The sequence below is a fragment of the Planotetraspora mira genome (assembly GCF_016863275.1).
Taxonomy (GTDB): Bacteria; Actinomycetota; Actinomycetes; order Streptosporangiales; family Streptosporangiaceae; genus Planotetraspora; species Planotetraspora mira.
Genome location: NZ_BOOO01000013.1, coordinates 337,129 through 392,718 on the forward strand (window position 1 = coordinate 337,129; position 55,590 = coordinate 392,718).

General features: G+C 70.9%; 56 protein-coding genes (2 of these 56 cut by a window edge). 38 read left to right on the forward strand and 18 right to left on the reverse strand.

Annotation, left to right across the window (positions count from 1 at the left end):
- On the forward strand, positions 1-544 hold the 3' end of the coding sequence (locus Pmi06nite_RS12730) for an ROK family transcriptional regulator (protein ID WP_239113855.1). The gene continues 599 nt to the left of window position 1, outside the view; 544 of the gene's 1,143 nt are visible here — the last part of the coding sequence; the start codon falls outside the window, past its left edge; the stop codon is at positions 542-544.
- An 80-nt stretch (positions 545-624) separates the two neighbouring features.
- Here the strand turns inward: Pmi06nite_RS12730 and Pmi06nite_RS12735 are convergent, their stop codons facing one another.
- On the reverse strand, positions 625-861 hold the full coding sequence (locus Pmi06nite_RS12735) for a hypothetical protein (protein WP_203953134.1): 237 nt from the start codon (positions 859-861) through the stop codon (positions 625-627).
- Positions 862-949: 88 nt separating this feature from the next.
- Between Pmi06nite_RS12735 and Pmi06nite_RS12740 the strand changes: the two genes are divergently transcribed.
- From Pmi06nite_RS12740 to Pmi06nite_RS12765, 6 genes are all read left to right on the forward strand, one after another.
- A complete protein-coding gene (locus Pmi06nite_RS12740; RefSeq protein ID WP_203953135.1) occupies positions 950-1,648 on the forward strand; it encodes a FadR/GntR family transcriptional regulator in 699 nt (232 codons plus the stop codon).
- A 147-nt stretch (positions 1,649-1,795) separates the two neighbouring features.
- Positions 1,796-2,581, forward strand: a complete 786-nt coding sequence (locus tag Pmi06nite_RS12745; protein ID WP_203953136.1) for a creatininase family protein — start codon at positions 1,796-1,798, stop codon at positions 2,579-2,581.
- 76 nt (positions 2,582-2,657) lie between these two features.
- Positions 2,658-3,563, forward strand: a complete 906-nt coding sequence (locus Pmi06nite_RS12750) for a substrate-binding periplasmic protein (protein WP_203953137.1) — start codon at positions 2,658-2,660, stop codon at positions 3,561-3,563.
- Between the two features lie 10 nt (positions 3,564-3,573).
- Complete coding sequence (locus tag Pmi06nite_RS12755; RefSeq protein WP_203953138.1) at positions 3,574-4,344, forward strand: amino acid ABC transporter permease; 771 nt, start codon at positions 3,574-3,576, stop codon at positions 4,342-4,344.
- Between the two features lie 4 nt (positions 4,345-4,348).
- On the forward strand, positions 4,349-5,116 hold the full coding sequence (locus Pmi06nite_RS12760; protein WP_203953139.1) for an amino acid ABC transporter ATP-binding protein: 768 nt from the start codon (positions 4,349-4,351) through the stop codon (positions 5,114-5,116).
- 58 nt (positions 5,117-5,174) lie between these two features.
- Positions 5,175-6,200: a CE1 family esterase gene (locus tag Pmi06nite_RS12765; RefSeq protein WP_203953140.1), complete on the forward strand. Its 1,026-nt coding sequence runs from the start codon at positions 5,175-5,177 to the stop codon at positions 6,198-6,200.
- A 66-nt stretch (positions 6,201-6,266) separates the two neighbouring features.
- Here the strand turns inward: Pmi06nite_RS12765 and Pmi06nite_RS12770 are convergent, their stop codons facing one another.
- The gene (locus Pmi06nite_RS12770) at positions 6,267-7,370 is read right to left on the reverse strand and encodes a Gfo/Idh/MocA family protein (protein WP_203953141.1); all 1,104 of its coding nucleotides are present in this window, start codon (positions 7,368-7,370) and stop codon (positions 6,267-6,269) included.
- Positions 7,367-8,110 (reverse strand): sugar phosphate isomerase/epimerase family protein, encoded by a 744-nt coding sequence (locus Pmi06nite_RS12775; RefSeq protein ID WP_203953142.1) that lies wholly within the window; start codon positions 8,108-8,110, stop codon positions 7,367-7,369. The genes Pmi06nite_RS12770 and Pmi06nite_RS12775 overlap by 4 nt, the downstream gene beginning before the upstream one ends.
- Before the next feature lie 729 nt (positions 8,111-8,839).
- On the opposite strand from Pmi06nite_RS12775, the gene Pmi06nite_RS12780 reads away from it, so the two are divergent.
- The 3 genes from Pmi06nite_RS12780 (at position 8,840) to Pmi06nite_RS42970 (ending at position 12,104) form a co-directional block, all read left to right on the forward strand.
- Positions 8,840-11,059 carry an HNH endonuclease gene (locus tag Pmi06nite_RS12780; protein ID WP_203953143.1) on the forward strand — a complete coding sequence of 740 codons (2,220 nt, stop codon included), beginning with the start codon at positions 8,840-8,842 and terminating at the stop codon, positions 11,057-11,059.
- 87 nt (positions 11,060-11,146) lie between these two features.
- Entirely contained in the window at positions 11,147-11,590 is a 444-nt protein-coding gene (locus Pmi06nite_RS12785) for a macro domain-containing protein (RefSeq protein ID WP_203953144.1), read from the forward strand.
- Between the two features lie 100 nt (positions 11,591-11,690).
- Positions 11,691-12,104, forward strand: coding sequence for an SGNH hydrolase domain-containing protein (locus Pmi06nite_RS42970; protein ID WP_373317292.1), 414 nt, complete (start codon positions 11,691-11,693; stop codon positions 12,102-12,104).
- Here the strand turns inward: Pmi06nite_RS42970 and Pmi06nite_RS12790 are convergent.
- From Pmi06nite_RS12790 to Pmi06nite_RS12815, 6 genes are all read right to left on the reverse strand, one after another.
- Positions 12,054-12,281, reverse strand: a complete 228-nt coding sequence (locus tag Pmi06nite_RS12790) for a hypothetical protein (RefSeq protein WP_203953145.1) — start codon at positions 12,279-12,281, stop codon at positions 12,054-12,056. The two genes, Pmi06nite_RS42970 and Pmi06nite_RS12790, sit on opposite strands and share 51 nt — an antisense overlap.
- A 162-nt stretch (positions 12,282-12,443) precedes the next feature.
- Positions 12,444-13,391 carry an IclR family transcriptional regulator gene (locus Pmi06nite_RS12795; RefSeq protein WP_203953146.1) on the reverse strand — a complete coding sequence of 316 codons (948 nt, stop codon included), beginning with the start codon at positions 13,389-13,391 and terminating at the stop codon, positions 12,444-12,446.
- Positions 13,392-13,404: 13 nt separating this feature from the next.
- Positions 13,405-14,640 carry a cytochrome P450 gene (locus Pmi06nite_RS12800; protein WP_239113856.1) on the reverse strand — a complete coding sequence of 412 codons (1,236 nt, stop codon included), beginning with the start codon at positions 14,638-14,640 and terminating at the stop codon, positions 13,405-13,407.
- 68 nt (positions 14,641-14,708) lie between these two features.
- Positions 14,709-15,656, reverse strand: coding sequence for a PDR/VanB family oxidoreductase (locus tag Pmi06nite_RS12805; RefSeq protein ID WP_203953147.1), 948 nt, complete (start codon positions 15,654-15,656; stop codon positions 14,709-14,711).
- A 6-nt stretch (positions 15,657-15,662) separates the two neighbouring features.
- Positions 15,663-15,887 carry a hypothetical protein gene (locus Pmi06nite_RS12810; protein ID WP_203953148.1) on the reverse strand — a complete coding sequence of 75 codons (225 nt, stop codon included), beginning with the start codon at positions 15,885-15,887 and terminating at the stop codon, positions 15,663-15,665.
- 5 nt (positions 15,888-15,892) lie between these two features.
- Complete coding sequence (locus tag Pmi06nite_RS12815) at positions 15,893-16,975, reverse strand: aromatic ring-hydroxylating dioxygenase subunit alpha (protein ID WP_203953149.1); 1,083 nt, start codon at positions 16,973-16,975, stop codon at positions 15,893-15,895.
- 183 nt (positions 16,976-17,158) lie between these two features.
- Here Pmi06nite_RS12815 and Pmi06nite_RS12820 point away from each other — a divergent pair, with 183 nt between their 5' ends.
- The 5 genes from Pmi06nite_RS12820 (at position 17,159) to Pmi06nite_RS12840 (ending at position 21,873) form a co-directional block, all read left to right on the forward strand.
- Positions 17,159-17,935: an ABC transporter ATP-binding protein gene (locus Pmi06nite_RS12820; RefSeq protein WP_239113857.1), complete on the forward strand. Its 777-nt coding sequence runs from the start codon at positions 17,159-17,161 to the stop codon at positions 17,933-17,935.
- Positions 17,932-18,639: an ABC transporter ATP-binding protein gene (locus Pmi06nite_RS12825; protein ID WP_203953151.1), complete on the forward strand. Its 708-nt coding sequence runs from the start codon at positions 17,932-17,934 to the stop codon at positions 18,637-18,639. Before Pmi06nite_RS12820 ends, Pmi06nite_RS12825 begins: the two co-directional genes overlap by 4 nt.
- Before the next feature lie 3 nt (positions 18,640-18,642).
- Positions 18,643-19,524 (forward strand): branched-chain amino acid ABC transporter permease, encoded by an 882-nt coding sequence (locus Pmi06nite_RS12830; RefSeq protein ID WP_203953152.1) that lies wholly within the window; start codon positions 18,643-18,645, stop codon positions 19,522-19,524.
- Positions 19,521-20,540 carry a branched-chain amino acid ABC transporter permease gene (locus Pmi06nite_RS12835; RefSeq protein WP_203953153.1) on the forward strand — a complete coding sequence of 340 codons (1,020 nt, stop codon included), beginning with the start codon at positions 19,521-19,523 and terminating at the stop codon, positions 20,538-20,540. Before Pmi06nite_RS12830 ends, Pmi06nite_RS12835 begins: the two co-directional genes overlap by 4 nt.
- A gap of 103 nt (positions 20,541-20,643) precedes the next feature.
- Positions 20,644-21,873 carry an ABC transporter substrate-binding protein gene (locus Pmi06nite_RS12840; RefSeq protein ID WP_203953154.1) on the forward strand — a complete coding sequence of 410 codons (1,230 nt, stop codon included), beginning with the start codon at positions 20,644-20,646 and terminating at the stop codon, positions 21,871-21,873.
- A 61-nt stretch (positions 21,874-21,934) separates the two neighbouring features.
- On the opposite strand, the gene Pmi06nite_RS12845 is transcribed toward Pmi06nite_RS12840, so the two are convergent.
- Complete coding sequence (locus Pmi06nite_RS12845; RefSeq protein WP_203953155.1) at positions 21,935-23,008, reverse strand: acyl-CoA dehydrogenase family protein; 1,074 nt, start codon at positions 23,006-23,008, stop codon at positions 21,935-21,937.
- Between the two features lie 67 nt (positions 23,009-23,075).
- Between Pmi06nite_RS12845 and Pmi06nite_RS12850 the strand changes: the two genes are divergently transcribed.
- Together Pmi06nite_RS12850 and Pmi06nite_RS12855 are read left to right on the forward strand one after the other, a co-directional pair.
- Positions 23,076-24,239, forward strand: coding sequence for an acyl-CoA dehydrogenase family protein (locus Pmi06nite_RS12850; RefSeq protein ID WP_203953156.1), 1,164 nt, complete (start codon positions 23,076-23,078; stop codon positions 24,237-24,239).
- Positions 24,240-24,315: 76 nt separating this feature from the next.
- Positions 24,316-25,206 carry an IclR family transcriptional regulator gene (locus Pmi06nite_RS12855; protein WP_203953157.1) on the forward strand — a complete coding sequence of 297 codons (891 nt, stop codon included), beginning with the start codon at positions 24,316-24,318 and terminating at the stop codon, positions 25,204-25,206.
- An 18-nt stretch (positions 25,207-25,224) separates the two neighbouring features.
- Here the strand turns inward: Pmi06nite_RS12855 and Pmi06nite_RS12860 are convergent, their stop codons facing one another.
- The gene (locus Pmi06nite_RS12860) at positions 25,225-25,800 is read right to left on the reverse strand and encodes a flavin reductase family protein (RefSeq protein WP_203953158.1); all 576 of its coding nucleotides are present in this window, start codon (positions 25,798-25,800) and stop codon (positions 25,225-25,227) included.
- A 233-nt stretch (positions 25,801-26,033) separates the two neighbouring features.
- On the opposite strand from Pmi06nite_RS12860, the gene Pmi06nite_RS12865 reads away from it, so the two are divergent.
- From Pmi06nite_RS12865 to Pmi06nite_RS12895, 7 genes are all read left to right on the forward strand, one after another.
- A complete protein-coding gene (locus Pmi06nite_RS12865) occupies positions 26,034-26,903 on the forward strand; it encodes an alpha/beta fold hydrolase (RefSeq protein WP_203953159.1) in 870 nt (289 codons plus the stop codon).
- Positions 26,900-28,582 (forward strand): FAD-binding protein, encoded by a 1,683-nt coding sequence (locus Pmi06nite_RS12870; RefSeq protein WP_203953160.1) that lies wholly within the window; start codon positions 26,900-26,902, stop codon positions 28,580-28,582. Before Pmi06nite_RS12865 ends, Pmi06nite_RS12870 begins: the two co-directional genes overlap by 4 nt.
- Complete coding sequence (locus Pmi06nite_RS12875) at positions 28,579-29,598, forward strand: ferredoxin--NADP reductase (RefSeq protein WP_203953161.1); 1,020 nt, start codon at positions 28,579-28,581, stop codon at positions 29,596-29,598. Before Pmi06nite_RS12870 ends, Pmi06nite_RS12875 begins: the two co-directional genes overlap by 4 nt.
- Positions 29,599-29,705: 107 nt before the next feature.
- Entirely contained in the window at positions 29,706-30,491 is a 786-nt protein-coding gene (locus Pmi06nite_RS12880) for a 2-keto-4-pentenoate hydratase (protein ID WP_203953162.1), read from the forward strand.
- Positions 30,492-30,504: 13 nt separating this feature from the next.
- Positions 30,505-31,389 carry an acetaldehyde dehydrogenase (acetylating) gene (locus Pmi06nite_RS12885; protein ID WP_203953163.1) on the forward strand — a complete coding sequence of 295 codons (885 nt, stop codon included), beginning with the start codon at positions 30,505-30,507 and terminating at the stop codon, positions 31,387-31,389.
- Between the two features lie 37 nt (positions 31,390-31,426).
- Complete coding sequence (gene dmpG / locus Pmi06nite_RS12890; RefSeq protein WP_203953164.1) at positions 31,427-32,449, forward strand: 4-hydroxy-2-oxovalerate aldolase; 1,023 nt, start codon at positions 31,427-31,429, stop codon at positions 32,447-32,449.
- An 8-nt stretch (positions 32,450-32,457) separates the two neighbouring features.
- Entirely contained in the window at positions 32,458-33,642 is a 1,185-nt protein-coding gene (locus Pmi06nite_RS12895; RefSeq protein WP_203953165.1) for an acyl-CoA dehydrogenase family protein, read from the forward strand.
- A 246-nt stretch (positions 33,643-33,888) separates the two neighbouring features.
- Here Pmi06nite_RS12895 and Pmi06nite_RS12900 read toward each other — a convergent pair whose 3' ends face one another.
- A complete protein-coding gene (locus Pmi06nite_RS12900; RefSeq protein WP_203953166.1) occupies positions 33,889-34,158 on the reverse strand; it encodes a hypothetical protein in 270 nt (89 codons plus the stop codon).
- A gap of 96 nt (positions 34,159-34,254) precedes the next feature.
- Here Pmi06nite_RS12900 and Pmi06nite_RS12905 point away from each other — a divergent pair, with 96 nt between their 5' ends.
- The 4 genes from Pmi06nite_RS12905 (at position 34,255) to Pmi06nite_RS12920 (ending at position 38,570) form a co-directional block, all read left to right on the forward strand.
- Positions 34,255-34,899 carry a hypothetical protein gene (locus Pmi06nite_RS12905; protein ID WP_203953167.1) on the forward strand — a complete coding sequence of 215 codons (645 nt, stop codon included), beginning with the start codon at positions 34,255-34,257 and terminating at the stop codon, positions 34,897-34,899.
- A gap of 275 nt (positions 34,900-35,174) precedes the next feature.
- Entirely contained in the window at positions 35,175-36,113 is a 939-nt protein-coding gene (locus Pmi06nite_RS12910; protein ID WP_203953168.1) for a VOC family protein, read from the forward strand.
- Positions 36,110-37,594 carry an FAD-dependent oxidoreductase gene (locus Pmi06nite_RS12915; protein WP_239113858.1) on the forward strand — a complete coding sequence of 495 codons (1,485 nt, stop codon included), beginning with the start codon at positions 36,110-36,112 and terminating at the stop codon, positions 37,592-37,594. Before Pmi06nite_RS12910 ends, Pmi06nite_RS12915 begins: the two co-directional genes overlap by 4 nt.
- 226 nt (positions 37,595-37,820) lie before the next feature.
- Complete coding sequence (locus Pmi06nite_RS12920) at positions 37,821-38,570, forward strand: SDR family NAD(P)-dependent oxidoreductase (protein WP_203953169.1); 750 nt, start codon at positions 37,821-37,823, stop codon at positions 38,568-38,570.
- Between the two features lie 61 nt (positions 38,571-38,631).
- Here Pmi06nite_RS12920 and Pmi06nite_RS12925 read toward each other — a convergent pair whose 3' ends face one another.
- On the reverse strand, positions 38,632-38,910 hold the full coding sequence (locus Pmi06nite_RS12925; protein WP_203953170.1) for a ferredoxin: 279 nt from the start codon (positions 38,908-38,910) through the stop codon (positions 38,632-38,634).
- Positions 38,907-40,055, reverse strand: coding sequence for a 3-ketosteroid-9-alpha-monooxygenase, oxygenase component (locus Pmi06nite_RS12930; RefSeq protein ID WP_239113859.1), 1,149 nt, complete (start codon positions 40,053-40,055; stop codon positions 38,907-38,909). The genes Pmi06nite_RS12925 and Pmi06nite_RS12930 overlap by 4 nt, the downstream gene beginning before the upstream one ends.
- Positions 40,056-40,220: 165 nt before the next feature.
- Between Pmi06nite_RS12930 and hsaA the strand changes: the two genes are divergently transcribed.
- Positions 40,221-41,387 carry a 3-hydroxy-9,10-secoandrosta-1,3,5(10)-triene-9,17-dione monooxygenase oxygenase subunit gene (gene hsaA, locus Pmi06nite_RS12935; RefSeq protein ID WP_203953172.1) on the forward strand — a complete coding sequence of 389 codons (1,167 nt, stop codon included), beginning with the start codon at positions 40,221-40,223 and terminating at the stop codon, positions 41,385-41,387.
- 144 nt (positions 41,388-41,531) lie between these two features.
- Entirely contained in the window at positions 41,532-42,143 is a 612-nt protein-coding gene (locus Pmi06nite_RS12940; protein WP_239113860.1) for a TetR/AcrR family transcriptional regulator, read from the forward strand.
- A 1-nt stretch (position 42,144) separates the two neighbouring features.
- Here Pmi06nite_RS12940 and Pmi06nite_RS12945 read toward each other — a convergent pair whose 3' ends face one another.
- A complete protein-coding gene (locus tag Pmi06nite_RS12945) occupies positions 42,145-43,065 on the reverse strand; it encodes a 3-oxoacyl-ACP reductase (RefSeq protein WP_203953174.1) in 921 nt (306 codons plus the stop codon).
- A 42-nt stretch (positions 43,066-43,107) separates the two neighbouring features.
- On the reverse strand, positions 43,108-44,766 hold the full coding sequence (gene casG, locus Pmi06nite_RS12950) for a steroid-24-oyl-CoA synthetase (protein WP_203953175.1): 1,659 nt from the start codon (positions 44,764-44,766) through the stop codon (positions 43,108-43,110).
- 145 nt (positions 44,767-44,911) lie between these two features.
- On the opposite strand from casG, the gene Pmi06nite_RS12955 reads away from it, so the two are divergent.
- The 5 genes from Pmi06nite_RS12955 (at position 44,912) to Pmi06nite_RS12975 (ending at position 50,650) form a co-directional block, all read left to right on the forward strand.
- Entirely contained in the window at positions 44,912-45,673 is a 762-nt protein-coding gene (locus Pmi06nite_RS12955; RefSeq protein ID WP_203953176.1) for an SDR family NAD(P)-dependent oxidoreductase, read from the forward strand.
- Positions 45,674-45,802: 129 nt separating this feature from the next.
- A complete protein-coding gene (gene casI, locus Pmi06nite_RS12960) occupies positions 45,803-47,458 on the forward strand; it encodes a steroid-22-oyl-CoA synthetase (RefSeq protein ID WP_203953177.1) in 1,656 nt (551 codons plus the stop codon).
- A 30-nt stretch (positions 47,459-47,488) separates the two neighbouring features.
- The gene (locus Pmi06nite_RS12965) at positions 47,489-48,655 is read left to right on the forward strand and encodes an acyl-CoA dehydrogenase family protein (protein WP_203953178.1); all 1,167 of its coding nucleotides are present in this window, start codon (positions 47,489-47,491) and stop codon (positions 48,653-48,655) included.
- A 49-nt stretch (positions 48,656-48,704) separates the two neighbouring features.
- Positions 48,705-49,826, forward strand: a complete 1,122-nt coding sequence (locus Pmi06nite_RS12970; RefSeq protein WP_203953179.1) for an acyl-CoA dehydrogenase family protein — start codon at positions 48,705-48,707, stop codon at positions 49,824-49,826.
- Positions 49,823-50,650, forward strand: a complete 828-nt coding sequence (locus Pmi06nite_RS12975) for a MaoC/PaaZ C-terminal domain-containing protein (protein WP_203953180.1) — start codon at positions 49,823-49,825, stop codon at positions 50,648-50,650. Before Pmi06nite_RS12970 ends, Pmi06nite_RS12975 begins: the two co-directional genes overlap by 4 nt.
- Here Pmi06nite_RS12975 and Pmi06nite_RS12980 read toward each other — a convergent pair.
- On the reverse strand, positions 50,629-51,390 hold the full coding sequence (locus tag Pmi06nite_RS12980) for an SDR family oxidoreductase (RefSeq protein WP_308442498.1): 762 nt from the start codon (positions 51,388-51,390) through the stop codon (positions 50,629-50,631). The two genes, Pmi06nite_RS12975 and Pmi06nite_RS12980, sit on opposite strands and share 22 nt — an antisense overlap.
- 143 nt (positions 51,391-51,533) lie before the next feature.
- Between Pmi06nite_RS12980 and Pmi06nite_RS12985 the strand changes: the two genes are divergently transcribed.
- Entirely contained in the window at positions 51,534-53,129 is a 1,596-nt protein-coding gene (locus Pmi06nite_RS12985) for a FadD3 family acyl-CoA ligase (protein WP_203953181.1), read from the forward strand.
- On the opposite strand, the gene Pmi06nite_RS12990 is transcribed toward Pmi06nite_RS12985, so the two are convergent.
- Positions 53,117-54,031: an SDR family oxidoreductase gene (locus tag Pmi06nite_RS12990; RefSeq protein WP_203953182.1), complete on the reverse strand. Its 915-nt coding sequence runs from the start codon at positions 54,029-54,031 to the stop codon at positions 53,117-53,119. The genes Pmi06nite_RS12985 and Pmi06nite_RS12990 overlap by 13 nt on opposite strands.
- Positions 54,032-54,139: 108 nt before the next feature.
- Here Pmi06nite_RS12990 and Pmi06nite_RS12995 point away from each other — a divergent pair, with 108 nt between their 5' ends.
- On the forward strand, positions 54,140-54,889 hold the full coding sequence (locus Pmi06nite_RS12995; protein ID WP_203953183.1) for an enoyl-CoA hydratase family protein: 750 nt from the start codon (positions 54,140-54,142) through the stop codon (positions 54,887-54,889).
- A protein-coding gene (locus Pmi06nite_RS13000) for a CoA transferase subunit A (RefSeq protein WP_203953184.1) crosses the window boundary here: on the forward strand, positions 54,889-55,590 show its 5' portion. 171 nt of this gene lie beyond the right edge of the window; 702 of the gene's 873 nt are visible here — the first part of the coding sequence; its start codon is at positions 54,889-54,891; the stop codon falls past the right edge of the window. Before Pmi06nite_RS12995 ends, Pmi06nite_RS13000 begins: the two co-directional genes overlap by 1 nt.

Here is a 55,590-nt window from a genome sequence, read left to right on the forward strand (position 1 = left end):
CGCCTGGCCGGGCTGCGAGACCGTCCTGGTGCTGAAGGCCGGCAGCGGCATCGGCTGCGGAGTGATCGTCAACGGAGTCCTGCATCGCGGGCGCGGCGCGGCCGGCGACATCAGCCACGTCCGCGTCAGGTCGGACTCGTCGGTCACGTGCTCGTGCGGCCACCTCGACTGCCTGGAGGCCTACGCCAGCGGGGCCGCGCTGATGGGCGTCCTCGCCGAGCAGGGGATCGCCGTGGGGCGGCCGTCCGACGTCGTCGCCCTGGTGGACGACGGCATACCGGAGGCGACCGCCCTGGTGAGGAACGCCGGCCGCCTCATCGGCGAGGTGCTCACCGTCCTGGTGAACTTCATCAACCCCGACGCCATCGTGGTCGGGGGCAGCCTGTCCAAGGCGGAGCCGCTCATCTCGGCCATCCGCGCCGCCGTGTACGAACGTTGTCTGCCCCTGGCCACCCGTGACCTCGAGATCGCCGTGACGCGCTCAGGTCCGGACGCGGCGCTGCTCGGTGCGGGCATCCTGCTCCTGGACGCCGTACTCAGCTGACCGGCCGTCACCGGATCAGCGCTCGGCTTGCAGGCCCGGTCGCGCTGCCGCGAGCTCCGGGTCATCGCGGAGCCTCTCCGTTACCTCTCCGATCGCATCCGCCTCGCGGCTCGGCCGTACGGATCGAAGGCGAGCGACGCGTCGCCGACCAGGTGGGAGAGCACGCTCACCACCACGCTCGAGCCGTTTCCGTCGTCGTCCACGACGTGGTCGCCGGGCTGCGGCGTGCGCGCGTTCACCGGCTCTGACGAGGCAATCGCGGTCGCGCAGCCCTCGGATTCACGCCCGGACAGCAGGATGAATCGCCTTTTGTGCACCCATTGACAGAACCTTCGTCCACTGCCAGAGTCACCAAGTGACTAGTTCACTTGGTCGTTTTTCGAACGTGAAATGGATGGCGGCAGCATGACGGAGTACGACGCTCCGGTCTCCCCGTCGGTGAGACCGAGCCTCACCGACGGACTGATGACTCAGATCTTGGAGATCATCAGCCGGGAGAACCTGAGTTACGGCGACGGACTCCCCACGGTGCGGGATCTGGCGAAACGGTTCTCCGTCACAGCCCCGACCGTCCGGGAGGCGCTCCGCGGTCTGCAGGCGACCGGCGCGGTCGAGTTGCGTCATGGCTCGGGTGTCTACGTGGGGGCCGGCGTTTCCCGGATGGTCCTCGCCAATCCCCACACGACGGGGATCTCCACGGAGGCGACCCTGCAGCTGGTCGAGGCCCGGTTGATGATCGAGCCCACCATCGCCATGCGGGCGGCGCTGCACCGTACGTCAGACAATCTCGACCGGCTGCGGGCGGCACTGGCCACGGCTCTGCAACCGCGCGACGCCGACCAGCCGGAGGCGCGGTTGAACTTCCACCGCGAGCTCGCCGCGGCGTCGGGCAACACCGTCATCTACGAGGTGATCGACTCACTGCTCGCCGTGCGGCGTCGGGAGCAGCGGGAGGTGCGGCGGATGTACGACCACCGCGCCGACTACGACCAGCACGTCGCCATCTTCGAGGCGGTGGCGGACCAGGACGCGGCGCGAGCCGGCGAGCTGACCCGCGCACACCTGACCGAGATCCGCAACGCGGTCGCCGCACGCCTGTCCTGACGCCGGCAGGTGACCGGAGCCGGCGAGGGCCGGCTCCGAAACTCGGCGCGCGCACAGCTGTATCGATAGGACTGGAGAGACACATTGGTAGGGGTAGGGCCGCAGAGGCAGAGTCGCCCTCGGGGGAGCGGTCATCTTCTCGCCGAGATGACATGGCCTGAAGTGGAAGCAGCCCGCGAAGTCGCGCCGCTGGTGATCGTGCCGCTCGGCTCGTGCGAGCAGCACGGCCGCGGCATGGCCTTGCAGACGGACACGGTCCGGGCAGTCGAGCTGGCGAAGTTGGTCGCCGAACGGATGGCGCCCCGCGCGGTGATCGCGCCGGAGACGACGGTCGGCCTGTCCGAGCACCACATGGGCTTTCCCGGCACGCTCACGCTGTCGCCGCAGACGTTGCAACAAGTCATCTATGAGATCGTCCACAGCCTCCACCGGCACGGCTGGCGCAAGGTGTTCCTCCTCAACGGGCACGGCGGCAACAACGCGGTGGTCGACATCGCGTCGATCCGCATCCGCGCCGACTTCCCCGACATGCACCTCGCCTCCAGCGGCATCTCCGCCTTGGTGCCGGACGTCATCAGCCAAGAGGGGGTCAGCGAGCTGCGCGGCCATTCCTGCGAGGTGGAGACCTCGCAGGCCCTGTACCTGGCGCCGGAGCTGGTGCGGACGGAGAGCCTGGTGCCCGGAACGCATCGCCGTTCCGACCTCGATCCCGCGGGCCGGCTCAGCCGGATGCACCCCGCGATCCACTTTCCCCAGCCCTACCACCGCCTCGACCCGAACGGCGCCCTCGGCGACGCCACCGTGGCGAGCGCCGAGTTCGGCGAACGACAGGTGAACGCCGCCCTGGACCGGCTCACCTCGTTCTTGGAGCAGTTCATCGCCCTGCCGTTGCCCGGCACGCCATCGGCGCCGGCCACGCCCCATTCCGTCTGAGCATCGACGACGGTTCCGTCGGAATCCCCGTCCATCACCTCGTCAGGCACCCCGTCCATCACCTCAAGGAGTCGCCATGCCCCCCGCATCCGTACGCAGCAGACGCCGGTCCTCATCGCGGCTGGCCGCGGTCGCCATAGCGGTCGCCCTGGCCGGCACGGCCTGCGGCGGCGCCGACGGTACCGACGGCGGTGCGCAGAACGGCGCCGACCTGGGGCTGGTCAAGGCAGGTGTTCTGTCCATCGCCTTCCGCACCGACGACAAGCCGGCGTCGTTCCTGCAGGACGGCAAGGCCACCGGCATGTACGTCGATCTCATGGATGAGATCGCCAAGCGCATGGGCCTGAAGACGACATACGTCTCCAGCGACTTCGCGAGCCTGCTCCCGAGCGTTCGCAACCACCGGTACGACACCGCGGCGTTCGGCGTCCTGGTCACGCCGGAACGCGAAGCCGTCACGAACTTCACCGCCGCCGTCTCGTACGGCGAGGCTCAACTGATCTCCCTCAAGCAGTCGCCGCTCGCGACCATCAAGGACTCCGGGGGCAAGACGGTCGCCATCACCCGCGGGAGCGCGCTCATTCCGCTGCTGCAGAAGACCGCTCCCACAGTGGTCATCAAGGAGTTCCCGAACATCGCGGCGAGCGCGAACGCCCTGACCGCCGGCCAGGTGGACGGGCTGTTCTCCGGCACGGCCACCGTGCGCGAGTTGCTCGGACAGCATGACGACTTCACCGCCTCCGAGGTGATCACGTCGGGCAAGACCGCGTTCCCCGTGGCCAAGGACAAGCAGAAGCTTCTCGACGCGGTGAACAAGAACCTCGACGGCATGATCGGGGACGGCACGTACACCCGGCTGTTCTACAAGTGGAACCCGGCGGACGCGCAGATACCCGAGGAACTCGTCACCGAGCATCCGGGCATGCCGACGACCGCTCCCGCCGGCGCCGCGGCGTCCGCGGCACCTTCCGCGAGCTCGTAGGAGGCCTGCGATGTTCGAGGGACTTCAGCACGTGTGGGAGACGTTCTTCAACCTCGACCTCATCGGGCAGACCCTGCCGACCCTGCTGCGAGTCGGCCTCCCCAACACGCTGCTCCTGGCGGTGCTCGCCAGCGTGATCGGCGTCGTCGTCGGCGTCGTGATCGCGGCCGGGCTGATGTCGTCCAAGGTGGCGGTCCGCCTGCCGTGCCGGACGTACGTCGACGTCCTGCGCGGCCTGCCGCACATCCTCACCGTCTACCTGGTGGGTCAGGGACTGCCGCTCGCCGGGATCACGCTGTTCGGTGAGAGCACCTACGGCTATGCCGCGCTGGCGATCGGCCTGCTCGAAGGGGCCTACATGGCCGAGATCTTCAGGGCGGGATTCCAGAGCGTGGAGAAGGGGCAGACGGAGGCGGCCCGTAGCCTCGGCCTGTCCCACCTGGAGACGCTGCGGTTCGTGGTCTTCCCGACGGGAGCCCGTCGCGTCCTGCCACCTTTGACCGGGCAGTTCATCCTCGTCATCAAGGGCACCGCGCTGGTCTATCTCCTCGGCCTGACGGCCGGCCAGCGGGAGATGTTCGCGATCGCGCAGGACACGGCGATCGTCAACGCGTCGCTGTCGCCGCTCGTGGCGGCGGGCCTCCTCTTCCTGGCGATCACGGTGCCGTTGACGTACGCGGTCAACGCCTGGGAACGGCGGCTCCGGGACGGGCGGAAGGACGCTCCGGCCGACAGCGCGGCCGACATGGACCGGGCACTCGCCCATCAAGGCACGGGATGACCCCATGACGACACAGACCACCTCGCAGGCCCCCACGACCCGCGGCACCCCGGTCACCTTCGACCACGTGAACAAGAGATTCGGGCGGACCCAGGTCCTCCACGACATCTGCCTGGAGGTCCCGGGCGGTCAGACCACGTGCGTCGTAGGACCGTCGGGCTCCGGCAAGTCGACCCTGCTGCGCTGCACCAACCGGCTCGAGGAACCCGACGAGGGCAGGGTGCTCCTCGGCGACACCGACGTGACCGACAGGTCGGCGGACATCGACGCGGTCCGCGCACGGATCGGCATGGTCTTTCAGACCTTCAACCTGTTCCCCTACCGCACCGCGCTGGACAACATCACGCTCGCACTCCGGCGCGTACGCAAACTGCCGGCCGAGGAGGCGGCCGAGCGGGCACGCACGCACCTGGCGTCGGTGGGGCTGGCAGGTCTGGAGCATCGGCGGCCGGGACAACTGTCGGGAGGCCAGCAACAACGTGTGGCCATCGCTCGTGCCCTGGCGATGGAACCGGAGGTGATGCTGTTCGACGAAGCGACGTCCGCGCTCGACCCGGAGCTGGTCAAAGGCGTGCTTTCCATCATGCGCGACCTGGCCGGACAAGGCATGACGATGATCGTGGTGACGCACGAGATGCGTTTCGCGCAGGAGGCCGCCGGACAGGTCGTCTTCCTCGACCACGGCAGGTTGATCGAGAAGGCCGGCCCGGACAAGTTCTTCGGCGCGCCGGAAAGCCCGCGACTCCAGGCGTTCCTGAGCGCGGTCACCTGACACCCGCCGCGCTCCGCACCCCCCCACCCGCGAACCTTCGACAGAAGGCTGGTTCAGCATGCGCACATTCACCCCCAAACTCCTGCGCGTCGCGGCGTCGGCCGCGCTCGTCGCCGGACTCACCGCGGCCGCCGTGACGCCCGCTTCGGCGTCAGCGTCGGCTTCGGCTTCGGCGTCGGCTTCGGCGGAGCCGGTACAGCAGGCCGGTCCGCGCGGTCATCAGTCCGGGGTCGTCGACCACCGGGTCCCGAGCCGAGGCTGCCGGCGGCCGTCCACCGTGGAGTCCGGCGTCTCGGAGCAGCACACCATCGTCTCCGGTGGTGTGACGCGTTCCTACGTTCTGCACCTTCCCGCGAGCTATCGGCCTGGAAGGAAGACGCCTCTGGTCATGGCGTTCCACGGCCGCAAAGGCAGCAGCGAGCAGATCGAGGGCTTCTCCGGCATCTCGGCGCTCGACGCGATCGCCGTCTACCCGCTGGGCCTGATAGGCGAGGGCGGCCACACCGCGTGGCAGGGGGCCCCTTATGCCTCGGGCGCCGACGATGTGCTGTTCGTCAGTGACCTGCTCAACGAACTGCAGGGCACCCTCTGCGTCGACCCGGCCCGCGTCTTCGTCACGGGAAAGTCCAACGGCGCGGGCTTCGCCGGCGTTCTGGCCTGCCGCCTGTCTCGCAGGATCGCGGCCGCCGCACCGGTCTCGGGAGCCTTCTATCAGGCCGGGGAGCAGAACTGCGCACCGCGGCGGGCCGTGCCGATCCTGGACTTCCACGGCACCGCCGACTCGATCGTCGACTACCTGGGTGAGCCCGAAGACGGCCTCCCCCCGGTGTTCGACTGGACCGCCGCGTGGGCCGAGCGCGACGGCTGCGACGGCACCCCGCAGACGATCGTCGCCAAGGACGACATCACCGCCTTCCAATGGACGGGCTGCCGGGCCCGCTCGACGGTCATCCACTACCGCATCGAGGGCGGCGGCCACACCTGGCCCGGCGAACTGGCCGACAGCGGCCCCGGGCACGTCACCCAGACCATCTCCGCCACCGCGGTGATGTGGGACTTCTTCAAGGCCCACCCGCTGCGCTGACCGCCCGGGGAGGGGGCACGGGCATCGTGACAGGTCACGCGGCCCGTGCCCACACGCCCGGGAAGGTCAGTTCAGCGTCGACGCGTACGGGTCCCACGCCTCGGGAAGCGGGTCGGTGGGCGGCACCTCGGTGCGGACGGGGAGGAACCGGCCACGCTCCGCGGACTCGATGATCGCCGTCATCGTCTCCAGGACGTGGAGTGCGAGCGCCCCCGAGGCCCGGTGCGACGTGCCGGAACGAAGTGACCGTGCCATGTCGAGCACGCCGAGCCCGCGACCGGCCGTGGTTCCCTCGACCGGCAGTTCGCGCCACTCGTCGTCACGGGCGCCGCGTATCAACAACGGACCGGCGAAGGTGTTGGGATCCGGCACCGACAGGGTGCCCTCGGTGCCGGTGATCTCGATCATCGTCCGGCGTAAGGGCGAGTCGAAGCTGAAGGTCGACGAGGCCGTCGGGCCTTCTGCGAAGTCGATCAGCGCGGTGACGTGCGTCGGCACCTCGACCTCGAAGCTCGTGCCCGCCTTGGGGCCCGAGCCGATCACGCGATGCGTTCCGGTGCGCCGGGTGGTGGCCGCCACCTGGGAGGCGGGGCCGAGCATGGCGACCAGCGCGGTCAGGTAGTAGGGCCCGATGTCGAACAGGGGGCCCGCCCCGCGCTGGTAGAGGAACTCGGGACTCGGATGCCACGACTCGGGGCCGAGGTTCTGCATCATGGCGGTCGCGGCGATCGGCGTCCCGATGAGGCCGGTTCGCAGCGCGCGGACGGCCGACTGGATGCCCGCGCCCAGGAAGGTGTCGGGCGCGTTGCCGACCCACAGCCCCCGAGTGTGGGCTTCGGCCAGCAACTTCTCGCCCTCGGCGAGGTCGAGTGTCAACGGCTTCTCGCCGTACACGTGCTTGCCCGCGCGCAGGGCCGCCATCGCGACGGAGGCGTGGGCGGCGGGAATGGTGAGGTTGACGACGATCTCCACCTCCGGCAGCGCGAGGACGGTGTCCACGTCGCCGGACACCGGCACGCCATACTCTCGGGCCGCGGCGGCGGCCCGGCCGGTGTCGAGGTCGGCGACGCCCAGCACACGGGTGTCGGGGAACTCGGAGAGATGACGCAGGTAGTGGCTGCTGATCACGCCGGCGCCGACGATCGCGACGCCCACGGGCCCGTTTCTCACACCGCCTCCAGAGTGGACAGGTAGGTGCGGCTCTCGGCCAGGGCGTCGATGATGTCGGTCGCGCAGCTGTCGAGTTCGACGATCCGCCAGGCGTCCGGCGACGCGGCGAGGATCTCGGGCACCGGCATGACCCCCGCGCCCACGGCGGTGTGCGGCTCGCCCTTGACGCCGGGGCCGTCCTTGACGTGCAGTGCCGCGACCCGGTCGCCGAGACGGCGCAGCAGGCCGGGCACGTCGGCGCCGCCCACGGCGGCCCAGTACGTGTCGACCTCCAGGAAGACCTCCGGAGGGAGCATCTCGGCCAGCACCTCCAGCGCGTGGCGGCCGTCGACGCGCGGCTCGATCTCCCACCAGTGATTGTGGTACCCGAGCCGCATGCCGTACGGCTTGGCGTGCTCGGCCAGGCCGCTCAGCAGGTCGGCGGTGCGGGCCAGGCCGTCGCGGGTGGTGAACTCCTCGTGCGGGATGCCGCCCGGGATGACGACCATGTCGGCGCCGATGGTGGCGATCGCGTCGAGCACGGCCGCCGGCTCCTGCTCGAGCAGTGCGTAGGCGTGGGTGCACGGCACGGCCAGCCCCAGATCATCGGTGATCTGCCGGAAGCCCTTCGGGTCTTCGGTCGGGTCGAACGGCTCCACCGCGTCGTAGCCGATCTCCGCGATCCGGCGCAGCACGCCGTCGCGGTCGGCTGCGAGTCGTTCCCGGACGGTGTAGAGCTGGACGCCCAGTGGTCTGCTCATCGCTTCATCGCTCCTGTTCCATGTCGAGCCGTACCTTGTCTGTCACGCCGGAATGGGGAGAAGGGGGCGGCGCGCTCGCGCCCGCTGCCGGTGATGTCGTCGCCGATGAAGCCGATGAACAGGGTGGTGCTGCGGGTGCTGCCGGAGTGAGGGTCACGGTGACTCCTCGACGGGGGTAGGGACGTCGTCGATCAGCTTTGCTCTCTCCGATTCAACCCCAAAGATCGTCCGAAATGGGAGTTCCAGGCGGGGTGATGTTGCGTGCATCTTGGCCTGCCCGCTGCCCGCTGCCCGCTGCCCGCTGCCCGCTGCCCGCTGCCCGCCGCCCGCCGCCCGCCGCCCGCCGCCTGCCTGCCGCCGGCGTATGGCGACCGACACGAGCACGGTTCCCGGCGTTGAGTTCGCCGTGTCGCGTTGTTTTCCGTTGTACGGCGCCGCCGCCTGGGTCGCGAGGGGACGGATGGCGCACCGGAGATCGGCGCGTATGGGCGCGCAGTCTGAACCTCGCCCTTCCGCCCTTGAGTGCCCGGCCGAGGGCGATGCGGACGACCGGCCCGGCGGTGGACCCGGTTCACGGCCTTGCGTATGGCTCGTTATTCCTGTTTGCCCGGCATTTGTAGCGAGACCGAGTCGCCCGATCTTTTGTATGTGTGGTGTTTTCTTCGATGGGAATTCTGGTGGGGCGCTGCCGGGGGCGTTTTTGTCGGTGGCGGTTGGTAATTTCGTGGTGTGGTCATCGAGCGGCAGTTGATTCCTCCCGGCCTGGCGGGCATGGTGCCTGGGCCGGAGTCGGCTGCCGTGTTGCATGGGCTGGATCTGGGCCGGTTGAGCGGTTTCGACGCCGTGGTGGTCCTGCAGGCTTATGCGCAGTTGGAGGGCTACGTTCAGGCCCGCAAGGCCGAGGTGATGGCCGAGGTGGGGCTGTATGAGCCGTCGCCGGGCGACATGGAGAAAATGGCCTGTCCGGATAAGTATTCGGCTGACGAGATCCGTGCCGCGCTGACTTTGACGCGTCGCGCCGCCGAATACGAATATTGGTTGTCTTATTTCCTGGCGACCCGATTTCGCCGGGTGCGTGATGAGCTTTTGTGCGGCCGGATCGATAAGGCGCGCGCCCGGGTGTTCTGTGACTGGCTGGAGGACGTGCCCGAGCAGGTGGCCGATGGAGTGGTCGCGGCGCTGTTGCCGAAGGCCGGCGGGTGGACGACCAGCCAGTTGAAGGACAAGATCAAACGCCTGTTGCTGGCCGCCGATCCAGGGTGGGCGCGGCGCAGGTATGAACGTGCGGTGCAGCGACGCCGGGTGGAGGGCACGCGTCATGATGATGGGACCGTGACCATCACCGGGCAGCAGTTGCCGGTGGATCAGGCGGCTGCGGCGATCTGCCGGGTGAATGCGATCGCGCAGAAGGCCAAGCGGGCCGGGTTGGGCAGTCCGATCGACCACATCCGAGCCGACGTGTTTCTCGGTCTGCTCGACGGGGAGCTGTCCGGCCTGGACGACGACGCGATCATCGCTGTGCTCCTCCGGGCCGCCGCGGAGGCTGCCCACGGGGATGAGGACGACTACGACGACCAGCTTTCCGACGAGACCTTCCCCGACCTGGGGTCCGATGGTGACTCCGGGCCTGGGCCTGATGGTGACCCGCCCCGCGGTAGCGGGCCTTCCGATGAGACGCCGCCCGACTCAGACCCTGCCCCCGGACTTGATGGTGACTTCAGGGCCGTCCCCGCTGGTGACCCGCCGTGTGACAGCGGGCCTTCCGATGAGACGCCATCCGACTCAGGCTCCGAGCCCGAGCCCGAGGACAGGTTGGATTCAGGTCTGGCCGATCCCGAACATGAGCCTGAGCCGCGGGCTCCCGATGAGTCGTCCGAGTCGTCGATGGTCGGTGCGGTGGGGGAGGTGCGGGTGCGTGTGTCCACGCTCTTTCACCTGGACGACTTCCCTGGAGAGTTGGCCGGCTGGGGGCCGATCCCGGCTCATCTGGCGCGCCGTTTGGTGAAACGGCAGATCTGCGGGGAGTGGCGTTTCGCCGTCTGCGATGACGACGGCCGGCTTCTGCACGCGGGGATCACCAGGCGTCGCCCCGCAGGTTGGCCGCACCCCCCGGGTAGACCCCACAGGCATGATGAACCGGGCCGATCCGGTGGGGCGGGCAGACCGGGCCGACCGGGAGGATCCGGCGGACCGGCCCACCCTGGCGGACCGGCCCACCCTGGCGGACCGGCCCACCCTGGCGGACCGGGCCAATCTGGGTCAGGCGGACCGTCAAGCCGCAACGGGATCGTGGAGCTGCAGATCCCGCTCACGCTGCTGCGTGAGTGGCAGACCGACCTGCCCGGGCTCGAAGGATGGGCATCCGTCATCACCGATGTCATCCGGCAACTGGACGCGGCACGCGCCCAGGCCGCCAAGACGCCGGGCTTCGATGCCGACGGTCATGCCGAGGCGCGGCGGCGATTCGCCGGGGCCGGGCTTCGGCGGTGGGTGCAGATCCGAGACAGGGTGTGCACCGCTCCTGGTTGCCGCGCGCCCGCAAGCAGGTCGGAGCTCGATCACATCAACCCGCACAGCCATGGCGGGCTCACCACCGCGCGCAATCTCGAAGCCGCCTGCTCGCACGACCACGATCTCCGTGATCATGGCTGGCGGGTCATCCAGCCGGCGCCGGGTCAGGTGATCTGGATCAGCCGCACCGGACACCGTTACCCGGTGCGCACACCACCGATCATCGAACCCTTCCCCTCGGCCTGGCCGGGCACCATGAAGGTCGATGCCGGCACCGTCGCCGAGGAGATCGACCTCGAAGCCTCCGCGTACCTGCTCTCCAGCTGGGAGGACATTCCCGTCTGGTGGGAACCGGCATCCATCGGGCCGGGGCGGGAGCCGTTCGAGCAGTCGAAGATGCCGCCCCCGAATCCCGCGCGCGATGTCCCGCCCTTCTGACATCCGAGCCTCGGGGCGACCTCCGAGGCCCCAAACGTCCTGCCCGGGCGTGGCGGCGCGGATCAGCGATGTTGTGGAGAAAGAACTTTGATCACGGAAACCACCGGCGACCTGCTACGCGATGACGCTCAGGCCCTCGTCAACACCGTCAACACGGTCGGCGTCATGGGCAGGGGGATCGCCCGGCAATTCAAGCGGGAGTTCCCGGACGTTTTCACCGCCTATGCCGAGGCCTGCGCGGACGGCCGCGTTCAGCCGGGCCACATCCTTCCCGTACGGCTGGGCGACGGCGACCGCTGGGTCCTCAATTTCCCCACCAAGCGCCACTGGCGGCAACGGTCGCGTCTGGACGACGTCGAGGCCGGACTGGATGATCTGGCCCGGATCCTCGTCCGCCTGGACATCCGAAGCGTCGCGGTTCCGCCGCTGGGCTGCGGCAACGGGGGCTTGGACTGGTCCCAAGTCCGTCCGCTCATCTTCGAGAAGCTCGGTGGCCTCGAAACCGATATCAGGCTCTACGGGCCGGGTTGATCGAGCGCCCACCTTTGCCGAAGTGCGGTGAGCACACAGAGGATCGCGCGAACACCGTGACTCAGACGATCCAGGACCCCTCGCGAAGATAAAGAGCGCGGTGAGATCCACGGGTGCCGCCGTCATCGATCCCGGGCCCTGGTCGTGCGCCAAGGCGGGCACCTGCCCGGTCCTCGTGGGGAACACGCTGGTCTACCGAGACGACAGCCACATGGCGGAGGCCTTCTCGGAGGCCGTCGCCCCGTGCTCGATGATCGGCTGGCCGCACTCCTGGATACGGTCCCGCGCGAGCGACCCGGGCACCGGCCAGGACGGGGAGATGGAGTCTCAGCCCCGTCGTCGACTGTCCGCGGGTGCCCGGAGATATGCCGAACCACTGGGCGGGGTCAACCCGCCACAGTGTCAATGTGCGTCTCTCAGACGCCGATCTTGCGTTCCGCGCGCCGCAGGGGCGCGCGGGATCTCAGAGTTTGACCAGCTTGGCGTACGGCGCCGTGATCCGCTCCTGCCGTGAGCCGAAATCGACGAGGACGGCGGCTCCCTCTTCGACACCGATGACCACACCGAGGCCGTAACGGTCGTGACTCACCCGGTCGTCCACGCTGTACTGCTCGAGTGGTGGCGCGGGAAGCGGGGGCTTGAAGGGACTTGTGGGCAGATGGCGCCGGGGCGCCCCGCTAGCAGACTTCATTCTCCCGAGTATGTCTTGTCCGGGAGACCGCTCGCGACGTATTGCCGCAGGGCAGATGGTCCCGCACGTTACAAATTCATCGCGCTGCCACATGATCCGCAGGGCTCGGGTGAGGCCGGAGGCGGCCGGAAGCCCGAGGAAATAGGGGCTGTGCCCGCCCTGCTACGTCCTGAGGTGCCGGGCGTCCTCAGAATGTTGCGAGTTCGGCGCACCGAGCAGGCGGGAGATGCTGCGGGCGGTGGAAAGGACCAGCGGCACGAGATGGGCCGGTTCCGCGCCCTGATGATTGACCACCAGGGACAGCGCGGCCACGACCTCGTCGCCGGCGCCGTAGATGGGGGCCGCGACCGTGAAGGCGTCCTCGGTGACCTGGCGGTCACTGAGCGCGTAGCCCCGGAGCCTGACCTCGGCCAGCACCCGGCGCAGCCTCACCGGATTGTCGATCGTGTAACGGGTGAAGGTCTGCAGCGGCTCGGCGAGCACCTGCTCCTGGATCTCGGGGGGCGCGTGCGCGAGCAGGACCAGGCCGCCTCCGGTCGCGTGGATGGCGAAGCGCCCGCCGACCCGGGTCAGGGTGGGCACCGCACCTCGTCCGGAGATCCGCTCGACGAAGACCACGGCCGGGCCCTCGCGCACCGAGAGCTGGACGTTCTCATGGGTCGCCTCGTACAGGTCCTCCATCAGCGGCAGCGCGACATCGCGCAGCGGAAGGCCCCGGGGGGCGAGCGAGCCGAGTTCCCACAGCTTCAGGCCGATCCGGAACTTCCCGTCCGGGCCGCGCTCCAGCGCGCCCCAGGCCGTCAGCTCGCCGAGGAGCCGGTGCGCCGTGCTGAGCGGGACGTCGGCCAGCCTGCTGATCTCCGACAGCGTGAGCTCCGGCTGGGCGGCCGTGAACACGTCAAGGAGTGCGAGCAGCCGCGAGCTGACGCTCCGGCTCCCATCCGCGCCGCCCGCGCTGCCCGCGCCGCCCGCGCTGCCCGCGCCGCCCGCGCCGCCCGCGCTGCCCGTGCCGCCCGCGCCGGACGGTCTGGAAGGCCCGGACGTGCTGCCCGCGCTGGACGGTCTGGACGGTCCGGACGCGCCGCCCGCGGCGGGTGAACGGTACGTCATCCCACCGATCTCCTCATCTGCTCCGGACGGCGGCCTTCTCCACCCGGATGGGGGCGCTGGAGAATCCGCGCAGGGTGTTGTTCGGTCTCGGCTCAGGTGCGGCCGTGGGCGTCAGCGTCGCCGCGCGTCTGGCGAGCGCGGTCAGGACCACGTCGCCTTCGAGGCGTGCCACTTGCTGGCCGACGCAGCCGTGGATGCCCGTTCCGAACCCGACGTGCCCCGCGGTCCGGCGAGTGACGTCGAGTGTATGGGGATTGATCCATTTGCGGGGGTCACGATTCGCGGCGCCGAGGAACAGCAGGATCTTCTCTCCGGGGCCGATCCGCACCCCGCCGAGGTCCACCGTCCGGGTCGTCGTGCGGAAGAAGGTCTGGACGGGGGATTCGAACCGGATCGCCTCTTCGAAGGCCAGCTTGGCCAGTGCCGGGTTCTCGTGGACCCTCGCCCACTGGCCGGGGTGCGCGGCCAGTGCGGCGAGCGCGTTTCCGATGGCGTACACCGTCGTGTCGATCCCGGCGCTGAGCAGCGAGCGGACCAGCATCGCCGCCTGCTCGGGGGTGATCCGGCCGGTGTCGGCGAAGGCCCAGATGTCCTGGCCCAGGCCACCCGCGGCGAGGTTCTCCCGGCGGCAGGCCTCGTTGATCCACTCCTGGATACGGGCCGCGTCCGCCATCGCCTCGTGGAACAGGTCGTTGCGGGGGCCGAAGCCGTTGAAGGCCATGCCGCCGTACGGCATCAGGTTCTCCCTGCCCTGTTCCGGCAGCCCGAGGGCGTCCGGGAATACCCGCAGCGGGAAGACCTCGGCGAGGTCGCGGACGGCGTCGAAGGTGCCGCGCTCGACCAGGTCGCCCACCAGTGCCTCGGCCGCGGCGGCGAACTCCTCACGCAGGCCGCGAACCCTCCGCGAGGACAGGACCTCCGTCATGACCTCGCGGACGCGGGTGTGGTCCGGCGGGTCGGCCTCCAGGAGCAGGCTCGGGACCCGCCACGGCTTCTCCTTGCGGAAGTCGGCGAGCCCGACGCCCGAGGCGGAGGAGAAGGCCCGCCAGTCGGTCAGCGCCGCGAAGACCTGTTCGTGACGCGCGGACGCCCAGATCCCGTAGTGCGAGAGCCGGATGACGGGGCCGGCCTCACGCATCCGCTCGTGGCGGGGATACGGGTCGGCCAGGAACGATCGGCTGAACGGGTCGTCGTCCAGGACGGGGACGGACGGGCCGGGCCCGGATGAGGTGGTCGTTCCTGAGGTCAATGGGTCCTCGCTCTGCTGGTTTCCAGTGGCCTGGCTTCCGTGACGGGTTCATTCGCGGCGGGCGGGTTTCAGAGGTCGAGCACGAGCCTTTCGCCCAGGCAGCGGGAGACGCAGATCATCATGGTCGTCCCATCGGCGCGCTCGTCCTCGGTCAGCAACGAGTCCCGGTGGTCGGGCGTCCCCTCGAGGACGTCGGTCTCGCAGGTGCCGCAGGTGCCCTCCTGGCAGGAGGAGAGCACCGGGATCCCGGCGGCCTCGACGCACTCCAGGACGGTCTGCCCGGGGCCGACCGTGAGAGTGAGCCCGGACTGCGCGAGCACCACCTCGAACATGCCGTCGCGGTCGTCGTGGATCGCTTCCCGGGGTGTGAACCGTTCGACGCGCAACATCTCCCTGGCCCGCGCCCCGCAGGCGTCCTCGAGAGCCGTGAGCAGCGGTTCCGGGCCGCAGCCGTAGACGAGCGTGTCCCGCGTGGCCTCCTCGAGGAACCCCCGAAGGTCCAGCAGGCCGTGCCCGTCCTGCGGGCGGACCAGGACGCGGTCGCCGTACCGGTCGAGGACGTCGAGGAACGCCATCGAGCGCCGGGTCCGCCCGCCGTAGAGCAGTCTCCAGCGGGCGCCCCCGGCGTCCACCTCCGCGATCATCGGCAGCAGGGGGGTGATGCCGATGCCTCCGGCGACGAAGAGGTACGAAGGCGCGTCCTCGAGTTCGAAGTGGTTGCGCGGGCCGCGGACGAGGATCCGGTCACCCGTGGACAGCGAGTCGTGCACGTAGGACGAGCCGCCCCGGCCGTCCGGTTCGCGCAGCACGCCGAGCCGGTATGCCGACGGGTCCGCCGGGTCGCCGCACAGGGAGTACTGCCGCACCAGCCCGTCGCCCAGGACGAGGTCGATGTGCGCCCCCGGCCGCCAGGAGGGCAGCGGGGTCCCTTCGGCGTGGCCGAGCACCAGGCCGACCACGCCGTCGGAGACGACGGTCTTCTCCCGGACGACGGTTACGAACTCCGGTTCGCGCATCGCGGACTAACGGGAGAGAGCCGGTTCGTGGACCGGCGGCGGGGGTTCCGCGGAGCCGGGCGGGTTCACGTGACCCTCCGGGTGCCGCAGCAGCCAGTCCCACAACTCGACGGGGTCTTCGAACCGCCGCCGCGCACCGCAGTGGCAGATCCCGAGCAGCAGGTCCGTGCCCGGCACCCATTCGACCGTGAAGACCGTCTCGGAGTCCGTCCTGTCCCTGAGGCCGGCCACGGCGGTCATCCCGTGGCCGCGGTGCTCGGGGCGCGGGCGGGCTCGGCTCCCTCTCCCGCCGCGATCTGCGCCGCGATCAGACGGCGGGCGGCCAGGCCGCCGGTGTCGATGTTGATGCTCAACTCCTGGTAGCCGTCGCGTTCGGCGGCGAGCACCTCGGCCAGTTTGTTCAGCGCGACGACGTCCTGGAGCACGACGGTCCTGTTGCTCTCGCGCAGGAAGTCGGACACCCCCTCGTCGTCCCGGGCGAAGTCGCGGGCGACGGCCCAGAAGTCGTGCGTGGAGTTCTCCGTCTCCGGGGTGATCGCGTACACGACCTCGACGTGGAAGCCGCCGGGGTCGGAGCCGTCGGCGTCCGGGAGCACGCCGACCGGCGCGACCCTGCTGTGCAGCAGGTAGAGGCACGGCGGGTGGTACTCGATGTCCTGCCAGCGCACGATGCGCCCGGTGATCCCGGTGGACTTGGCGTAGAACGGCGGGCAGGCCGCGTCGTCCATGTGCCTGCTGACGTAGATGATCTGCTGCTCGTCGTCGACCTCGGTGCGGATCGGCGTGTCGGCGACCTCGGGAGTCCCGATGTAGCCGCCGTGCAGGTACGTCTCGTGCGACAGGTCCAGGAGGTTGTCGACCAGCAGGCCGTAGGGGGCGTTCAGCGGCTCCATGCCGTACACGCTGGTCCACTCCGGGTGGTCGAGCCACGGCGCGCGGGGGATGTCGGCCGGGTCCGCCTTGTCCTTGTCGCCGATCCACACCCACACGAAGGAGTCCTGCTCCACGACCGGGTAGGCGGGCACGCGGGCGGTCCGCGGGATCCTCCGCTGTCCCGGCACGGCGACGCACGTCCCCGACGGGTCGTAGGTGAACCCGTGGTAGCCGCACACCACGTTGTCGCCGTCGAGGTGGCTCTCGGACAGCGGGAACCTGCGGTGCACGCAGTGGTCCGACAGCGCGATGACCTGTCCGGCCTGAGTCCGGTAGAAGACCAGGGCCTCGCCGAGGATCGTGCGGGGCAGCAGCTTCCGGTTGATCTCGTTGCCGTACGCGGCGACGTACCACCGGTTCCTGGCGAATTTGACTGGGAAGCCCACGATGTCCGTCCTGTCTCGTCGGATTCGGAGATGCCATGAGGATCGGTCGTCGGGACACTCGGATGAAACATGACTTCCGGCATCCGGAAGTCGTATCGAGACGCAGATCACTTTTCGGCACGCTTCCACTGACCAGAAGGGCGGTTGTCATGGCCGCCCTCCACACGACCGGTGGGTGGCGGTGTGAACCACGGAACACAGGCCCTCGTGGAGGTGCGCGACCTGACCCTGCGGTTCGGCGGGGTGACGGCGCTGGCGGACGTCGCGTTCGACGTCGGCGAACGGCAGATCTGCGGGTTGGTCGGCCCCAACGGCGCGGGCAAGTCGTCGCTGTTCAACTGCGTCAACGGCTACTACCGGCCGTCAGGGGGGAGCATCCGCGTCGGCGGGGTGGACGTGCTGAGCGTGCCCGCGCACCGGACGGTGCGGCTCGGGATCGCCAGGACGTTCCAGCACCCCACACTCCAGCCGGACCGCACCGTCCTGGACAACGTGCTGCTGGGCGGGCACAGCACGCTCTCCGGCACCGTGCTGTCGGCCATGCTGGCCCTTCCCGGCGAAAGGCGCAGGGAACGCGAGCTCGTCACCCGGGCCAGGGAACTGCTGGGCTCGCTCGGACTCGCGGGCGCGGAGCGGACATCCGCGGGCGACCTGCCGTACGGGTCGCAGAAGCGGGTCGAGATCGCCAGGGCGCTGCTGAGCGGGCCGCGGCTGCTGCTCCTCGACGAGCCGGCCAGCGGGCTGACGCACAGCGAGGTCGGTGAGGTCGGCGAGCTGATCACGCGCATCCGCGCCGACCACGGCCTGACCGTGATCGTGGTCGAACATCACATGGGCCTGATCTCCGCCGTCACCGACCACGTCGTGGCACTGGTCAGCGGCAGGAAGGTCGCGGAGGGGACCGCGCAGGCCGTGCAGTCCGACCCGGTCGTCGTCTCCGCCTACCTGGGGGCGGCGTGAGCACGCTCGAGCTTCGCGGCGTGCACGCCGGCTACGGCAAGGCCCAGGTGCTGCACGACGTGAGCCTTCACGTCGGCGACGGCTCGATCACGACCCTGCTGGGCGCCAACGGCGCGGGGAAGACGACGACGCTGCGCGCGATCAGCGGCCTGGTCCGGTCGACCGGGGAGATCCTCATCGACGGCCGGCCGATCCCGTCCGCCCCCGACGCCGTGGCCAGGCTCGGCGTCGCGCACGTCCCCCAGGGCAGGGGGACCATCGGGCAGCTCAGCGTCGACGACAACCTGAAGGCCGGGGCGCTGCTGCGGCGAGACCGCGTGCAGGCCCGCGCCGACCTGCGGCGGCTGCGCGAGTTGTTCCCCGTCCTGGGGGAGCGGGCGCAGTCGCAGGCGGCGGGTCTGTCGGGCGGTGAGCAGCAGATGCTGGCCATCGCGCGGGCACTCATGGGACGCCCATCGATCCTGCTGCTCGACGAGCCGTCGCTCGGCCTGGCCCCGCTGATCACCAAGGAGCTGTTCGTCCTGCTTCCCCGGCTTCGCGACGAGTGGGGCCTCACCGTGCTGGTGGTCGAGCAGAACGCCGACCTGGCGCTGAGCGTCGGCGACCACGCGGTCGTGCTCGAGTCCGGGCGGGTCGTGCTGACGGGCACCGCGCGGGAGATCTCCGGCCATGACGAAGTCCGACGCGCCTACCTGGGGAACTGACCGATGAACCTTCTGCAGCAGGTGCTCGACGGACTCAGCTCCGGATCGGTCTACGCCACGCTCGCCCTGGCGCTCGTGCTCGTCCACCGGTCGACCGGGATCGTGAACTTCGCACAGGGCCAGATGGCCGTGATCTCCACGTACGTCGCGTGGACCCTCTACGACGCCGGGGTGCCCGTCTGGGGCGCGATCGGGGCGGCGATCGTGCTCTCCCTGGTCGTGGGGGCGCTGGTCGAACGGTTCCTGATCCGCAGGTTCGAAGGCGGGGAGCCGCTCGCCGCCATCGTGGTCACGGTCGGGCTGCTGATCTCCGTCAACGGGCTGGTCAGCCTGATCTGGGGGACCGTGCTCAAGCAGTTCCCCTCGGCCTTCCCCTCGGGCGGCGTCGGCTCGGGAAGCGGCGGCACGATCGGGTACGGCACGCTCGGCACGATCGGGGCGCTGCTCGTCGTCGTGCTGGCCCTCAACTGGCTGTTCCGGCACACCCGGCTCGGCCTCGCCTTCCGTGCGGTCGCCGCCAACCCCGAGTCGAGCGCGCTGCTCGGCCTCCCGGTGGGCAGGCTGCTCATGCTCGGGTGGGGGCTCGCCGCCGCGGTCGGCGCGCTGGCCGGCTGCCTGGTCGCCCCGAAGCTGTACCTCGCCCCGGAGATGATGGACTCGGTCCTGACCTACGCGCTGGCCGCCGCCGTGCTCGGCGGCCTCAACTCGGCGCTCGGCACCGTGCTGGCCGCCTGGTTCATCGGCGTGGTCGAGAACCTCGCGGGCACCTACGTCTCGTTCGTCGGCGGCGACATGAAGATCGCCGTGCCGCTCGTCCTGATGGTCCTCATCCTGCTGCTCAAGCCCGAAGGCGTCTTCGGCCACAAGGAGGTGCGGCGGGTATGAGCGTCGTGGTCGACGAGCCCGCGGTCACGGACGGCGGCGGGACCTCCCGCCGGCGGCGCGGGCGCGCGCTCACCGCGGTGGCGCTGGTCCTGGTGTTCGCGGTCTTCCCGCTGGTCATGAGCCCCTTCGCCAACCTGCAGGTGACGCTGATCCTGGTCTACGCCGTCGCGATCCTCGGGCTGGACATCCTGGTCGGCTGGACGGGCCAGGTCTCGCTCGGGCAGAGCGCGTTCTTCGGGATCGGCGCGTACGGCGTCGCGGCCGGCGCCGTGCACGGCTGGCCGGTCTGGGCCGGGCTGCTCCTCGGCACGGCCGTCGCCGGCGTGGTGGGCTGCCTCGTGGCCATCCCCGCCGCACGGCTGCGCGGCTACGCGCTGGGAATGATCACGCTGACGCTGCCGGTGGTCGCGGTGCCCCTCGCCAAGCGGATGGAGGTCGTGACCGGCGGCGCGCAAGGGCTCAACGTCACCATCGTCCAGGCCCCGGGGTGGACCGGGCTGGCCGCCGACCAGTGGCGCTACTACGTCGTCGGCATCGGCGCGGCGATCGTCTTCGCCCTGGCCGCCGCCCTGCGGCGCGGCCGCTTCGGGCGGGCGTTCGACGCCATCCGGGTCAACGAGGCGCTGGCGACGGCGCAGGGTGTCCACGTCACCCGGTACAAGGTGCTGGCCTTCACGCTGTCGTCCGTCTACGGCGGGGTCGCGGGAGTGCTGTACGTCGTGGCCGTGCAGTTCATCTCGCCGGAGACACTCGTCCTCACGCTCAGCATCTCGATGCTCGCCGGGCTCGCGATCGGCGGCCTGCGCAGCCTCCTCGGCTGCGTGCTCGGCGCCGCGTTCTACGTCGTCGTGCCCAACCTCACGGGGTCCGTGAGCGCCGGCCAGTCCTACCTCCTGTACGGCGTCTGCCTGCTCGTCGTCATGCTCCTGATGCCCAGGGGCGTCGCCCCGGCGCTCGGCCACGCCGTACGGCGAGTGGCGAACCGGCGGGAGAGGGCGGCCGCCTCTGGTGAGTGAATCCGCTCCCTGTCCCTCCTACTACGCGCTTCCTGACTTTTTCTGATCTTCCCGATTTGTCGCCATCCCCCAACCATTCGCGACCTACTACAAAGGGTTGAACATGAATCAAGCGCAATCACGAGTTCTCCGGGCCGGAGTCCTGCTCGCGGCCGCTGTGCTCTCGCTCGCCGCGTGCGGGCGTGGCGGCACGTCCTCGTCCGGCTCGCAGACGCCCGGGATCACCGACACGACGGTGAAGATCGGGGCGAGCTACGCGCTGTCCGGCCCGCTGGCCGCCAACGGCACGGCCGCGATGAACGGCGCGAAGTCCTACTTCGACGCGATCAACGCCCAGGGCGGCGTGAAGATGTCCGACGGCAAGACCCGCAAGATCGAGGTCGTCAAGTACGACGACGGGTACGACCCGGCCCGCGCCGTCCAGAACTACAAGAAGCTGACCACCCAGGACAACGTCTTCGCGCTGTTCCAGACGTTCGGCACGGCGCCCAACCTCGCGATCATGGACTCGGCGAACGCCGAGAAGGTGCCGCAGTTGTTCGTGCACAGCGGCGCCGCCGTCTTCAGCCAGGACCAGCAGGCCAAGCCGTACACGGTCGGCTGGCAGCCGACCTACGAGACGGAGGGGGCGGCCTACGCCAAGTTCCTCACCGCCCAGGACAAGGACGTGACCGTCGCCGTCATCTCCCAGAACGACGACCTCGGCAAGGCCTTCGTCAACGGGTTCACCTCCGGGATCGCGGGAAGCAAGGTCAAGATCGTCGCGCAGGAGACGTACCAGGCGACCGACCCGACGCTGGACAGCCAGGTCACCAAGCTGGCCGCCTCGAAGGCGGACGTGCTGTTCTCCGCGATCGCCATCCCGAAGCTGACGGCGGGGGCGTTGTCGAAGGCCGCCGAGCTCGGCTGGAACCCCGAGCACCTGCTGGTCAGCCTGGTCTCCTCCGTGGACCAGGTGATCAAGCCCTCGGGACTGGACGGTTCGCACGGCATCTACAGCACCGCGTTCGTGAAGGCGGCCGACGACCAGCAGTGGGCGACGGACAAGGACGTGCAGGACTACATCGCCCGGATGAAGACGAGCGCTCCCGGCGCGGACCCGACCGTCCCGAACGCGGCCTGGGGATACGGCGCCGCCGCGACCCTGGTCAAGGCCCTCCAGGAGACGAAGACCGTCACCCGTGACGGTCTCGTGCAGGAGATCCAGAGCCTGTCCGGCGCGGTGCCGCTGCTCCTGCCCGGCCTGGAGTTGCACGCCTCGCTGGACGGACCGCCGATCAAGGAACTGCACGTCCAGCAGTTCAAGGACGGCAAGTGGAGCCTGGTCGACTGATCCGGGCCGACGTGGCCTGAGGCGGCTCACCGGGAGTGGGCCGCCTCCCGCCGGGTCGCCGTCACCCCCCGAGCACGAGCGGGCCGAGCCGGGCGCGGTGCCAGGCGGCGTCGCCGAACAACTTGGCGGCGGAGTGGGCCCGTTTGAAATACAGGTGCGCCTCGTGCTCCCAGGTGAAGCCGATCCCGCCGTGCAGCTGAACGGTCTCGGCGGCCACCGCGGAGAAGGCCTCGGCGCAGTACGCCTGGGCCGTCGCCGCGCGCACCGCCAGGTCGGGGGCGCCGGAGGCGAGTGCGCGGGCCGCGTCGTAGCTGACCGAACGGGCGGATTCGACCAGGACGTAGAGGTCGGCCAGCCGATGCCTGATCACCTGGAAGGAGCCGATCGGCCGGCCGAACTGCTCCCTGGTCTTCACGTGATCCCGCGTCATCTCCAGGCAGCGCTCGCCGCCGCCGAGTTGCTCGGCGCTGATGGCGGTGGCGGCGACCGCGATGAGCCGTTCGAGCACGCGGTGCCCGTCGGCGCCGATCAGCCTCACCGGGGCCGCGTCGAAGGTCACGCGGGCCTGGGGCCTGGTCAGGTCGAGCGTGGCCAGCGGCTCGACGCGCACGGCCGGAGTGGAAGGCTCCGCGACGTAGACGGCCAGGTCGCCGTCCCGCGTTCTGGCGGGCACGACGAACAGGTCCGCGCGTGCGCCGTCGAGCACGTGATCCTTCACCCCCGTCAGCCTGCCGTCCTCCACGTGGGCCCGGATCGCGGCCGGGTCCCATGTCCCGCTCTCCGCCCAGGCCAACGCCGCGACACGGCTGCCGTCGGCCAGGCCGGGCAGCGGTTCCACGGCTCCGCACGCGAGCAGCGCCTCGGTGGCGAGGACCGCCGAGCCGAGATAGGGCACCGGAGTGAGGGTGCGGCCCAGCTCCTCGCACACCACGTGGGTCTCCATCGCCGTGCCGCCCGCCCCGCCGTAGGCCTCGGGCACGGCGAGCCCGAAGGCGCCCACCTGCTCCGCGAGCAGCCGCCACGCGGTCTCGTCGTAACCGGGATCCGCGTCGGGCGCGGGCCGGGCCGGCGGGTTGCGCCCGAGGACGGCGCGCACGGTGCGGCGCAGCTCCTCCTGCTCGACGGTCGTGATCACGGCGGCCCCAAGAGTCCGGCGACGGTGCTCTATTTATGCCTAACAACTGTTTGGTAGATTATCAGTCGTGAGTCGCGGCGAGGCGTTCAGGCGCGAGGTCAGAGCCTGGCTCGAGGACGGTCTGACGGGCGAGTTCGCGGGTGCGCGCGGGCTCGGCGGGCCGGGCCGCGAGCACGAGGCGTTCGACGTCCGCCTCGCCTGGGAGCGCCACATGGCCGCCGCCGGCTTGACCTGCCTCGGCTGGCCCGAGCGGTACGGCGGGCGTGACGCGAGCATCGAAGAGCAGGTCGTCTTTCACGAGGAGTACGCACTCGCGCGGGCTCCCGCCCGGGTGAACCACATCGGCGAGAACCTGCTCGGCCCGACGATCATCGCGTTCGGTACGGATGAGCAGCGCCGGCGCCTCCTGCCGCCGATCGTGGCCGTCGAGGAGCTGTGGTGTCAGGGCTACTCCGAACCCGGCGCCGGCTCCGACCTGGCGAACGTGCAGACCCGTGCGGCGCTCGACGGCGGGCGGTGGCGGATCAGCGGCCAGAAGGTGTGGACGTCCCTCGCGACGGAGGCCGACTGGTGCTTCGTCATCTGCCGGACGGAGCCCGGATCCACCCGCCACCGGGGGCTGTCCTACCTGCTGGTGCCCATGCGGCAGAACGGCGTGGAGGTCAGGCCGATCGTCCAGATGACCGGGACGAGCGAGTTCAACGAGGTCTTCTTCGACGGGGCCCTGACCGACGGGGCGAACATCGTGGGCGCGCCCGGCGACGGCTGGAGGATCGCCATGGCCACCCTCGGCTTCGAGCGCGGCGTGGCGACCCTCGGTCAGCAGGTGGGCTTCCGCGGGGAGCTCGAGGGCGTCATCGAACTGGCCCGCGAGACCGGGGCCGTCGCCGACCCGCTGCTGCGCGACCGGCTCGTCCGCTCCTGGATCGGCCTGGAGGTCATGCGGCTCAACGCGGTCCGCACCATGGCGGGCGTCGCGGCGGGCGCGCCGGGGCCCGAGTCGTCCATCTCCAAGCTCGTGTGGGGCACCTGGCACCGGGAGCTGGGCGAGCTGGCCATTGACGTGCTCGGGGCGGCCGGCATGGTCGCGGACGGCCGGCCGTACGACCTGAGCGACGTGCAGCGGCTCTACCTGTTCTCCCGAGCCGACACCATCTACGCCGGCTCGAACGAGATCCAGCGCGACATCATCGCCGAGCGTGTGCTCGGCCTGCCCCGGGAGGCACGGTGAACCCGCGCCCCTTCCCTCGGGCCCATGCCGTTGCTAGATTCCACGGCAAGAATTCATTTCAGTTTCGGGAGGTTCGATGACCGCCCTCAGCGCCGAGCCCGAACCGACGACACCCGCACGGCGGGAGCTGCCGCTCTCGATGGTCGAGCGGATGACACTGATCATGGATGCCTTCGCCGGCCGCTCCACCCGCCTCACCCTGGAGGACGTGGCCCGCTCCACCCACCTCCCACGCTCGACCGCGCACCGGATCCTCGACCAGCTCGTACGGCTGGACTGGCTCGACCACACGTCCTTCGGATACAGCCTGGGGCGGCGCGCGCTCGGTCTGGGCGGCAGGAACGGAAGCCACGGCGAGATCCGCGAGGCCGCCGCGCCGCTGCTGCACAACCTCCAGATCAAGACCGGGATGGTCGTCCACCTGGCGGTCCTCGACGGGTCGGACGTCTTCTACCTGGACAAGGTCGGCGGCCGGTTCGCCCTGTCCGTGCCCTCCCGCGTCGGAGGCAGGGCTCCCGCCCACTCCACGGCGCTGGGCAAGGCGATCCTCGCCTGGCTCGAGCCGGAGCAGGTCGAGGCGCTGGTCGGCCGCTCCATCAGCCGGCTGACCAGCCGCACGATCGGCGACATCGGCACCCTGCACCAGGAGCTCAACCGGATCAGGCAGCGCCGGGGGCTGGCCTTCGAACGGGGGGAGTGCTTCCCGAACATCGCCTGCGTCGCGGCGGCGATCCGCGGGCATGAGGGGCCGGTGGCGAGCATCTCCCTGGTGGGCGACGCGCGCATGCCGCTGGAGAAGGTCGCCCCTCTCGTGGTGGACGCCGCGCGGCAGGCCTCGCTGGCCTTCTTCCCCGATCTCGACTCGCCGCGGCGATCTCGCCGGGCCAGGAGGGCGCCGGACCGGACGTGGTCCTCCGAGAGCATGAACCGTTTCCTCACCGTCGGCCAGGACGGCGACTGGCTCTGATCCTCCACGGCTGTGGGGTTACCCCCAGTGGTCGCCCCAGCCCCAGAGGTTGGCGAGCGCGGGCTGCACGGGGGGCTCGTGGCCGTCGACGCCGAACCGGCCGCGGAAGAAGAGCATCGGGCGTTGCTCGGTGATCTGTTCCAGTTCGAGCACCCGGCCGATCACCACGTCGTGGTCTCCCGCCACATGCACGTCGTGCACCTCGGCGTGGATCCTGAGCAGCACGTCGGGCAGCGCGGGGGTGCCCCACCGGGACGGGTGCCAGCCGAGCCCGTCGAACTTCTTCCCCTTGCTGGAGCCGAACCGGCCGCAGATGTCGACCTGCTCCTCGCCCAGGACGTTGACGCAGAAGAGTCCCGAGTTCCTGATCCTCGGCCAGGTGCGGCCGTTGTGATCGGCGCAGAAGAGGATCAGCGGAGGCTCGAGGGAGACCGAGGCGAACGACTGGCACGCGAAGCCGACCGGCCCGCCGTCGTCGATCCCGGTGACGATCGTCACGCCGCTCGCGAACATTCCCATCGCGCGGCGGAACTCCGCGGGCGTGGGCGGAGCCACGCCGACAGGGTGTGTCGTCAGGGCGGGCTCAGCTGTCATGCGGTCACCTCGAGTTCGGCGTCTCAGCCGCCGCGTCGCGGCGTCTGCAAAACGACGTTAAGCCCCGGGCTGTTCCCGGCCGACGGCGGATCCCGTTGAGTGGACGCCGCCCGCGCACCCCGGCGCCGCCGGCGGCGGGCCCCGGGGGTCTCGCTCATCGGGATGATCATCACGGCGGGCCGGTGACGTCGATTACCGTCCCCGGGAGCCGACCCTCCTATGACTGGGGCGATATGACCACGGAGCTGACCTACGAGTCGACGGCGCGTGAGCTCGCGACCGACCAGGGAGTGCTGCGTTATCACGAGGCCGGTGAGGGCCCGCCGCTGCTGCTTCTGCACGGCTCGGGTCCCGGGGTCACCGGCTGGCGGAACTTCCGCGGCAACCTGCCCGTGTTCGCCGACCACTTCCGCTGCCTGGTCCTCGAGTTCCCCGGGTTCGGAGTCAGCGACCCGACCGGCGAGCACCCCATGGTGGCCGCGAACGGCGCGGTGATCCGCTTCCTCGACGGGCTCGGGCTCCAGCAGGTCGACGTGATCGGCAACTCCATGGGCGGCGTCGTGGCCGCCCAGTTGGCGATCGCCCGTGCCGACCGCGTGCGCAGGCTGGTCACCATCGGCGGCATCGGCAGGAACCTGTTCAGCCCCGGCCCGGGTGAAGGCATCAACCTCCTCATGGAGTTCACCGAGGAGCCCACCAGGGAGGCGCTCGTCCGGTGGCTCAACTCCATGGTCTACGACCCGGCGCTCGTCACCGAGGAGCTGATCGAGGAGCGCTGGGCCCAGGCCACCGACCCGGCGACGCTGGCCGGCGCGCGCCGCATGTACGGCAGGGCCGCGTCCGCGGCTCGTACGGCGGCGTTCGCCCGCTCGGACGCTCCGCCGTACTGGGCGATGCTGCACAGGCTCAAGGCCAAGACATTGATCACGTGGGGCCGTGACGACCGGGTGAGCCCGGTCGACATGGCGATCCTGCCGATGCGCACGATCCCCGACGCCGAGTTGCACATCTTCCCCGACTGCGGTCACTGGGTGATGATCGAGCAGAAGGCCGCCTGGGAGAGCGTCGTGCTCGGCTTCCTGACGAGGAAGGACGCCCAGTGAGCGAGTGGGACCACGAATTCGATCTCGTCATCGTCGGCAGCGGCGCGGGCGGCATGGCCGCCGCGCTGACCGCGCAGGACAGCGGCCTGTCCGTGGTCGTGGTCGAGAAAGGCGGGAAGTACGGCGGCAGCACGGGGATCTCCGGCGGCGGCATCTGGATTCCCAACAACCCCACCCTGCGGGCGAAGGGCCATGACGACAGCCGTGAGTCGATCCGCCGTTATCTCGACCTGCTGACCGAGGGCCGGGTGCCGGCCGCACGGCTCGACGCGTTCGTGGACAACGGACCCGCCGCGATGAAGTTGCTCGGCAGGAGCAGGTGGATGCGGTTCTTCTGGGTGAAGGGCTACGCCGACTACCACCCGGAGTTGGAGGGCGGGCGCCCGCAGGGCCGCTCGATCGAGGCTCTGCCGTTCGACACCCGCAAGCTCGGCGACGACGAGAAACACCAGCGTCCCAACAGCATGAAGGGCCCACTGGGCCTGTGGATCACCGCCAAGGACTACCGCGACCTGGCCATGGTCAAGCGCACCTGGCGCGGCCGCTGGGCCTCGGTGATCGCGGCCTGGCGGGTCTCGTCCAACGTCGTCCGCCGCCGGCACATGGCCACCGGCGGGCGTGCGCTCGTCGCCCGGCTGCGGATGGCGCTCAAGGACGCGGGCGTCCCGCTCTGGCTCAAGGCGCCCATGACCGATCTCGTCACCGGCGACGACGGCGCCGTCACCGGCATCGTCGCCCGGCGCGACGGCGGGACCGTCAAGATCCGCGGCAGGTACGGCGTGCTGCTGGCGACGGGCGGGTTCGACCACAACCCGGAGTTGCGCGCGAAACACCTGCCCGAGGGGGGGAAGGCCGACTTCGGCATGGGCGCCAGGGAGAACACCGGCGACGGCATCCTGGCCGGGGAGCGCCTCGGTGCCGCACTCGACCTGATGGACGACGCCTGGTGGATGCCGTCCGTGCGGCATCCCGCCGGCGCGACCATCCCGCTGGTGTCCGAGCGGTGCATCCCGCCGTCGATCATCGTGTCGTCGGAGGGCAGGCGGTTCACCAACGAGTCCTCGCCGTACGTGAACTTCGTGCACGACCAATTGGCGGGCGGGCACGTTCCGGCGTGGTTCGTGATGGACGCCAAGGCGAGGGGCCGCTATCCGTTCGCGCAGATCCTCCCGGGGGCGCCGATCCCGAAGGATTTCTACGAGAAGGGTGTGGCGTTCGAGGCCGGCACCATCGCCGAGCTCGCCGGCAAGATCGGTGTCCCCGCCGATGCTCTGGCTGACTCCGTGGAGCGGTTCAACCGGTTCGCCGAGGCGGGCAAGGACGAGGATTTCGGCCGCGGTGACAGCGCGTATGACCGGTATTACGGAGACCCGACGCTGAAGAATCCGAACCTCGATGTGATCGACCGGGCGCCGTTCCACGCGTTCCGGATCGAGGTCGGGGATCTCGGCACGAAGGGCGGGCTGGTCTGTGACGAGCACAGCCGTGTCCTGCGGTCGGACGAGTCGGTGATCGAGGGCCTGTATGCCACGGGCAACACCTCGGCCTCGGTGATGGGCAACGAATACGCCGGTCCGGGTGCCACGATCGGCCCCTCGATCGTCTTCGGATACATCGCCGCACGGCACGCGGCGGCACGCGCCCGGTCGAGCGGGCACGCGGCGCGGTCCGCTAGATGACGCAGCAGGGACCGCTCATGGTGCGGGTCGTCGAGGTCATCCGCGAGACCTCCGACGCCCACTCGCTCGTTCTCGAGCCCGCCGACGGCGACCACTCCCGGCTGGGCTACCGGCCCGGCCAGTTCCTCACCGTCCGGGTGCCCACCACGCGCCCGGAGGGCGCCGCGCGCTGCTACTCCCTCAGCAGTTCGCCGGTGTGCGACGACAAGCTCAAGGTGACCGTGAAGCGCACGCGGGGCGGCTACGGGTCCAACTGGATCTGCGACAACGTCACCGAGGGCGATCTGCTCGAGATCCTGCGCCCGTCGGGCACGTTCACCCCCGCCTCGCTCGACGACGACCTGCTCCTGCTCGCGGGCGGCAGCGGCATCACGCCCGTCATGTCGATCCTCAAGTCGTGTCTGCGCGCCGGCACCGCGGCGGTCACCCTCGTCTACGCCAACCGGGACGAGAAATCGGTGATCTTCCGGGACGAACTCGTCGCGCTCACCGCCGAGTACGGTGAGCGGCTGACCGTCGTCCACTGGCTGGAGTCGGTGCAGGGCCTGCCCTCCGCGGCCGGTCTCGCCGCCGTGGTCCGGCCGTACGCCGGGCGGGAGGCGTTCGTCTGCGGGCCGGGACCGTTCATGGATCTCGCCACGCGGATACTCGCCGGCGGGCGGATCCACGTGGAGCGCTTCGAGTCGCTGGCCACCGACCCGTTCGCCGGATCGGAGGTCGTCATCGACGTGTCCGGCCCGGTCAGCACGGTGGAGGTCGAGCTGGACGGTGAGACGAGGACGCTGGCCTGGCCCGCGGGCAACAAGCTGCTCGACGTGCTCCTGGACGCCGGGATGGACGCGCCGTTCTCCTGCCGGGAGGGGTCCTGCAGCGCGTGCGCCTGCGTGCTGCTCGAGGGCGAGGTCACGCTGGAGCGCAACACCGTGCTCGACAGGCAGGACCTCGCCGACGGCCTGATCCTGTCCTGCCAGGCGATCCCGGTCAGCGAGCGGCTCAAGGTCACCTACGACGGCTGAACCCGCCCCGCGTTCCTGCCGGTTCCCACTGAGCGGGAAAGCGCGCACCGGCGGGGAGCCGTGACTGGAACCGTGGAAATCCCGAGGGCCGATCGCAGGAGGACTGGATGCTGGACGGGGCGCAGCGAGCGTCCGTGGCCGGACGGCTGTGGACGGCGGAGCGGGACCGGGTGCCGATCGAGCCGCTGACCGACGCCTACCCGGGCATCGACGTGGTGGACGCCTACGAGATCCAGCTCGTCAACATCCGCCGCCGCCTCGCCGACGGGGCCCGGGTGTACGGGCACAAGGTGGGGCTGTCCTCCCTGGTGATGCAGCGGATGATGGGCGTCGACGAGCCCGACTACGGCCACCTGCTCGACACGATGGTGTTGTCGGAGGACGTCCCCGTCGAGGCCGGCAGGTACTGCCATCCCCGGATCGAGGTCGAGATCGGGTACGTGCTGGGGGCGAGCCTCCCGGGCGAGGGGTGCACCGAGGAGGACGTGCTCGCCGCCACCGAGTACGTCGTGCCGAGCCTCGAGCTGATCGACAGCCGCGTCAAGGACTGGCGCATCGGACTGGCGGACACCATCGCCGACAACGCGTCCTCGGCCGGCGTGCTGCTCGGCGCCGCCCGGGTGAGCCCGGCCGACCTGGACCCCGCGGACGTCGAGGCCGTGCTCTACCAGGACGGCACGGAGATCGCCCGGGGCAACACCAACGCCGTCCTCGGGAACCCCACCACCGCCGTGGCCTGGCTGGCCAGGAAGGTGGCCGCCTTCGGGGTGGAACTCGAGGCCGGTCACGTCATCCTCCCCGGGTCCTGCACCAGGGCCGTCGACGTGCGCCCCGGCGACACCTTCCGCGCCGAGTTCGCCGGGCTCGGGTCCGTGACCGCTCGATTCGAATGAGGGTGAGACAGCAGTGACCAAGGCGACCGCCGCGATCGTCGGTTCGGGCAACATCGGGACCGACCTGATGTACAAGCTGCTCCGCTCCGAGCTGATCGAGCCGCGCTGGATGATCGGCGTCGAGGCCGACAGCCCCGGGCTGAAACGGGCGGACGCCGCGGGCCTGATCGCCTCCGCCGAGGGCGTCGAGTGGCTGCTCGCCCAGGAGGAACGGCCCGACATCGTCTTCGAGGCGACCTCGGCGTACGTGCACAGGGAGAACGCGCCCAGGTACGAGGCCCTCGGCATCCGGGCGGTGGACCTGACGCCCGCCGCCGTCGGGCCGGCGGTGGTGCCCGCGGTCAACCTCGGCGCCCACCTCGACGCGCCGAACGTCAGCCTGATCACCTGTGGCGGGCAGGCGACGATCCCCGTCGTCCACGCCGTCTCGCGGGTCACCGAGGTGTCCTACGCCGAGATCGTCGCCAGCGTCGCCTCCCCGTCGGCAGGCCCGGGGACCCGCGCCAACATCGACGAGTTCACCCGTACCACCGGCCGGGGCATCGAGACGATCGGCGGCGCGGGGAGGGGCAAGGCGATCATCATCCTCAACCCTGCCGAGCCGCCGATGCTCATGCAGGACACCGTCTTCTGCGCGATCCCCGCCGACGCCGACACGGACGCGATCGCCGCGTCGATCAGGGACGTCGTCGGGGCCGTGGCGTCGTACGTGCCCGGCTACCGGTTGCGCGCGGAACCGCAGTTCGACGACCCCACGCCCGTGAGCGGCGGCCTCGCCAGGGTCGCGGTGTTCCTGGAGGTCGAGGGCGCGGGGGACTTCCTGCCGCCCTACTCCGGCAACCTCGACATCATGACCGCCGCAGCCACCAAGGTCGGCGAGGGCCTCGCGCGGACCTAGTCACCAGGGACTCCCAGCCACAAGGAGATCGACCCCCATGCCCTACAGCGCCGACCTGGACATCCGGGTCACCGACTCGTCGCTGCGCGACGGCTCGCACGCCAAGCAACACCAGTTCACCGTCGAGCACGTCCGCTCCGTCGTCGCCGCGCTCGACGACGCGGGCGTGCCGGTGATCGAGGTGACGCACGGCGACGGGCTAGGCGGATCGTCGTTCAACTACGGCTTCAGCCACACCCCCGAGCAGGAGCTGATCAAGACCGCCGTCGCGACCGCGACGCGGGCGAAGATCGCGTTCCTCATGCTGCCCGGTCTCGGGATCCAGGACGACATCCGGGAGGCCGCCGACAACGGCGCGAGCATCTGCAGGATCGCCACGCACTGCACCGAGGCGGACATCTCGGTCCAGCACTTCGGGCTGGCCAGAGAGCTGGGCCTGGAGACGGTCGGCTTCCTGATGATGGCGCACAGCCGGCCGCCCGAGGTCCTCGCCCGGCAGGCCCGGATCATGGCGGACGCGGGCTGCGAGTGCGTGTACGTCGTCGACTCGGCGGGCGCCCTGATCATGGAGCAGACCTCCGACCGGGTCGCCGCGCTCGTGGCCGAACTCGGGTCCGACGCCCAGGTCGGCTTCCACGGCCATGAGAACCTCGGCCTCGGCGTCGCCAACTCGATCCTCGCGGTCCGGGCGGGCGCCCTCCAGATCGACGGCTCGACCCGCAGGTTCGGCGCCGGGGCGGGCAACACGCCGGTCGAGGCGTTCGCCGCCGCCGTCGAGAGGCTCGGCATCCGCACCGGCATCGACACCATCAAGATCATCGATGCCGCCGAGGACGTCGTCCGCCCGATCATGGACGGCGAGTGCCTGCTCGACCGGATGGCGCTCACCATGGGCTACACGGGCGTCTACTCCAGTTTCCTCAAGCACGCCGACCGCCAGGCGAAGAAGTACGGCGTGCCCGGCGCCGAGATCCTGCTCGAGGCCGGGCGCCGCAAGCTCGTCGGCGGCCAGGAAGACCAGCTCATCGAAATCGCAGTCGCCCTCGCGGCGAAGAAGTGAGAAAAGCCATGGGCAACCCGGTACTCGAAGCGATCACCCAGAGGGCCGAGGAGATCAGCGCGCTCGGCTCCGCGAACGAGACGCTGTGCAGGCTGGACGACCAGGCCGCCAAGGTGCTGCGCGAGGCCGGCGTCATCCGGATGCTCCAGCCGAAGATCCACGGCGGGTTCGAGTTCCATCCGCGCGAGTTCGCCGAGACCGTCATGAAGATCGCCAGCCTGGACGGCTCGACCGGCTGGGTCGCCGGGGTCGTCGGCGTGCATCCCTGGGAGATGGCCTACGCCGACCCGAGGGTCCAGGAGGAGATCTGGGGGGAGAACCAGGACACCTGGATCGCCTCGCCGTACGCGCCGATGGGCGTCGCCCGGCCGGTCGACGGCGGCTACGTCTTCAACGGCCGCTGGCAGTTCTCCTCCGGCACCGACCACTGCGACTGGATCTTCCTCGGCGGCATGCTCGGCGACGAGGAGGGCAAGGTCGCCAAGCCGCCGGAGTCGCTGCACCTGATCCTCCCGCGGTCCGACTACGAGATCGTCGAAGACTCGTGGAACGTGGTCGGCCTGCGCGGCACCGGCAGCAAGGACGTCATCGTCAGGGACGCGTTCGTCCCCGACTACCGGGTCATCCCGTTCTCGAAGGTCGTGGACGGCAGCGCGGCCAGGGAGGCGGGGCTGACCAACCCGACCTACCACCTGCCGTTCTCCGTCGCGTTCCCCCTCGGCATCACCGCCTCCGTGATCGGCATGGCCGAAGGCGCCCTCGCCCACCACCTGGCCTATCAGAAGGGGCGGGTGCAGATCACCGGCACCAAGATCAAGGACGATCCGTACGTGCTCTACGCCATCAGCGAGGCCGCGGCGGACATCGCGGCCGCGCGGTCGGCACTGCTCGACAACGCCTCGCGGATGTACGACCTCGTCGCGGCGGGCCGTGAGGTCACCTTCGACGAGCGGGCGGTGAGCCGGCGCACCCAGGTCCAGGCGGCCTGGCGGGCGGTCCGGGCGGTCGACGAGATCGTCAACCGGTCCGGCGGGAACGCCATGCGTGTGGACAACCCGATTCAGCGCTTCTGGCGTGACGCTCATGTGGGCCTGACGCACGCCATTCACGTGCCGGGCGCGGTCTTCCACGTCTCGGCGCTGACCCAACTCGGCATCGAGCCGCCCCAAGGCCCGATGCGCTCGATGATCTGACGCGCTCCGGCCGATCATCTGGACGGGTTAATAGGACTAAACTCCCAACGGTCAACAATGTTGCCCGTTAGGTGAGCGGCTTTGAACATCCCTCCACAGCCAGGTGCCGAGTGGCGGTTCAACCCCCCGCCCGGCTGGCCGGTTCCTCCCAGGGACTGGATCCCGACTCCGAACTGGACCGGGCCCGCCCCGGGTTGGCCCGAGCCTCCGGCGAACTGGCAATGGTGGGTACGCGATGTGACGGCGTTACGCGACACCATGGCGTTCGGTCAGGCTCCGGTGGGTCAGGCCACGGGTGGGTTCGGGCAGGCTCCGGGTGGGGGCGGCCGGGCTCCGATGGGCCCGGGTGCGATGCGTCCGGGTCCGCCGGGTCAGGCTCCGATGGGCCCGGGTCCGGGTGGGTTCGGACAAGGCGGCTTCGGACAGGGTGGGTTCGAACAGGGCGGCTTCGGGCAGGGTGGGTTCGGGCAGGGTGGGTTCGGGCAGGGTGGGTTCGGGCAGGGTGGGTTCGAACAAGGCGGGTTCGGGCAGGGTGATTTCGGCCCGGCCCAGGGGGGTCCCGCATCCTTCGGCCCCGCCTTCTCCGGCCCTGATTCGTTCGAACCGGCGGGGATGGAGGCCGGTCGGCCGGGTACGGGCCCCGAAGCCCGGTGGAAGCCGTTCGCGGCCATCGGCGGCGCTGTCGTGGTCGGCGTCCTGGCCGCCTTCGCGATCTATGGCGTGCATGGCGGCAAGGCCGCCGGCACCCCCTCAGCCGGCTCCACCGGCTCCACCGCCTCTGCCTCCGCACCGCAGAAGAGCGCCGCCGCGCACGCGCAGGCCGTGGCGATCGACAAGGTCCTCGACCAGAGCAAGCCCAGCCGGGGCAAGCTCCAGCAAGGACTCAGCCAGATGCGGCCGCCCTGCTCGAAGGCCGACCAGGGCATCGCGGCGATCCAGCAGGCCGCCGACCAGCGGGCCGAACAGGTCCAGCGGGCGAAGAAGCTGAAAGTCGACGCGCTCGCACGCGGCTATACGCTGAGGCAGCATCTCGTGGACGCGCTCACGGCCTCGCAGCAGGCCGACGCGGCGTACCTGAAATGGGCGAAGAAGTACCAGGCCAACGGCTGCTCCGGGCCCACGGAGGGAGATGCCTACTACGACGCCGGAAACGCGGCCTCGGTGAAAGCCACCAAGTCCAAGTCCGCGTTCGTCGCCCTGTGGGGTTCGATCGCGGAGCAGGAGGGACTGCCCGCTCGCAGCCAGGGTTCGATCTGAGTCCGGTACGCCGGGAGGACGCCGAGAGCGCGGTGGCGGTGAGTCCGCTCCGCGCTGCTCCTCTTGAGTCCGCTCCGCGCTGCTGCTCCTGAGTCCGCTCCGCGCTGCTCCTTGTGAGGCGGTCGAAGTCGCCGTAGACGGGGACTCTCACTCAGCGGGAGCCCCGAGGCGGCAGCACGCCCTGTCTGTCACTTTGGGGTGGACGACGGCCGCTCGCTCAGGCCAGGCCCGAGCGTGGGTGCAGCGAGATCGGCACCGGCAGATTGGTGGACAGGGTGACACAGATCCGAGGACTGGGCTATCTCAAGGTCCAGACGCGTGACATCGAGCGCTGGCGCGAGCTCGTGATCGACGGGCTCGGCTTCGCGGAGGGTTCCGGGCCTGAGCCGGACGCCCTGTACCTCCGGATGGACGAGCGGCAGGCGCGGCTCATCGTGGTCCCCGGCGACTCCGACCGGGTGCTCGCCATCGGGTGGGAGGTCCGCGACCAGTTCGCTCTCGCCGCCGTCGGCCGCGCCGTCGAGGCGTACGGCACGCCGGTCAAGGTGCTCTCCGAGCAGGAGTCCATCGACCGCGCGGTGGAGCAGGTGATCGCGTTCACCGATCCCGGCGGTCATCCGATCGAGGTCTACTTCGGCCCCGTGCTCGACCACAGCCCCGTGCTCACCGGCAGGGGGCAGCGGTTCGTGACCGGCCCGCAGGGGATGGGCCACGTGGTGCTGCCCACCACGACGATGGAGGAGACCGTCTCCTTCTACACCGAGGTGCTCGGCTTCCTGCCGCGCGGCGCGATGAAGCTGGGCCGGCCCAGGCCGCCGTTCCGGCGGCTTCGCTTCATGGGCGTCAACCAGCGGCACCACAGCCTCGCGATCGCCCCGGCGGGACACTCAGGGGACCCGGGTGTGGTGCACCTCATGGTCGAGGTCGACAGCCTGGACGCGGTCGGCCGGGCGCTGGACAGGGTGAACCAGCTCGGCTTCTCCATCTCCTCGACCCTGGGCCGCCACACCAACGACAAGATGGTCTCCTTCTACGTCCGCGCGCCCGGCGGCTGGGACATCGAGTACGGCACCGACGGCATGCTCGTCGACGAGACGTACTACACGGCCGAGGAGATCAGCGCCGACAGCTACTGGGGCCACGACTGGTCAGGCTCCGAACCGCTGGCCGCCTTCGGGCCCGGGGCGGGGTCGGGGGCGGGGTCCCGAGCATGAGCATGGGCGCCGTGCCGCCGGTCGAGCCCGTGCCCGCAGATTCGATCACAGCCTTCGACCATGAATGCGACGTGCTCGTCGTCGGCTTCGGATGCGCCGGCGCGGCCGCCGCCTTCGAAGCCGCTGCGGCGGGCGCCGACGTGCTCGTGCTGGAGCGCGCGGGCGGGCCCGGCGGCTCCTCGGCGCAGTCCGGGGGAGAGCTCTACCTCGGGGGCGGCACCGCGGTGCAGCGGGCGTGCGGCTTCGACGACGATCCGGACAACATGTTCGCCTTCCTCAAGGCGGCGCTCGGCCCGCACGCCGACGAGGAGAAGCTGCGGCTGTACTGCGACGAGAGCGTCGAGCACTTCGAATGGTTCCGCGGCCGGGGTCTCACCTTCAACGAGACGTTGCACGACGCCCCGACCTGGATGCCCCTGACGACCGACGGCCTGATGTGGCTGGGCGAGAACGCCTGGCCGTACAACACGATCGCCCGGCCGGTTCCCCGCGGGCATCGGCCGGCGACCGAGGCGTTCGGCGGCTGGCTGCTCATGGAGAAGCTGGCCGAGGCCGCGAAGGCCGCAGGTGCGGCCTGCCACGCCGACACCCGCGCCGCCAATCTGATCGTGGACGACGACGGCCGGGTGGCCGGAGTCGTGGCGCGCAGATACGGCGAGACGCTGACCTACCGCGCACGCCGGGCGGTGATCCTCACGACCGGCGGCTTCGTCGACAACGAGCAGATGCTGGCCGACCACGCCCCGGTGCTGCTCGGCCATGGCAAGGTCAGCGACGGCCTCGACGACGGGGGCGGCATCCGGATGGCGACGGCGCTCGGCGCGGCCACCCGGCGCATGTCGGTCGTGGAGATCGCCCTGACGGCGCTGCCCGCGATCCTCGTGCGCGGCATGCTCGTCAACGCGCTCGGCCAGAGGTTCATCAACGAGGACGTCTATCCGGGTCTGTTCAGCGTGGCCGCCGTACGGCACCAGCCGGGCCCCTACTGGGCGATCATCGACGAGAAGGGCTATGAGGAGATCCCGCCGGAGGACCTGTGGGGCGTGCGCCCGCGGTTCGTCGCGGAGACGGTCGCCGAGTTGGAGGAGTCGCTCGGCATGCCGGCGGGAGCCCTGGAGGCCACCCTCGCCGTGTACAACCGGCACGCGGAGCGGGGGAGCGACCCCTACTTCCACAAGGACCAGAGGTGGCTGCGGCCACTGCGGCCGCCGCTCGCCGCCGTCGATCCGCAGGAGGGCTTCGCACCGGGCGACGCCGAGGGCGCGGGCAAGGGGACCGGAGTCGCCGGCTTCACGCTCGGCGGGCTGCACACCACCGTGGACGGCGCCGTGCTGAACCATTCGGGGCAGCCGATCCCCGGCCTGTACGCCGCGGGCCGGGCCGGTGCCGGAATCCACGGCGAGGGCTACATCAGCGGGACGTCGCTCGGCGACGGCACGTTCTTCGGCCGCAGGGCGGGCCGCGCAGCCGCGGGCGAATGACCACGGGAGCCCGACCCGCCGTGCCGCAGGCGATGACCCAGTGCCGCAGGCGCGGCCGATGACCTAGTGCCGCAGGCGCGGCCATAGACAGGGAGGGGCGCGGCCGTGGTCTGGACTGAGGAGCGCCCGGAGCGAGGAACGAGTGAGGACGTGACGAAGGAAGACACGGCCTCAAGTGCGACCCGACCCGCCGTGCCGCAGGCGCGGCCATAGACATGGAGGACGGATGAACCGTTTCGAGGACAGGAACGTCCTGCTGACCGGTGCCGGGTCCGGCATCGGCAGGGCGACCGCCGTGCGGCTGCTCTCCGAGGGGGCGACGGTCTTCGCCGTGGACCGGGACGCCGCCGGGCTGGCCGAGACCTGCGGGCTCGCCGGCGACACCGGCCGGTTCGTCGCCCATGTGGCCGACCTGGCGGAGGAGGAGGCGGTGGTCTCCGCCGCCGCCGCGGCCGTCGCCGCCCTCGGACGGATCGACGTGCTGATCAATGTGGCGGGGGTCCTCCGGGTCACGCCGATGGACTCGCTGCGGCTCGACGACTACAGGGAGATCTTCGCGATCAACGTGTTCGCGCCGGTCGTGCTCTGCCGGGAGGTGCTGCCGCACGTGCCGGACCGCACCGGGGTGGTCGTGAACGTGACCTCCACGGCGGCGACCAAGGCCCACCCGTGGATGACCGGTTACGCGGCCTCCAAGGGCGCCCTGTTGTCGTTCTCGATCAGCCTGGCCGCGGAGCTGTCGGAACGGCGGATCCGCGTCGTGCCCGTCTCACCCGGTGGCATCGCCACACCTCTGACGGCGAACAAGGAGACCTACGCGGGCATCGACACCTCGTGGTACGCCCGCACCTATCCCCTGTGGGGCAGGCCCGGCCGCCCCGAGAACGTCGCGGGGACGATCGCCTTCGCGGCCTCCGCGGACGGCGCCTATCTCAACGGCGTCGAGATCCGCGTCGACGGCGGCTCTCACAGCTGATCCACAGCCGATCCACGGCCGACCCGGGCCGGCGCGCAGGCGTGCCGGCCGGCGGGTCCGGTCATTCCTCGGGGACGGGGATGGCGCCGTCGAGCGCCGCCCGGACGATCGACTCGCGCAGTGCCGTACAGCCCGGGAAGAGGCCGTGGTCCGGCCCGCCGCCGTCGCCGGAGTGGGCTGCGCGCCGTTCGAGGCAGGCCCCGAGCGCCTGCGAGCTCCACTGGACGCTGGTCTGGTGCCAGCTCGCCTTTCGCACCTCGACCTCCGCGCCGCACTGGTGGCAGTCCAGCGGCTGCATGGGCGCGCCGTCGAGCAGCCGGTTGTCGGCGCGGATCGTCATGCCTGGCGGCCCGCCGCGGCCCGGCGGGCGAGGTTCGCCTCGACCTCCTGCTTCCACGCCTCGACCGGGCGGGTGGTGTCGAGTTCGAACTCGAAGCGCTCCACCATCTCCGGCCTGACGTCGGCCACGTCGACGTAGAACTGCTCGTACCAGCGGCGGAGCTGGTAGACCGGCCCGTCCTCCTCGCACAGGAGCGGGTTGTCGATGCGGGTCTTGTGCTTCCAGATCTCGACGTCCTGGTCGAAGCCCTTGAGGATGAACTCGCCCAGCTTGTGGGCCATGGCCTCGGCCCCCTCCCGGGGGAGCTTGTCGCTGTGCTGCACGATGATGCCCGAGTGCAGCATGAACGAGTTCCCGTCGATCGGGTAGTGCGCGTTGATCAGCACGGACTTGAGGTCCATGTCGTCGTAGTGGTAGGTCAGGTCGTCGATCATGAAGGACGGCCCGTGGTAGGACGCCACCGAGGAGTTGCCGAGCATCCGCGGGCCCTTGCCAGGCGGGCGGGCGTCCGGGCGGCTCAGGCCGTTCATGATCTGGGTCGCCACGTGGCCCTCGAAGATGTTCTTGAAGTACGTGGGGAACGAGTAGTGCACGTAGAAGAAGTGCGCCATGTCCACCACGTTGTCCATGACCTCGCGGCAGTTCGTCTCGACCACGATCTCCTGCCAGACCCAGTCGGTCCAGTCGTCGCGCGTGGCCCCCTCGATGCGGGGGATCGCCACCTCCGGCTGGGGTGGGTTGCCCTCCGGGTCGTTCCAGACGAACAGCAGGCCGTCCTGCTCCATCGTGGTCCACGCGGCGGTGCGGGCGCGCAGGGGGACGCGACGGGCGTAGGGGATCTTCTTGCAGCGGCCGTCGCCGCCCCAGCGCCAGTCGTGGAACGGGCAGGCGAGCTCGTCGCCCTTGATCCTTCCCTTGGACAGGTCGGCGCCCATGTGCCTGCAGTAGGCGTCCAGCACGTTGAGGCCGCCGTCGCCGCTCTGGAAGACCACGAGCTTCTGCCCGAACGCGTTGACGGTGTGGGGCTTGCCATCCTTGAACTGCCCGGACAGGCCGAGGCAGTGCCAGCCTCTGGCGAATCGCGTGGGCACCGCTTCCGCTTCGATGGCGCGGATGCCGGTGGTCGAGGCCTCGACTGCAGTCACGGTGACCCATCCCTTCAAGGACGCACGTCCTCCCAGCATGCCAATTCAGATCCGGCCGGCCGGGCGGCAGTCCCATTGGCCGGGATGGCCCTGACATGCGCTCATCGGCGCGACGCACCATCATGGACGCAGAGACCCGGACGAACGCGACATGGAGAGCGACACATGAGCAACGAGGTCCTGGAGGCGGTCCGCACGCTGCTGCCCGTGATCGCGGAGCGTGCCCGCGCCACGGACGAGGATCGGGGGGTTCCCGCGGAGACGATCCAGGCGCTGGTCCAGGCCGGGGTCTTCCGGATGCTGCAGCCCAAGAGGTACGGCGGCGCCGAGAGCGACCCGGTGTGGTTCTTCGAGGTCGTCAGGGAGATCTCCGGGGTCTGCGGATCGACCGGGTGGGTGGCGAGCGTGCTCGGCGTGCATCCGTGGCAGCTCGGTCTGTTCGACGAGGCCGCGCAGGACGAGGTCTGGGGCGAGGATCAGGACGCGCTCGTGGCCTCGTCGTACGCCCCCGTCGGGCGGCTGACCCCGGTCGAGGGCGGCTATGAGCTCACCGGCCGGTGGCGGTTCTCCTCCGGCTGCGAGCACGCCTCCTGGGTGCTGGTCGGCGGACTGGTCGTGGGCGCCCAGGGCCGGCCGGTGGACTTCATGACCGTGCTCGTCCCCCGGTCGGACTACGTGATCGAGGACGTGTGGGACGTCATCGGCCTGCGCGGCACGGCGAGCAACGACGTGATCGTGGAGCGGGCGTTCGTGCCCGAGCACCGCACGACGCGCAACTACGAGCAGGCCCAGCTCCGCGGTCCCGGCCAGAAGGTGAACGGCGGGCCGCTCTACCGGATGCCGTTCGGGAGCGTGTTCACGACCGCGATCACCGCCCCGGTGATCGGCATGGCGGCCGGCTGCTACCGGTCCTACGTCACGGCGATGCGCGACCGCGTACGGCTGAGCCTGGGCGGCGGCCGGTTCGCCGAGGACCAGTTCGCCCAGGTCGCGGTGGCCCGGGCCGCCTCGGAGATCGATGCGGCGATCCTGCAGACCGACCGCAACGTGCGCGAGGTGTACGAGCACGCCGTCCGGGGCGAGCGGATCCCGATGGAGTTGCGCCTGCGCGTCCGCAGGGACCAGGTCCGCGCGACCGAGCGGGCGCTGGAGGCGATCGACATCCTGTTCAAGACCGCGGGGGGGAACTCGCTCAGGCGCGGCAACCCCATCGAGCGGGCCTGGCGGGACGCCCACGCGGGCAGCGTGCATGTGGCCAACGACGTCGAGCGGGCCCTCGCGATGTACGGCAGGGGCGAGTTCGGCCTGACCGTCGAGGACAACCTGGTCTGACGGGCCCGCCCGGGCGATGGGCGCGGCCGGAGACCGCGCCCATCTTGTGGACAGGTGCGTCCCACTCAGCGGTACGAACGGCTCGCGTCACCGCCGGTAGCGGTGTGTATGGTCGTTCCGACAGAACCGACCAGGGGGGACCCCGTGCCGAGAATCGCCGAGGTCAGAGCGCCGGCGGAGCCCAGCTCCCCGGAGCAGCGGGCCCGGCACCTGCGCATCCTCCGGGCCGCCGCGCGGATCGGGGCCGACAAGGGCCTCGAGCGCATGCAGATGCACGAGGTGGCCAAGGCCGCCGGCGTCGCGATCGCGACCTTGTACCGGTACTTCCCCTCGAAGACCCATCTGTTCACGGCCGTGCTGGCCGAGCAGATCGACCGGTTCAACGAGACCATCCCGCGCGCCGCGCCGGGCACGAGCCCGGAGGACGCGGTCGCCGACGTGCTGGTGCAGGCCAGCCGGCAGTTGCTGCGCCGGCCCAGGCTCGCGGTCGCGATGCTCCAGTCCGCGAACGCGGCGAACGCGGCCGCGGTGGCCGACGCCGGGCGGATCGACGGCACCTTCAGCGAGATCATCGTGCGGACGCTCGGGATCGACGACCCCACCGACCTCGACGTCACGCTGATCCGGTTGCTCATGCAGTGCTGGTACGGCGTGCTGCAGTCGAGCCTCAACGGCCGGATGTCGATCCCCGACACGGAGAGCGACATCCGGATCGCCTGCCGGCTGCTGCTGGCCCCGCGCTCGAACTCCGGGTGATTCAGGTGCGCTGCGTCCCGGTGGTGTCGAGCCGGGCCACACCGTGGGCCGCGTAGGTGCGGTACGGGTCGCGCCCGGTGAAGTACGGCGTGAGCAGCGCGTCGAACTCGGCGACGGAGAACACGCCGTCGGCGGCGGTGAACTTCTGCTCGACCGTCGGAGCCGCCAGCAGCGCGACCATGTCGCCGTACACGACGAACACCTGGCCGGTGATCTCCTCGGAGGCCGGGGAGGCGAGATAGCTCACGAAGGTGGCGACTCGCTCCGGGGCGAGGATGTCCAGCCCGCCGTCCGCGGGGCCGTCGCCGAAAACGCCCGCCGTCATGGCGGTGCGGGCCCGGGGGCAGATGGCGTTGGCCCGCACGCCGTACCTCGCCAGTCCCTGCGCGGTCGACAGGGTGAGCGCGGTGATGCCCGCCTTGGCGGCCGAGTAGTTCGGCTGGCCGGCCGAGCCGAAGAGGAACGCCTCTGAGGCGGTGTTGACGACGCGGCCGTAGATCGGCCCGCCTGCGGCCTTGGAGGCCGCCCGCCAGTGCGCGGCCGCCGCACGGGACACCGCGGCGTGGCCCTTGAGGTGGACGCGGATGACGTCGTCCCAGTCCGACTCGCTCAGGTTGAACAACATCTTGTCGCGCAGGACGCCCGCGTTGTTCACCACGATGTCGAGGCCGCCGAACGTGTCCACCGCCGCCTGGACCAGGCGGTCGCCCATGGACCAGTCGCCGACGTCGCCGCTCACCGCGACGGACTGCCCGCCGAGGGCCTTGATCTCGGCCACGACGTCGTCGGCGGCCGATCCCACGTCGTTGACCACGACGTTCGCGCCCTGGCCCGCGAGGGCGAGCGCCTCGCTGCGGCCCAGGCCGGCGCCGGCGCCGGTGACGACGGCGGTCCTGCCGTCCAGACTGGTCTTCGGGCTCATCTCTGCACGCTCCTGCTCTGTCGGGTGCTCGTGAGTGACGGGTCAGCCGTCCGTGATGCCGAGGGACAGCCCGACGTCGCGGCGAATTACCTTGCCGGTGGCGTTGCGCGGCAGGGCGTCGGTGGTGATCCGCCAGCGGGACGGGACCTTGAAGTACGCGAGGTGCTCCCCGGCGTACGCGCGAAGCTCGTCCTCGCTCACCGGGCGCTCGGCGCCGGTGACGACCACGGCCACGACCTCCTGACCCAGATCGGGGTGGGGGGCGCCGACGACGGCGCACTCGAGAACGCCCGGGTGCTCCCACAGCACGCTCTCCACCTCGGCGGGGTAGACGTTCTCCCCGCCACGCAGGATCAGGTCGGAACGGCGGGTGGTGAGGCGCAGGCGGCCGCCTTCGATCACGCCGATGTCGCCGGTGTGGAGCCACCGGTCCTCCCGGATCGTCCGCGCGGTGGCCTCCGGGTCCTGCCAGTAGCCGAGCATGTTGAACGGGCTGCGCGCGCAGATCTCCCCCTCGACGCCCTCGGGCACCGGCGACCCCTCCGGATCGCGGACCTCCATCCGCACCGTCGCGATGGGCCGGCCGAGCGTCCCCGGCGCCTCCGCCAGGTCCATCGGCGACGCCACGGAGATCGCGGTGGCCGACTCGGTCAGGCCGTAGCTGTCGACCAGCGACTGACGAGCCACGGGGAAGCCCGCGCGCAGCCGTTCCTTGAACGACGGTGAGGAGGGTGCGGACGCCAGCGAGAAGGCGGTCAGCGAGGACAGGTCGTAGGCCGACAGGTCGCCGTGCTCGAGCAGCCGGTGCGCCATCGTGGGCACGGCCCCCCAGTTGGTGACCCGCTCCCGCTCGACCAGTCGCAGCACCCGGTCGACGTCGAAGGCGCCCTGGTGCATGACGATCGTGGAGCCGGTCGCGAGGCGCGGCACCGCGAGGTTGTGCAGACCCGCGATGTGGAACAACGGCAGCGCCATCAGGTAACGCCGGTCCGCCGGGTCCGTGGGGTCGCCGAACGCGCGGGTCATCGCGTCGTTCATGCGGTGGTACTCGATGACCGACGTGAGGTTCCGGTGGGAGTGCACCGCCCCCTTCGGCCGGCCGGAGGTGCCGCTGGTGTAGACGATGACCACCGGGTCGTCCTCGGCGGCGGCGTGCGGGGTGAGCGGCGCGCCGGGGTGCCGCCCGGCCAGCACGGGGATGTCGTCCATGCGCACCACCGGTGTGCCGGGGCCGACGAGAACGGCCCGCTTGGCGTCCGCCACGACCAGTTTCGGCGTCGTGTGGCCCAGGGCGTACTCGAACTCGCGGCGCGACCACCACGCGTTGTAGCCGACCGTGACGGCGCCCACGGCGACGGCGGCCCAGAACGACACGATCCAGCCGGGCCGGTTCGCCGCGGCGACGGCGATCCTGTCGCCGGGACGCACGCCGTACTCCTCGCGCAGCGCCTCGGCGAACGACGCGACCTGGCGCGCGTGCTCGGCGTAGCTCATCCGCTCGTCCGCCGTCACGATGTAGTCGCGGTCGCCGAACCGGGCCGAGTCGGCGAGGACCTCTCCGAGGTTGCGGCGGCGGTTCCTGAAGACCGGCATCCGGGAGCCGAGGACCTCCTCCTCGGCGAGTTCGAACTCGCCCCCGGGGCCGGTGAGGCGGGTCACAATCGCCGTCGCCGCGGTTCTCGGATCTGTCGACGTCCCCATCTGCGCCCTCTCTCTCGGGCGCTCATTGTGACCGCCGGGCGTGCGCCTGCCGAGGGTCGTCTCCCGGTCACCGGGACGGCCCTTCCGGCAGGGGCCGGGCGACACCACTATTGCGGGCGGGCACACGGCTGAGCGGGGAGCACGCATGGGAAGTCTCGACGGGAAAGTCGCAATCGTCACCGGAGCAGGTCAGGGGGTCGGCCAGGGCATCGCGCTCGCCCTCGCCTCCGAGGGCGCGTCCGTCGCGGTCGTCGGGCGCACCATGGCCAAGCTCGAGACGACCTGCGGGCTCGTCCGCGAGCGCGGCGCGACGGCCGAGCCCTTCCTCTGCGACGTCGCCGTCACGGACACGATCCCCTCGGTGGTCGACGCGGTGGCGGCGCGGTTCGGCGGAGTGGACGTCCTCGTCAACAATGCCTACTCCGGCTCGTACGGCACGCTGCTGTCGATGAGCGACGCCGCCTTCCAGAAGGGCTTCCGCAGCGGTCCCTTCGCCGCGTTCGCCTTCATGAAGGCGTGCCACCCCCACATGAAGCGGCGCGGCGGCGGCAGCATCGTCAACCTCGTCACCTCCGCGATGGTCCGGTGGGACCCCACCACGTACGGCGCCTACGCCGCGGCCAAGCAGGCGCTCCGCTCGCTGACGCGGACGGCCGCGGCCGAATGGGGCCCCGACGGCATCCGCGCCAACTCCATCGCCCCGCACGCGTTGTCCCCCGGCCTGAAGTGGTGGACGGAGACCAATCCGGAGGAGGCGGAGGCGTTCCGCCGCACGATCCCGCTCGGTTACATCGGCGACTGCGAGCAGGACATCGGCCGGGCCGTCGTCGCGCTCGTCGGCCCGGACCTGCGCTACCTGACCGGCGCCACCGTGCCGCTGGACGGAGGGCAGGCCTTCTTCGGCTGACCTTCTTCGGTTGACCTCGGCCTCTCCCGGTCAGCGGGACTCGCCGGTCCGCGGTGGTCCCCGCTGACTAACGTCGGCCCTGCTCCGCCACCCAGCGAGACGAGCGGGACCGAGGAGAGAGCCACACCAGTGCGACACGAGACGATCGCCGATCTGCTGCTCGCCAGGACCGGTGACGGCCACGCCGGGTTGCGGACCCGTGAGCGGACCTGGACCTGGGACGAGGTGGTCCGCGCGAGCGCCGCCCGGGCGGCGCTGGCCCGCGGACTGCGGATCGACGGCCCCTTCCACATCGGGGTCCTGCTCGACAACGTGCCGGAGTACGTCTTCTGGCTCGGCGCGGCCGCGCTGAGCGGCGCCACGATCGTGGGCGTCAACTCCACCCGCCGGGGCTCGGACCTGGAGCAGGAGGTCAGGCACACCGACCTGCAACTCCTCGTCACCGACGAGGCCGGCCTGAAGGCGCTCGACGGACTCGACATCGGCGTGCCCCGCGACCGCTTCCTCCTCGTGGACGGCGAGGAGTACGCCGAGACGGTGGCCGCGCACGCGTGCGAACCGTTCCGCGACCCGGAGATCACGGCAGGGACCCAGATGTTGCTGCTGTTCACCTCGGGCACGACCGGCGCCTCGAAGGCGGCCAGGTGCTCCCAGGGAAGGCTCACCGGGCTGGGCTACGCCAACCACGCGAAATACGACATCCAGCGGCATGACATCACCTACTGCTGCATGCCGCTCTTCCACGGCAACGCGCTGATGGCACTGTGGGCCCCGTCGCTGGCGGCGGGCGCGACCGTCGCGCTGGTGCCCCGGTTCTCCGCGTCCGGCTTCCTGCCCGACGTGCGCTTCCACGGCGTCACGTTCTTCACCTATGTCGGCAAGGCGATCGCCTACATCCTGGCGACGCCGGAGGCCATCGACGACGCGGACAACACGCTCACGCACGGCTTCGGCACGGAGGCGTCGCCGGACGACCGGGACGGGTTCCTGCGCCGCTTCGGCTGCCGCCTGTTGGAGGGCTACGGGTCGAGCGAGGGCGCCGGCATGATCAAGCGGGCGCCGGAGGGTCCCGCGGGCGCGCTGGGACGGCCGGCGCACGGCGGCGTCAGAGTCGTCGACCCCGAGACCGGGCGGCCGCGTCGGCCGGCGGTCCTCGACGGGCACGGCCGGGTGGCCAACGCCGAGGAGGCCATCGGCGAGATCGTCGACGTGGACGGCGCGGCCAGGTTCGAGGGCTACTACAACAACGACGCGGCGGACGCGGAGCGGGTCCGCCGCGGCTGGTACTGGACCGGTGACCTCGGTTACGTCGACGAGGCCGGCTACATCTACTTCGCCGGGCGCTCAGGCGACTGGATCCGGGTGGACGGCGAGAACGTCTCCGCACTGCTGACCGAGCGCGTCCTTCGCCGTCATCCGCGGATCGTCGCCGCCGCCGTCTTCGGCGTGCCCGACCCCCGGTCGGGCGACCAGGTGATGGCCGCGATCGAGGTGCCCCACGGGACCTCGTTCGAGGACCTCCGCCTGCCCGAGTTCCTGGCGGAGCAGGAGGACCTGGGCACCAAGGCGGCGCCGCGCTTCGTCCGGATCTCCCATGCCCTGCCGGCGACCGGCTCAGGGAAGCTCCGCAAGAAGGAGATGCGGCACGACGGCTGGCGGACCGGGGACCGGGTCTACCGCTGGGCGGGCCGAGGCGGTCCCGGATACACCCTGCTGACCGATGAGGACAAGGCCGCGCTACGTGCGGAGTTCGCCGCCGGCGGACGTCAGCGGTTCCTGCCCTAGCCGTACGGCCACCGAGGAGGAGAGCGGAACATGGATCTGCGCGAGACCACCGCGCAACGACGGCTGCGCACGGAGTTGCGGGAGTACTTCGCGGGTCTCCTACCCGAGAGCGAGCGACGCCGGACGGGCGAGGAGGGCGTGGGCGGCGACCGTTTCCGCGAGGTGGTCCGACGGCTCGGCGCCGACGGCTGGCTCGGCATCGGGTGGCCCGTCGAGTACGGCGGGCAGGGCCGGTCCGTCGAGGAGCAGTACGTGTTCTTCGACGAGGTTCAGCGGGCCGGGCTGCCCTTCCCGTTCGTCACCGTGAACACCGTCGGCCCGACCCTGATGAGCCACGGGTCGGACGAGCAGAAGAAGAGGTACCTGCCCGGGATCCTGTCCGGTGACATCGTCTTCGCGATCGGCTACACCGAGCCGGGGGCGGGCACCGACCTCGCCTCCCTGACGACCCGCGCGGTCAGGGACGGCGACGAGTGGGTCGTCGACGGCAGCAAGATCTTCACCAGCGGCGCGAACACCGCCGACTACGTGTGGCTCGCCTGCCGTACCGACCCGGACGCGCCCAAGCACAAGGGCATCTCCATCCTGATCGTCCCCACCGCCGCCCCCGGGTTCTCCTGGAGCCCCATCCAGTGCGTGGGCGGCATGGTCGTCACGACCACGTATTACTCCGGCATCCGCGTGCCCGCGGGCGACGTCGTCGGAGAGGTCGACGGCGGCTGGCGGCTGATCACCCACCAGCTCAACCACGAGCGGATCGGCCTGGCGGCCGTCGGCGGCCGGATGATCCAGATGTGGGAGAACGTCCGGGACTGGGCGAGGGACAACGGGACGATCGACCTGCCGTGGGTCCAGCGCGATCTGGCCCGCACGTACGCGCGGCTCGAGGCGATGCGGCTGATGAACTGGAAGATGACCGGCGCGGTCGCGCGCGGCACCCTGTCCGGCGCGGACGCGGGCGCGGCGAAGGTCTACGGCACGGAGACGCACATCGACGTGCAGCGGACGTTGTCGGGGATCATCGGCGCCGGCGGACGGATCCGGCCCGGGTCGCCGGGGGCGGTGCTCGCCGGTCAGATCGAGCAGCTGTCGCGGCAGGGCATCGTGAACACCTTCGGCGGCGGCGTGAACGAGGTCCTGAGGGACATGGTCGCCACCCAGGGTCTCGGCCTCCCCAGGATGGGGCGCGGCGCATGAGCGAGTCACGACCGGTCCTCCGGCCGGCCGGGCAGGAGGGTCACCGCTGATGGACTTCACCTTGGACGACGAACTCGAAGCGGTCCGCGAACTCGCGAACAAGATCTTCACCGGCCGTGCGGGCACCGACCGCGTCCGCTACATCGAGAGCACGCCGTCGGGGCTCGACGAGGAGTTGTGGGCGGAGCTGGGCCGTACGGGCCTGCTGGGCATCGCGCTGCCGGAGGAGGCGGGCGGCGCCGGGCTGGGTCTCGGGGCCCTGTGCGTCCTGCTGGAGGAGCAGGGCCGTTTCGTCGCGCCCGTCCCGCTGTGGCCGGCCGCGGTCGCCGCACTCGCGATCACCGCGGACGGCACGGCGGAGCAGCGCGAGAGCCTGCTCCCCGGTGCGGCCGACGGCTCGATCCGGCTCACCGTGGCGCTGGAGGAGTTCGGCTCGCACGATCCGGCCGAGCCGCGCACCGTGGCCGGGCGGGACGGCGACGCCTGGCGGCTGAGCGGGGTGAAGGCCGCGGTCCCCTCGCCCTTCGGCGCGGCCCACCTGCTGGTCTCCGCGACGGCCGACACCGGGCCTGGCCTGTTCCTGGTCGCCGCCGAGGCGGAGGGAGTCGGCTGGGATCCCGTGGAGACCACCGGCCACGACCGCGGCGGCAACCTCACTTTGACCGCCGCGCCCGCCACGGCCGTCGGCGTGCCGGGTGACGGAGCCCTCCTGCGGACCGTCCATCGCGCCGCCGTCGCGCTGGCGGCGGTCCAGCTCGGCGTCGTCCAGGGCGCGCTGCACCACGCCGTGACCTACCTCAGCGGGCGCAGGCAGTTCGGCAGGCCGCTGGCGACCTTCCAGGCGGTGCAGCACCAGCTCGCCGACTGCTACATCGACATCGACGCCATGCGGGTGTGCCTGTGGCAGGCCGTCACCGCCCTTGACGCGGAGGCCGGCGAGCAGGACGCCGCGGCCGCGGCGGTTCTGGTCGCGAAGTGGTGGGCGGGCGACGCGGGGCTGACCGTGGCGCACCGGGTGCAGCACCTCCACGGCGGAATCGGCGTGGACGTCGACTACCCGGTGCACCGGCACTTCCTGTGGGCGCGGCAGATCTCCGGCACTCTGGGCGGGCCCAGCGCCGACCTGGCCAGGCTGGGCGCCGTGCTCGCCTCCGGGACGGCGGCCCCGTGAGCACGGACGGCCCGAGCGCGGGCGAGTGGATCGGCCGCGACCTCGGGAAGCGCACGGCCGCCTACGACGAGCGCGACGTGATCCTCTACGCGCTGGCAGTCGGCGCCGCGCCCGCCGACCTGGACCTCGTCTTCGAGAAGCGGCTGCGTGTGCTGCCCACGTTCGCGCTGACGAAGGCGCAGTGGGCTCCGGACACCCTCGGCTCACTGGGCGCGTTCGACACCAGGACCACCATGCACGCGTCCCAGCGGCTGAGGGTGCTGCGGCCGCTGCCCCCCGCGGGGGAGCTGACGATGGCGTCGCACGTCGCGCGCGTCTGGGACAAGGGCAGCGCCGCGATCTTCGAGGTCGAGGTGGAGAGCGAGTTCTTCGTCGCCACCTGGTCGCTGTTCGCGCCGGGACGCGGCGGATTCGGCGGAGAGCGGGGGCCGTCCGCGCCCGGACGTCGAGACACCCCGCCCCGCCACGAGTTGCGGCTCGCCACCAGACCGGATCAGCCCGCGCTGTACCGCCTGCTCGGCGACCGGCATCACATGCACATCGACCCGGAGGCGGCGAAGGCGGCCGGGATGCCGAGGCCGTTCATGCACGGCCTGTGCACGCTGGCCGCCGTGACGCTGCCGCTGGCCGCGGCGGTGGGGGCGCACCCGGCGGACCTGGTCGAGCTGGAGGGCAGGTTCGCCTCCCCGGTCTTCCCCGGCGACCGGCTGGACGTGCGGGGATGGGAGCCGGGAGGCCCGGGGGAGGGCATGCTCTTCGACGCGGCGGTGAACGGCACGTCCGTGCTGACCGGCGGGCGGGCTCAGTTCCGCGTCAGCACGTAGCGGGCCGGGACCTCGCCTCCGCCGTGCACGGGGATGTCCGCACCGGTTACGTAGGAGGCGAGGTCGCTCGCCAGATAGAGGCAGGTGTTGGCCACGTCGCCGGGCACCGCCATCCGGCCCATCGGGATCAGCTCCGCGACGGCCGCGCCGCCGTCCTCGCCGTACGCCCAGGCGGCGGACTCGGTCCGGATGAGGCCGGTGGTGATGTGGTTGACCCGCACCTTCGGCGACCACTCGAGCGCCAGCGCCCTGGTGAGCACGAGCAGGCCGGCCTTGGCCGCGGAATAGGCCGCCATGCCCGGCTGGGGATCGATGGCGGCGACGCTGCCGATGTTGATGATCGAGCCGCCGGTCTCCTGCGCCTGCATGACCTTGTTGGCGGGCTGCGCCACGTAGAACGGGGCGAGCAGGTTGAGATCCACGATCTTCTCCACGAAGCGCGGCGAGACGGTCGTCGCGTCCGCTGAGGGCGAGCCCCCGGCGTTGTTGACGAGCACGTCGAGCCGGCCGAGGTGGCCGACCGCCTGCTCCACCAGGCCGGCGGCGGCGCCGGCGTCCCGGATGTCGGCCGAGACGAAACGGGCCGTCCTGCCGCCGGCGGAGGGCAGGACCTCCGGCTCCGCGCGGCCGCCCACCACCACGTCCGCGCCCGCCGCGAGGAAACTTTCCGCGATCACGAATCCGATGCCCTTGGTGCCGCCGGTGACCAGGACCGCCTGGCTGCCGAAGTCCATCGTCACGTCCAAAGGGGGCCTCCAGGGATGGGGGTCGCGGAGAAGGATCTCTCGGAGGGTACGGCCGGGCGTCCCGGGGCGGGGGAGAGGTACCGGCCAGCGGGACGACGGCCCACCCGTCCGGTCCGGCGCGGACACCATGGGGACCCATGAGCGACGACGTGGCACTGACGATTCCCGGCGTCCTGCGGCGCGCCGCCGAGCGGTTCCCCGACGCCGAGGCCGTCGTGGACGGCGCGTCCCGGCTGACCTACGCGCAGCTGCGGAGCCGGGTCCGCGAGGCGGCCAAGGCGTTCATCGCGCTCGGAGTCGAGCCGGGGGACCGCGTCGGGATCTGGGCGCCGAACACCATCCGGTGGATCGTGACCGCGCTGGGCGCGCTGAGCGCCGGCGCCGTCGTGGTCCCGGCCAACACCCGGTACAAGGGCGAGGAGGCGCGGTGGCTGTTCGGCCGGAGCCGCGTGCGGGCGCTCTTCGTGGAGGACGGCTTCCTCGGCAACGCCTACCTCGGCATGCTCGGGGTGGAAGGGGACGGGGGAACCCCCGGACTGCCCGGCCTCACCACCGTGGTGACGTACGACGCCGGGGAACGGCCGGGAGCGACGAGCTGGGAGCACTTCCTGTCGGGCGCGGAGGCGGTCACGGACGAGGAGGCCGACGCCCGGGCCGAGGCGGTTCGCCCCGACGACGTGGCGGACATCCTGTTCACCTCCGGCACCACCGGCAGGTCCAAGGGCGCCATGTGCACCCACCGTCAGAACGTCCGCACCTACCTTGCCTGGAGCGACAGGACCGGCCTCCGGCACGGCGACCGCTACCTGATCGTCAACCCGCTCTTCCACACCTTCGGCTACAAGGCGGGGGTCTTCGCCTGCCTGCTCCGAGCCGCAACGATGGTCCTCCAGCCGGTGTTCGCGGCGGGCGAGACGATGCGGCTGGTCGAGGCCGAGCGGATCACCGTGCTGCCGGGGGCGCCGACCATCTACATCACGATGCTCGACGCGCCGGAGCGGGACCGGTTCGACCTGTCCTCGCTGCGGCTCGCGGTGACCGGCGCCGCGGTGGTGCCGGTCGCGTTGGTCAGGCGGATGCGGGCCGAGCTCTTCCCCGAGGTGGTCACCGCGTACGGGCTGACCGAGTCGTGCGGCACGGTCACCTCCTGTTCCCTGACGGACGACGACACGACCGTGGCGACCACGTCCGGCCGTCCCATCGAGGGCGTGGAGGTGGTGGTGGCCGACGACAAGGGGGACCCGGTTCCGGCGGGGCGGGACGGCGAGATCCTGGTCCGCGGCCACAACGTGATGGTGGGCTACCTCGACGACGAGGAGGCGACCGCCGCGACGATCAGGGACGGCTGGCTGGTGACCGGGGACCGCGGGCGGCTCGACGAACGCGGCAACCTGGTCATCACCGGCCGGTCGAAGGACATGTTCGTCGTCGGCGGGTTCAACGTGTACCCGGCCGAGATCGAGCAGGTGCTGGCCGCCCACGAGGGGGTCGCCGAGGTCGCGGTGGCCGGCGTCCCCGACGCCCGGATGGGCGAGGCCGGCCGGGCGTACGTCGTGGCCCGGCCAGGAGTCGCCCTCGTGCCCGGCGAACTGGTCGCGTACTGCCGGGGCAGGCTCGCCGGCTTCAAGGTGCCGCGCGAGGTCGTGCTCGTCGCGGAACTCCCGCGCAACGCGGCGGGGAAGGTCGACAAGGCCGCGCTGGCCCTGCTCGAGGCTTCTGTTCAGGCGCCGTAGACGGGCTCCGGCCGGGCGGCCCCGGCGAGCAGCCCGGCGATCTCGGGACCGAGGCGCGCCGCGTCCCACCGGGTGCCCCCGTCGACGGCGGGGCCGCGGCGGAAGCCCTCCATCACGCAGATCCGGCCGCCCTCGATCTCGAAGACCCGCCCGGTCACGTCAGCGGACTCGGCCGAGCCGAGCCAGACGACGAGCGGGGACACGTTCCCGGGGTCCATCGCGTCGAACTCGCCGTTCCCGGGAGCCGCCATCGTGGCCGCGAAGGCCTGTTCGGTCATCCGGGTGCGTGCGGCGGGGGCGATGGCGTTGACGGTCACGCCGTAGCGGCCGAGTTCGGCCGCGGCGACGAGCGTGAGGCCCACGATGCCCGCCTTGGCCGCCGAGTAGTTGCCCTGCCCGACACTGCCGAGCAGACCGGCTCCCGACGAGGTGTTGATCACGCGGGCGTCCACCGGGCGGCCCGCCTTGGACTCGGCCCGCCAGTGCAGCCCGGCGTGCTTCAGCGGGAGGAAATGGCCCTTGAGGTGGACGCGCATCACCGCGTCCCACTCCTCCTCGGAGAGGTTCACCAGCATGCGGTCGCGGAGGAACCCGGCGTTGTTGACGAGCACGTCGAGCCGGCCGAAACGGTCCAGCGCGGTCGCGACCAGCCGCCGCGCCCCCTCGTCGGCGGCGACGTCGGAGCAGTCGGCGACCGCGTCGCCGCCCAGCGCGCGGATCTCCTCGGCCGTCTGCTCCGCCACGGCCTGCGCGGGCCCGTCCGCGCCGCCCTCACCGGAGAGGCTCACACCGAGGTCGTTGACCACGACCTTGGCGCCCTGCCGGGCGAACTCCAGGGCGTGCGCACGGCCGAGCCCGCGCCCGGCGCCGGTCACGATCACGACGCGGTCCTCGCAGATCATTCTGTGCTCTCCTCCGTGGACCGAAGCCGGCCGGGACGGCGGCCTCGGAGATCATTGGGGACTCTGCTAGCGTATTTTCTAACAAATGTTAGATCGAAAGGCGGTTGTATGGGAATCTCCGCCAGCAGTCACGGCGAGGGCGTCGTCGAGATCGTGATGGACGCGCCGCCGGTGAACGCGCTGACCGTGCGGGGCTGGTTCGACCTGGCCGCCGCCGTACGGGAGGCCGGGCGGGACGTGCGGACCCGGGTCGTGGTGCTGCGGGCCGAGGGCCGCGGGTTCAACGCGGGCGTCGACATCAAGGAGATGCAGGCGGGCAGCGGCTTCGAGGCGCTGGTGGGCGCGAATCGGGGCTGCTTCGAGGCGTTCGCGGCGGTCTACGAGTGCGAGGTGCCGGTGATCGCCGCCGTGCACGGGTTCTGCCTCGGCGGAGGCGTCGGCCTGGCCGGCAACGCGGACATCGTGGTGGCCTCCGACGACGCCTACTTCGGGCTGCCCGAGGTCGAGCGGGGCGCACTCGGGGCCGCCACCCACCTGGCCAGGCTGGTTCCCCAGCACCTGATGCGGGCCATGGTGTACACCTGCCGCAACGTCACGGCCGCCGAGTTGCACGCGTTCGGCTCGGTGCTGGAGGTCGTGCCGCGCGACCGGCTCCGCGACGCGGCGCTCGAGGTGGCGGCCCAGATCGCCGCCAAGGATCCGCAGGTGATCCGGCGGGCCAAGGAGTCGCTGAACGGCATCGACCCGGTCGACGTCAAGCGCAGCTACCGGTTCGAGCAGGGCTTCACGTTCGAACTCGGCCTCACGGGCGCGGGCGACCGGCATCGCGACGCCTTCGTCGCGGACGGGGCGAAGTGATGGGCGCCGTGATGTCGATCGAGGAGATCGTCGGCTCGCTGGACAGCGGCATGACGATCGGGATCGGCGGGTGGGGCTCGCGGCGCAAGCCGATGGCCCTGGTCCGGGCGATCTGCCGGTCAGCGCTGACCGACCTGACCGTCGTGTCGTACGGCGGGCCGGACGTGGGCCTGCTGTGCGCGGCAGGCAAGGTCCGCCGGGTGGTCGCGCCGTTCGTCACGCTCGACTCGATCGCCCTGGAACCGCATTTCCGGGCCGCCCGCCAGAGCGGGGCGATCGAGTTCACCGAGTACGACGAGGGCATGTTCATGTTCGGCCTGCTCGCCGGGGCGCACCGGCTGCCGTTCCTGCCGACCAGGGCGGGTCTCGGCTCCGACGTCATGCGCGTCGTCCCCGGCCTGCGCACCGTCCGCTCGCCGTACGAGGACGGGGAGGAACTGGTCGCGGTGCCCGCGCTGACGATGGACGCGGCGCTGGTGCACCTGGACCTGGCCGACACCCGGGGCAACGGCCGCTACCTCGGCCCCGACCCGTACATGGACGACCTGTTCGCCAAGGCGGCCGCGCGCTGCTACCTCTCCTGCGAGCGGATGGTCGAGCCCGGAGAGCTCGGCGGCCCGCCGCAGACGCTGCTGGTCAGCCGCATGCACGTCACGGGCGTCGTGGAGACGCCGGACGGGGGCCACTTCACCGGCCACGGC

What these genes read in the sequence shown, in the direction of transcription:
- Pmi06nite_RS12740 (WP_203953135.1), top strand. Translation starts at nt 950, where the DNA reads ATGACGGAGTACGACGCTCCGGTCTCCCCGTCGGTGAGACCGAGCCTC.
- Pmi06nite_RS12745 (WP_203953136.1), top strand. Translation starts at nt 1,796, where the DNA reads ATGACATGGCCTGAAGTGGAAGCAGCCCGCGAAGTCGCGCCGCTGGTG.
- Pmi06nite_RS12750 (WP_203953137.1), top strand. Translation starts at nt 2,658, where the DNA reads ATGCCCCCCGCATCCGTACGCAGCAGACGCCGGTCCTCATCGCGGCTG.
- Pmi06nite_RS12755 (WP_203953138.1), top strand. Translation starts at nt 3,574, where the DNA reads ATGTTCGAGGGACTTCAGCACGTGTGGGAGACGTTCTTCAACCTCGAC.
- Pmi06nite_RS12760 (WP_203953139.1), top strand. Translation starts at nt 4,349, where the DNA reads ATGACGACACAGACCACCTCGCAGGCCCCCACGACCCGCGGCACCCCG.
- Pmi06nite_RS12765 (WP_203953140.1), top strand. Translation starts at nt 5,175, where the DNA reads ATGCGCACATTCACCCCCAAACTCCTGCGCGTCGCGGCGTCGGCCGCG.
- Pmi06nite_RS12775 (WP_203953142.1), bottom strand. Translation starts at nt 8,110, where the DNA reads ATGAGCAGACCACTGGGCGTCCAGCTCTACACCGTCCGGGAACGACTC.
- Pmi06nite_RS12790 (WP_203953145.1), bottom strand. Translation starts at nt 12,281, where the DNA reads ATGAAGTCTGCTAGCGGGGCGCCCCGGCGCCATCTGCCCACAAGTCCC.
- Pmi06nite_RS12795 (WP_203953146.1), bottom strand. Translation starts at nt 13,391, where the DNA reads ATGACGTACCGTTCACCCGCCGCGGGCGGCGCGTCCGGACCGTCCAGA.
- Pmi06nite_RS12805 (WP_203953147.1), bottom strand. Translation starts at nt 15,656, where the DNA reads ATGCGCGAACCGGAGTTCGTAACCGTCGTCCGGGAGAAGACCGTCGTC.
- Pmi06nite_RS12830 (WP_203953152.1), top strand. Translation starts at nt 18,643, where the DNA reads ATGAACCTTCTGCAGCAGGTGCTCGACGGACTCAGCTCCGGATCGGTC.
- Pmi06nite_RS12835 (WP_203953153.1), top strand. Translation starts at nt 19,521, where the DNA reads ATGAGCGTCGTGGTCGACGAGCCCGCGGTCACGGACGGCGGCGGGACC.
- Pmi06nite_RS12840 (WP_203953154.1), top strand. Translation starts at nt 20,644, where the DNA reads ATGAATCAAGCGCAATCACGAGTTCTCCGGGCCGGAGTCCTGCTCGCG.
- Pmi06nite_RS12855 (WP_203953157.1), top strand. Translation starts at nt 24,316, where the DNA reads ATGACCGCCCTCAGCGCCGAGCCCGAACCGACGACACCCGCACGGCGG.
- Pmi06nite_RS12860 (WP_203953158.1), bottom strand. Translation starts at nt 25,800, where the DNA reads ATGACAGCTGAGCCCGCCCTGACGACACACCCTGTCGGCGTGGCTCCG.
- Pmi06nite_RS12865 (WP_203953159.1), top strand. Translation starts at nt 26,034, where the DNA reads ATGACCACGGAGCTGACCTACGAGTCGACGGCGCGTGAGCTCGCGACC.
- Pmi06nite_RS12875 (WP_203953161.1), top strand. Translation starts at nt 28,579, where the DNA reads ATGACGCAGCAGGGACCGCTCATGGTGCGGGTCGTCGAGGTCATCCGC.
- Pmi06nite_RS12880 (WP_203953162.1), top strand. Translation starts at nt 29,706, where the DNA reads ATGCTGGACGGGGCGCAGCGAGCGTCCGTGGCCGGACGGCTGTGGACG.
- dmpG (WP_203953164.1), top strand. Translation starts at nt 31,427, where the DNA reads ATGCCCTACAGCGCCGACCTGGACATCCGGGTCACCGACTCGTCGCTG.
- Pmi06nite_RS12895 (WP_203953165.1), top strand. Translation starts at nt 32,458, where the DNA reads ATGGGCAACCCGGTACTCGAAGCGATCACCCAGAGGGCCGAGGAGATC.
- Pmi06nite_RS12905 (WP_203953167.1), top strand. Translation starts at nt 34,255, where the DNA reads ATGGAGGCCGGTCGGCCGGGTACGGGCCCCGAAGCCCGGTGGAAGCCG.
- Pmi06nite_RS12915 (WP_239113858.1), top strand. Translation starts at nt 36,110, where the DNA reads ATGAGCATGGGCGCCGTGCCGCCGGTCGAGCCCGTGCCCGCAGATTCG.
- Pmi06nite_RS12920 (WP_203953169.1), top strand. Translation starts at nt 37,821, where the DNA reads ATGAACCGTTTCGAGGACAGGAACGTCCTGCTGACCGGTGCCGGGTCC.
- Pmi06nite_RS12925 (WP_203953170.1), bottom strand. Translation starts at nt 38,910, where the DNA reads ATGACGATCCGCGCCGACAACCGGCTGCTCGACGGCGCGCCCATGCAG.
- hsaA (WP_203953172.1), top strand. Translation starts at nt 40,221, where the DNA reads ATGAGCAACGAGGTCCTGGAGGCGGTCCGCACGCTGCTGCCCGTGATC.
- Pmi06nite_RS12945 (WP_203953174.1), bottom strand. Translation starts at nt 43,065, where the DNA reads ATGAGCCCGAAGACCAGTCTGGACGGCAGGACCGCCGTCGTCACCGGC.
- casG (WP_203953175.1), bottom strand. Translation starts at nt 44,766, where the DNA reads ATGGGGACGTCGACAGATCCGAGAACCGCGGCGACGGCGATTGTGACC.
- Pmi06nite_RS12955 (WP_203953176.1), top strand. Translation starts at nt 44,912, where the DNA reads ATGGGAAGTCTCGACGGGAAAGTCGCAATCGTCACCGGAGCAGGTCAG.
- Pmi06nite_RS12965 (WP_203953178.1), top strand. Translation starts at nt 47,489, where the DNA reads ATGGATCTGCGCGAGACCACCGCGCAACGACGGCTGCGCACGGAGTTG.
- Pmi06nite_RS12970 (WP_203953179.1), top strand. Translation starts at nt 48,705, where the DNA reads ATGGACTTCACCTTGGACGACGAACTCGAAGCGGTCCGCGAACTCGCG.
- Pmi06nite_RS12985 (WP_203953181.1), top strand. Translation starts at nt 51,534, where the DNA reads ATGAGCGACGACGTGGCACTGACGATTCCCGGCGTCCTGCGGCGCGCC.
- Pmi06nite_RS12990 (WP_203953182.1), bottom strand. Translation starts at nt 54,031, where the DNA reads ATGATCTGCGAGGACCGCGTCGTGATCGTGACCGGCGCCGGGCGCGGG.
- Pmi06nite_RS12995 (WP_203953183.1), top strand. Translation starts at nt 54,140, where the DNA reads ATGGGAATCTCCGCCAGCAGTCACGGCGAGGGCGTCGTCGAGATCGTG.